The organism is Pseudoalteromonas sp. GABNS16E (genome assembly GCF_028598715.1).
Classification (GTDB): domain Bacteria; phylum Pseudomonadota; class Gammaproteobacteria; order Enterobacterales; family Alteromonadaceae; genus Pseudoalteromonas; species Pseudoalteromonas atlantica.
The window spans coordinates 1-57671 of the sequence record NZ_JAQREZ010000026.1 but is presented as its reverse complement, the minus strand read 5'-3'; the positions used below and the strand labels follow the sequence as shown (position 1 = coordinate 57671).

51 protein-coding genes and 2 pseudogenes (1 of these 53 running past the window's edge) are annotated in these 57671 nt (G+C 40.6%); 31 read left to right on the top strand and 22 right to left on the bottom strand.

The window, feature by feature from the left end:
• The 4 genes from PSI06_RS11930 to PSI06_RS11915 form a co-directional block, all read right to left on the bottom strand.
• Positions 1–113, bottom strand: partial view of an ankyrin repeat domain-containing protein gene (locus tag PSI06_RS11930; protein ID WP_273603792.1) — the beginning only. It extends 1114 nt beyond the left edge of the window; the window shows 113 of its 1227 coding nt (coding positions 1–113); it begins with the start codon at positions 111–113; its stop codon lies beyond the left edge, outside the window.
• Positions 114–128: 15 nt separating this feature from the next.
• A complete protein-coding gene (locus PSI06_RS11925; protein WP_273603793.1) occupies positions 129–893 on the bottom strand; it encodes a COG2958 family protein in 765 nt (254 codons plus the stop codon).
• Between the two features lie 8 nt (positions 894–901).
• Positions 902–1057 (bottom strand): hypothetical protein, encoded by a 156-nt coding sequence (locus tag PSI06_RS11920; protein WP_273603794.1) that lies wholly within the window; start codon positions 1055–1057, stop codon positions 902–904.
• 556 nt (positions 1058–1613) lie between these two features.
• Positions 1614–1820: a hypothetical protein gene (locus PSI06_RS11915; protein ID WP_273603795.1), complete on the bottom strand. Its 207-nt coding sequence runs from the start codon at positions 1818–1820 to the stop codon at positions 1614–1616.
• Between the two features lie 950 nt (positions 1821–2770).
• On the opposite strand from PSI06_RS11915, the gene PSI06_RS11910 reads away from it, so the two are divergent.
• Both PSI06_RS11910 and PSI06_RS11905 read left to right on the top strand, forming a co-directional pair.
• Positions 2771–3604, top strand: a complete 834-nt coding sequence (locus tag PSI06_RS11910; protein WP_273603796.1) for an AAA family ATPase — start codon at positions 2771–2773, stop codon at positions 3602–3604.
• Positions 3605–3665: 61 nt separating this feature from the next.
• Positions 3666–4520, top strand: coding sequence for a hypothetical protein (locus PSI06_RS11905; RefSeq protein WP_273603797.1), 855 nt, complete (start codon positions 3666–3668; stop codon positions 4518–4520).
• 60 nt (positions 4521–4580) lie between these two features.
• On the opposite strand, the gene PSI06_RS11900 is transcribed toward PSI06_RS11905, so the two are convergent.
• From PSI06_RS11900 to trhP, 3 genes are all read right to left on the bottom strand, one after another.
• Positions 4581–4814, bottom strand: coding sequence for a hypothetical protein (locus PSI06_RS11900; RefSeq protein WP_273605025.1), 234 nt, complete (start codon positions 4812–4814; stop codon positions 4581–4583).
• Positions 4815–5521: 707 nt separating this feature from the next.
• A complete protein-coding gene (locus tag PSI06_RS11895) occupies positions 5522–5914 on the bottom strand; it encodes a hypothetical protein (RefSeq protein ID WP_273603798.1) in 393 nt (130 codons plus the stop codon).
• 658 nt (positions 5915–6572) lie between these two features.
• Positions 6573–7964 (bottom strand): prephenate-dependent tRNA uridine(34) hydroxylase TrhP, encoded by a 1392-nt coding sequence (trhP, locus tag PSI06_RS11890; RefSeq protein WP_004586997.1) that lies wholly within the window; start codon positions 7962–7964, stop codon positions 6573–6575.
• 217 nt (positions 7965–8181) lie between these two features.
• Between trhP and ndk the strand changes: the two genes are divergently transcribed.
• The 9 genes from ndk to der all read left to right on the top strand — a co-directional run bounded on the left by ndk (position 8182) and on the right by der (position 18990).
• A complete protein-coding gene (gene ndk, locus PSI06_RS11885) occupies positions 8182–8613 on the top strand; it encodes a nucleoside-diphosphate kinase (RefSeq protein ID WP_004586996.1) in 432 nt (143 codons plus the stop codon).
• Between the two features lie 184 nt (positions 8614–8797).
• On the top strand, positions 8798–9928 hold the full coding sequence (locus tag PSI06_RS11880; RefSeq protein WP_004586995.1) for a bifunctional tRNA (adenosine(37)-C2)-methyltransferase TrmG/ribosomal RNA large subunit methyltransferase RlmN: 1131 nt from the start codon (positions 8798–8800) through the stop codon (positions 9926–9928).
• Positions 9929–10054: 126 nt separating this feature from the next.
• Positions 10055–11926, top strand: a complete 1872-nt coding sequence (gene pilW, locus PSI06_RS11875; RefSeq protein ID WP_273603799.1) for a type IV pilus biogenesis/stability protein PilW — start codon at positions 10055–10057, stop codon at positions 11924–11926.
• A complete protein-coding gene (locus PSI06_RS11870) occupies positions 11923–12819 on the top strand; it encodes a RodZ domain-containing protein (protein WP_273603800.1) in 897 nt (298 codons plus the stop codon). Before pilW ends, PSI06_RS11870 begins: the two co-directional genes overlap by 4 nt.
• A 5-nt stretch (positions 12820–12824) precedes the next feature.
• The gene (gene ispG, locus PSI06_RS11865) at positions 12825–13943 is read left to right on the top strand and encodes a flavodoxin-dependent (E)-4-hydroxy-3-methylbut-2-enyl-diphosphate synthase (protein ID WP_004586992.1); all 1119 of its coding nucleotides are present in this window, start codon (positions 12825–12827) and stop codon (positions 13941–13943) included.
• A gap of 396 nt (positions 13944–14339) precedes the next feature.
• Positions 14340–15620 (top strand): histidine--tRNA ligase, encoded by a 1281-nt coding sequence (hisS, locus tag PSI06_RS11860; RefSeq protein ID WP_273605024.1) that lies wholly within the window; start codon positions 14340–14342, stop codon positions 15618–15620.
• Positions 15621–15639: 19 nt separating this feature from the next.
• Complete coding sequence (locus PSI06_RS11855; RefSeq protein ID WP_004586990.1) at positions 15640–16260, top strand: YfgM family protein; 621 nt, start codon at positions 15640–15642, stop codon at positions 16258–16260.
• Between the two features lie 10 nt (positions 16261–16270).
• Positions 16271–17449, top strand: a complete 1179-nt coding sequence (bamB, locus tag PSI06_RS11850) for an outer membrane protein assembly factor BamB (RefSeq protein WP_273603802.1) — start codon at positions 16271–16273, stop codon at positions 17447–17449.
• A gap of 74 nt (positions 17450–17523) precedes the next feature.
• Positions 17524–18990: a ribosome biogenesis GTPase Der gene (gene der / locus PSI06_RS11845; protein ID WP_004586988.1), complete on the top strand. Its 1467-nt coding sequence runs from the start codon at positions 17524–17526 to the stop codon at positions 18988–18990.
• 109 nt (positions 18991–19099) lie between these two features.
• On the opposite strand, the gene PSI06_RS11840 is transcribed toward der, so the two are convergent.
• Together PSI06_RS11840 and PSI06_RS11835 are read right to left on the bottom strand one after the other, a co-directional pair.
• Positions 19100–19600: a TFIIB-type zinc ribbon-containing protein gene (locus tag PSI06_RS11840; RefSeq protein ID WP_273603803.1), complete on the bottom strand. Its 501-nt coding sequence runs from the start codon at positions 19598–19600 to the stop codon at positions 19100–19102.
• A gap of 31 nt (positions 19601–19631) precedes the next feature.
• Positions 19632–20219, bottom strand: a complete 588-nt coding sequence (locus PSI06_RS11835) for a DUF4202 domain-containing protein (RefSeq protein WP_273603804.1) — start codon at positions 20217–20219, stop codon at positions 19632–19634.
• Between the two features lie 216 nt (positions 20220–20435).
• Between PSI06_RS11835 and PSI06_RS11830 the strand changes: the two genes are divergently transcribed.
• The 4 genes from PSI06_RS11830 (at position 20436) to PSI06_RS11815 (ending at position 24798) form a co-directional block, all read left to right on the top strand.
• Positions 20436–22163 (top strand): DUF885 domain-containing protein, encoded by a 1728-nt coding sequence (locus PSI06_RS11830; RefSeq protein ID WP_273603805.1) that lies wholly within the window; start codon positions 20436–20438, stop codon positions 22161–22163.
• Positions 22164–22213: 50 nt separating this feature from the next.
• The gene (locus PSI06_RS11825; RefSeq protein ID WP_273603806.1) at positions 22214–22921 is read left to right on the top strand and encodes a winged helix-turn-helix domain-containing protein; all 708 of its coding nucleotides are present in this window, start codon (positions 22214–22216) and stop codon (positions 22919–22921) included.
• 110 nt (positions 22922–23031) lie between these two features.
• On the top strand, positions 23032–23370 hold the full coding sequence (locus PSI06_RS11820; RefSeq protein ID WP_273603807.1) for a transcriptional regulator: 339 nt from the start codon (positions 23032–23034) through the stop codon (positions 23368–23370).
• A 120-nt stretch (positions 23371–23490) separates the two neighbouring features.
• Positions 23491–24798, top strand: coding sequence for a DASH family cryptochrome (locus tag PSI06_RS11815; protein WP_273603808.1), 1308 nt, complete (start codon positions 23491–23493; stop codon positions 24796–24798).
• A 27-nt stretch (positions 24799–24825) separates the two neighbouring features.
• Here PSI06_RS11815 and PSI06_RS11810 read toward each other — a convergent pair whose 3' ends face one another.
• Positions 24826–25902: a YeiH family protein gene (locus PSI06_RS11810; protein WP_004586982.1), complete on the bottom strand. Its 1077-nt coding sequence runs from the start codon at positions 25900–25902 to the stop codon at positions 24826–24828.
• Between the two features lie 137 nt (positions 25903–26039).
• Between PSI06_RS11810 and PSI06_RS11805 the strand changes: the two genes are divergently transcribed.
• Positions 26040–26918 (top strand): LysR family transcriptional regulator, encoded by an 879-nt coding sequence (locus PSI06_RS11805; RefSeq protein ID WP_273603809.1) that lies wholly within the window; start codon positions 26040–26042, stop codon positions 26916–26918.
• Between the two features lie 147 nt (positions 26919–27065).
• Here the strand turns inward: PSI06_RS11805 and PSI06_RS11800 are convergent, their stop codons facing one another.
• The 4 genes from PSI06_RS11800 to PSI06_RS11785 form a co-directional block, all read right to left on the bottom strand.
• Complete coding sequence (locus tag PSI06_RS11800) at positions 27066–28196, bottom strand: DUF2971 domain-containing protein (protein ID WP_273603810.1); 1131 nt, start codon at positions 28194–28196, stop codon at positions 27066–27068.
• A 182-nt stretch (positions 28197–28378) separates the two neighbouring features.
• The gene (locus tag PSI06_RS11795) at positions 28379–28837 is read right to left on the bottom strand and encodes a TlpA family protein disulfide reductase (protein WP_004586979.1); all 459 of its coding nucleotides are present in this window, start codon (positions 28835–28837) and stop codon (positions 28379–28381) included.
• A 71-nt stretch (positions 28838–28908) separates the two neighbouring features.
• Positions 28909–30876 carry a hypothetical protein gene (locus tag PSI06_RS11790; RefSeq protein WP_273603811.1) on the bottom strand — a complete coding sequence of 656 codons (1968 nt, stop codon included), beginning with the start codon at positions 30874–30876 and terminating at the stop codon, positions 28909–28911.
• Between the two features lie 136 nt (positions 30877–31012).
• Positions 31013–31213: a hypothetical protein gene (locus tag PSI06_RS11785; protein WP_407073075.1), complete on the bottom strand. Its 201-nt coding sequence runs from the start codon at positions 31211–31213 to the stop codon at positions 31013–31015.
• A 329-nt stretch (positions 31214–31542) separates the two neighbouring features.
• Between PSI06_RS11785 and PSI06_RS11780 the strand changes: the two genes are divergently transcribed.
• From PSI06_RS11780 to PSI06_RS11765, 5 genes and pseudogenes are all read left to right on the top strand, one after another.
• Positions 31543–32037 (top strand): hypothetical protein, encoded by a 495-nt coding sequence (locus PSI06_RS11780; protein ID WP_273603812.1) that lies wholly within the window; start codon positions 31543–31545, stop codon positions 32035–32037.
• Positions 31925–32239 (top strand): VTC domain-containing protein, encoded by a 315-nt coding sequence (locus tag PSI06_RS21485; protein WP_337944151.1) that lies wholly within the window; start codon positions 31925–31927, stop codon positions 32237–32239. The genes PSI06_RS11780 and PSI06_RS21485 overlap by 113 nt, the downstream gene beginning before the upstream one ends.
• A 1-nt stretch (position 32240) precedes the next feature.
• Positions 32241–32828, top strand: coding sequence for a DUF4956 domain-containing protein (locus PSI06_RS11775; RefSeq protein WP_024032941.1), 588 nt, complete (start codon positions 32241–32243; stop codon positions 32826–32828).
• A gap of 1 nt (position 32829) precedes the next feature.
• A complete protein-coding gene (locus PSI06_RS11770; protein ID WP_273603813.1) occupies positions 32830–32982 on the top strand; it encodes a hypothetical protein in 153 nt (50 codons plus the stop codon).
• Positions 32983–33000: 18 nt separating this feature from the next.
• Positions 33001–33921: pseudogene (locus PSI06_RS11765) on the top strand (OprO/OprP family phosphate-selective porin); the annotation flags it as partial.
• 383 nt (positions 33922–34304) lie between these two features.
• Here PSI06_RS11765 and PSI06_RS11760 read toward each other — a convergent pair.
• Together PSI06_RS11760 and PSI06_RS11755 are read right to left on the bottom strand one after the other, a co-directional pair.
• Entirely contained in the window at positions 34305–35186 is an 882-nt protein-coding gene (locus PSI06_RS11760; RefSeq protein WP_008126570.1) for an NAD-dependent epimerase/dehydratase family protein, read from the bottom strand.
• Between the two features lie 136 nt (positions 35187–35322).
• On the bottom strand, positions 35323–36438 hold the full coding sequence (locus PSI06_RS11755; protein ID WP_273603814.1) for an FRG domain-containing protein: 1116 nt from the start codon (positions 36436–36438) through the stop codon (positions 35323–35325).
• A gap of 702 nt (positions 36439–37140) precedes the next feature.
• Between PSI06_RS11755 and PSI06_RS11750 the strand changes: the two genes are divergently transcribed.
• The gene (locus PSI06_RS11750) at positions 37141–37626 is read left to right on the top strand and encodes a hypothetical protein (RefSeq protein ID WP_024032946.1); all 486 of its coding nucleotides are present in this window, start codon (positions 37141–37143) and stop codon (positions 37624–37626) included.
• Between the two features lie 27 nt (positions 37627–37653).
• On the opposite strand, the gene PSI06_RS11745 is transcribed toward PSI06_RS11750, so the two are convergent.
• Positions 37654–38859, bottom strand: a complete 1206-nt coding sequence (locus PSI06_RS11745) for an anhydro-N-acetylmuramic acid kinase (RefSeq protein ID WP_273603815.1) — start codon at positions 38857–38859, stop codon at positions 37654–37656.
• A gap of 147 nt (positions 38860–39006) precedes the next feature.
• On the opposite strand from PSI06_RS11745, the gene PSI06_RS11740 reads away from it, so the two are divergent.
• The 3 genes from PSI06_RS11740 to PSI06_RS11730 all read left to right on the top strand — a co-directional run bounded on the left by PSI06_RS11740 (position 39007) and on the right by PSI06_RS11730 (position 41367).
• Positions 39007–39495 (top strand): GNAT family N-acetyltransferase, encoded by a 489-nt coding sequence (locus PSI06_RS11740; RefSeq protein WP_273603816.1) that lies wholly within the window; start codon positions 39007–39009, stop codon positions 39493–39495.
• Between the two features lie 177 nt (positions 39496–39672).
• Positions 39673–40701: an NADP-dependent oxidoreductase gene (locus PSI06_RS11735; protein WP_121638253.1), complete on the top strand. Its 1029-nt coding sequence runs from the start codon at positions 39673–39675 to the stop codon at positions 40699–40701.
• A 48-nt stretch (positions 40702–40749) separates the two neighbouring features.
• Positions 40750–41367, top strand: coding sequence for a glutathione S-transferase family protein (locus PSI06_RS11730; protein ID WP_004586963.1), 618 nt, complete (start codon positions 40750–40752; stop codon positions 41365–41367).
• Between the two features lie 64 nt (positions 41368–41431).
• Here PSI06_RS11730 and PSI06_RS11725 read toward each other — a convergent pair whose 3' ends face one another.
• Together PSI06_RS11725 and PSI06_RS11720 are read right to left on the bottom strand one after the other, a co-directional pair.
• Positions 41432–41740 (bottom strand): YkgJ family cysteine cluster protein, encoded by a 309-nt coding sequence (locus PSI06_RS11725; protein WP_004586962.1) that lies wholly within the window; start codon positions 41738–41740, stop codon positions 41432–41434.
• A 60-nt stretch (positions 41741–41800) separates the two neighbouring features.
• Positions 41801–43729: a RecQ family ATP-dependent DNA helicase gene (locus tag PSI06_RS11720; RefSeq protein ID WP_121638252.1), complete on the bottom strand. Its 1929-nt coding sequence runs from the start codon at positions 43727–43729 to the stop codon at positions 41801–41803.
• A gap of 503 nt (positions 43730–44232) precedes the next feature.
• Here PSI06_RS11720 and PSI06_RS11715 point away from each other — a divergent pair.
• From PSI06_RS11715 to PSI06_RS11700, 4 genes and pseudogenes are all read left to right on the top strand, one after another.
• On the top strand, positions 44233–45537 hold the full coding sequence (locus tag PSI06_RS11715; protein WP_004586960.1) for an NAD(P)/FAD-dependent oxidoreductase: 1305 nt from the start codon (positions 44233–44235) through the stop codon (positions 45535–45537).
• Positions 45538–45672: 135 nt separating this feature from the next.
• Positions 45673–47763: a cupric reductase gene (locus tag PSI06_RS11710; protein ID WP_273603818.1), complete on the top strand. Its 2091-nt coding sequence runs from the start codon at positions 45673–45675 to the stop codon at positions 47761–47763.
• Between the two features lie 111 nt (positions 47764–47874).
• Positions 47875–49374 carry a phospholipase effector Tle1 domain-containing protein gene (locus PSI06_RS11705; RefSeq protein WP_273603819.1) on the top strand — a complete coding sequence of 500 codons (1500 nt, stop codon included), beginning with the start codon at positions 47875–47877 and terminating at the stop codon, positions 49372–49374.
• Between the two features lie 781 nt (positions 49375–50155).
• Positions 50156–50566 (top strand): annotated as a pseudogene (locus PSI06_RS11700) (cytochrome b); the annotation flags it as partial.
• A 31-nt stretch (positions 50567–50597) separates the two neighbouring features.
• Here the strand turns inward: PSI06_RS11700 and arfA are convergent.
• The 3 genes from arfA to PSI06_RS11685 form a co-directional block, all read right to left on the bottom strand.
• A complete protein-coding gene (gene arfA / locus PSI06_RS11695) occupies positions 50598–50798 on the bottom strand; it encodes an alternative ribosome rescue factor ArfA (RefSeq protein ID WP_004589668.1) in 201 nt (66 codons plus the stop codon).
• 161 nt (positions 50799–50959) lie between these two features.
• The gene (locus PSI06_RS11690; protein WP_273603820.1) at positions 50960–53500 is read right to left on the bottom strand and encodes a TonB-dependent receptor plug domain-containing protein; all 2541 of its coding nucleotides are present in this window, start codon (positions 53498–53500) and stop codon (positions 50960–50962) included.
• Positions 53501–53727: 227 nt separating this feature from the next.
• Positions 53728–54705: a sensor histidine kinase gene (locus PSI06_RS11685; protein ID WP_004589666.1), complete on the bottom strand. Its 978-nt coding sequence runs from the start codon at positions 54703–54705 to the stop codon at positions 53728–53730.
• Between the two features lie 111 nt (positions 54706–54816).
• Between PSI06_RS11685 and PSI06_RS11680 the strand changes: the two genes are divergently transcribed.
• Positions 54817–56148: an HD domain-containing phosphohydrolase gene (locus PSI06_RS11680; RefSeq protein WP_273603821.1), complete on the top strand. Its 1332-nt coding sequence runs from the start codon at positions 54817–54819 to the stop codon at positions 56146–56148.
• 285 nt (positions 56149–56433) lie between these two features.
• Entirely contained in the window at positions 56434–57453 is a 1020-nt protein-coding gene (gene hemH, locus PSI06_RS11675) for a ferrochelatase (RefSeq protein WP_273603822.1), read from the top strand.
• Positions 57454–57671 lie beyond the last annotated feature (218 nt).

Sequence of the window (57671 nt, the reverse complement as noted above, 5' to 3'; positions counted from 1 at the left end):
GTTTTGTCATGCTCATCAAAAACGCTATTTATTAGTTCAGGTTGCTGATTCAAAATGGCTTTCAGTGATGATTTATCACCAATTTCTACTGCACTTAATAGTTGCTTTTCCAAAGCTGTTCATCCTTTTTATTTGTTCCACGCACTTTTAATTAATCGGCCGGTTTGGTTATAAATACCTACTTGCTCTATATAATGATGAAAATCGCTATTTTGCGCGACGATTCGGTTGGCTGACTGCCAATCAACATTCGTTCGCTCTTGTGCTGGGATAAGTATTTGACTATCAAATAACGACTCAGTATCGAGTATCAGAACACCAATACCGTGTAAGCTTGATAGCATTTGCAACTCACTTTCTACATCACTGTTTAAACCCGTAGCTACTAAATAACCAAAGTTAGCCCAGCTAGAGTTTGAAACCGCCTGAAAAAAGTATTTACGTATATTGCCTTTTGTAAGGTGTTTTTTGACTTCGAATGACCAAAGCCTTACCGAACTATGATTACCACTGCGAACGCAACTACGTACAACTTCATCCCAACTTTGATCTAGTGGCTCTAGGGCTACTATGTCTGGATGTAACCAGTGGTTACCACCACTGCCATGAGAGTTTGCTGATTTCCGTTCGTCTATTCGTTGACAATATAAATTAAGGTCTTTACTTAAATACTCGATGAGCATAGGGTAAAGCTCATGCTCGGTAAAACTCTGGGATATTAATGGTGTATCAACCTCAGGGTCATCTATTTCCTCTGATTCATCTTTAATAATCGTGGTGCTAGGGGTTGTATCCCAATAATAAATTCTTGGCCTTGGTTTATCCCGCGTTGCTACATTTACACAGACTTTTTTAGCTGTTCGTGTTCTTTGCCCGCCGACTTCAGCAGCCAACTGTGCGATTAGCTTTTCTTCAGTATCATAACGAGGGTTAGTTTTTTTTCGGCAATCTCTTGCGGATATCTTAATATAAATTCGGTTGCCAAATCACGAGCTGTAAACTTTCTCTCTGGGTTAGCTTTAAGCGTTTCAATGATCATTTCTACGCGAGTTGTCATTAGATAGCTCCAACCATTTTTTTGTCTAATTCTGCTTTATATTTCTGACAAATGTTTGAAGGACTAATACTACTAAAATTGTTAAGACAAATTTGAATATGAGGAAGTGAATTAGTGATTTGCATTTTAAAGCTCCTTTTTACAATGCTATGAACGACACATTAACATAAACAGGGGCTTATCCAATATTTAAACTATACTAAAATAAGCTTTTTCTAACTTATAAGGTAGAAAGATATTTAGTAAGAGTGAGATAAAAAAGCGCCCTAATAAAATCAGGGCGCTTTGCGTTTAGGACAAATAAACAAGGGTTATACAAATTTAAATAACAAATATTTGAGCATGATTCTCATACTACGCCCATTGCTTTGGCAATATTGCTCATAGTTAATTATGCCAATAGCAATCTTGGTACAGAATAAGGTCAGCGAAATAAACCAGGCAAAATTTTGAGTTGATTGGTACTGTAAAAACAGTATAGCTGAGCCACTAAATGCAATAATCGAATAGACAACTTCTATTCGATACCGACTAATTGCTTTCAAAATTATGGGCATCAAAAACCGTCATCAAACGAGTCAAATGCATCAAAACAATCGTGCTCTATAGAGTCCGTTATCGATTCTTCAATCTCACAAACAGTCATTACTCTATTAGATTGGCCCACCACATTACCGCCAACATCAACGATATTAGCGCTCGCATTTGTGATAGGTAGTCCTGTTGTTGGATTAATAGCAATATCATTAGCGTCGTTTTTCATTTTTTAAACCTTCTTAATTATTAATTTATGCTATCAAATTTAATGATTTCGTGATAAAAAACAAACTGTTTGACTGCGCAGCTCAGCAACAAACAGTTTGAATAAGGCATTCACTTTTCTTCTATTTTCACTTAATTTTTTTAGTAAAAACCCTCTCCTCTTTATCTAAAAAGTTTATTAATAAGTTTAATTTGAAGACGTTTTTTGTCTGATAGACGCTCTTAAAACGCATTTTTCGGCACGACAAACTGCAAAAAAAGCGTCTCAGAATGAGACCAATAAGCGCGCAATGTGGCATAAGCGAAGCTTAGGACACATGGAGTTGCGCGAATGTACAGCTGGTCTGTACTAACCGCGATAATGTTTCGCATCAGCGAAATTCGATTAAAATTTGGCACAAATTGATATCGAACCATCTATTTTCGTAGAAAATTAAAGCAGATGAAAAAGGCGAATAGTGAGGAACTCACAGCCTTGTCAGGCGCGGCAGTATGGCGGTTAGTACAGAGCGTAGCTCGGTGCATTCGCGCAGGGTCTACAACGCTAGCGCGATAGCGCGTCGAGTCAGCTCGTTGCGGAGCAACATCAGAGCTGGCGGGCGTTTTAGACCCAATGGTTGAGTAGCGAAGCACGAGGCCATCCGCTGAAAGCGGCTTCTTTTTAGTGTTTTCATCCCTCGTTTCATTTAAAGAGCAAACGTACAACGTCTTGTAATGAATATCGTAATATTTTTTCCTAATTGAAATAAAGAATAACCTATAAAGTAAGACCTCCTCTTTAGGAGGAGGTCTTACTTTATAGGTTTAATTCACACAAATTTTCTACGTTTAAAAACAAAATTAAAAAAATTAAAAATAAATCGGCGGATTTTACATAAAACGCAATTAATTCGTTTTTCGACATCCTATTTAGAAATTCCAAAACCTCCAATTATATAAGGAATTGATAATATGAATGACCAAAAACATACCCAACAATTTTCACAAAACAGTGAATCAACAAACACGCCTAGCCCATTACATCAATTAAGAAAAGCCGATAGCGTGCTTAGTATTGTTCAAGCCGATATTCCTCAACCATGCATTATTGTGCCTTCGATATTAACAGCCGGAGAGGCTACGCTGCTTGCTGCCGGAGCTGGCTCTGGAAAAACCTATATATCTCAGTATATCGCCGCTAGTGTTGCTGCTGGCATTACTAGCTTTGGTAATAAGCCTTGCGAAGCTAAAAAAGTTTTGTATATTGATGCTGAATTAGGCTTGCATCAGATACAAGCTCGTTTTGGCAATATTTTTAACGCGATAGGTGCTGGACCTAATGGTGATTATTTAAAAATTATTCATAAAAAAAGCTTTAAAGGGGGAATACCTGACCTTGCGACATCTGATGGCTTTGATGCACTCGCCAGTGATATTGAATGGGCCGATGTAGTGATTTTCGATAACCTATCCGCACTGTATACATCCGCAGAGGAGCTCAATCAAAACGACTGGAACTACTACAACAAATGCATTGACGCATTACGAAACGAAGGTAGGGCGATTTTGATACTGCACCACACAGATAAAACAGGCAAAAACTACCGTGGCCATACTGAAATTGCGCGTGCAGTTGATAACGTGCTCATTGCAGCAAAAGATTTAAAACTGAGTACTAACGCAGTGACTGTGGTTGATATAGTGCAGTCTAAATCACGTAACGGCGCCAGTAGTGAAAAGCTTATGAGTATCGCGTTTGGTGATGTATATAACGACGGGCAATTTTTGATGATTCGCGCTAAATAAGCAGTCAATTTCGCATACTCGGGAGTTATATAAATTATGACTCCTGATTAAGTGAACTCAAATGCAAAAAGATAACGACTATGCTCACCAATACGCCCGCTATTTTGACATTGATATGCGATATAACGTAGGTGCTAACAACTATCAAAAGGGGGTAAACCGTACTGCTCTAACAGTCCTTATTGCGGTCAGGTTTTCTATTGTCGCGCCAGTGATTATTCGCTGGCTCTATAATATTAGTCAACCTCAAGCGCTTGCCCATTTAAATAAGTTAGTAGACGAAAAACTGTTAACGATGGTCCCTACACATAGAAGTCCTGATGGGCGGGTTTATATTCCTAGCTACTCAGGAGCTAAATACGCACAGGAGCAAACCAGCATTAGTACTTACATTCGCTCAAAATCAAACCCCGCACTGCAGGTTAACCACAACCACATAATGCACGACTTAATGAATGCATTTATTGCTCTGCGCGGATTACATAACCATACCTCTGATGGCGTTTACAGACCGCTATGGACAGGATTTTTATCTGAGCCAGAATTTAAACGATTATATAACCAAAGCAGTGCGCGAATTGTAGACGGTGTGGCCGTATTACCAGATAAAACCGTCGTTGCCATCGAAATTGAAAACTCATTTAAAAGTAAATCGACGCGTCAGACTATCCTGCTCAAATATCTCGCCTCACTTAAAGCAGGCCATTACCAACAGGTATTTATATTTTCACAATCTGCGCAAATATTTGATGATATAAAAAGATTGCACACTCAGTTGATGGATGCACTCCCCGAGCGCATAAATAAGAAGACCCAACAACCATTTATGACTCCTGAAGATGTTGCATTACTACAATCTGCGATTGTGTATCGCACAAAATTTTGTGATGAAATTACAGCGTTATTTTACTCATAAGCCGAAATATAAACGTGGAATAAAATGTTTACCCCAACAAAAAAAGCATCATCCGATGCTTTAGTGTTTTTTATTGCGGCTACAATACAGCGCAATTGTTTTGAATGTTAAATGCCCTATATAGCAAGCCGCCAAAGTGAGCGTATAGGATTGTATAGTAGGTAATATTAAATAGGTTTTATTTATTAGCCCCTCATAGTAAAGCCAACCGAAGGCGATAAATATAAAGCCAAACATACTGAATACCTCTGCTATAGCGTTAGCAATAAACTCAATCCATTTCTTCTTAGTCATAGCTATTGTCCTTTTTGTCCTTGTCACCTTATATAAGTACATAACAGAGGATTTATTAGGCTTTTGCCTTGCTTTAAAAACCAATCACAAAAATAAAAGAGAGCAAACTAAGTTCGCTCTCTTTATTATTTTGTCAGGTTACATTATGCGATTAAGACAACGCATTCGTGCCCTACCGCCAGGTCAATCGCTATATTGCCCTCCCCCTGCACAACCATCTACTCAGTAGATAGCATGACAAAGCTCATTTGATGTGCAGTGAATCACCTATTAGCTCTTCAGATTATGTAGCTTGCATAGCGACAAGCTGAGTGCAATTTTTTGGGGTAATGGATATGCAGGTATGTTGTGGCTTTACATTAATAATTAACTCCGCAGAAAGGGAATTACAAAGCGTACCGAGTAGTTCACTTAGGGTTTGTATATTTTCAATATGTTTCAAGTCACTCTTTTCTATTGCGCTAAGGCAACTTTCTAAAAGAAAAAATATCCGTGCTTGCAAAGTACGCGTCAAACATTATTATTAATAAAAACTTATAGTCGGAGAGTAGTTATGACTGAATTTTTAATGATGATTTTTCCAGCGATAGTCCTCACTATTGGCTTTGCATATATCGCGATGAAGCACGGCAAAGAAAAGTAAAATTAAACTTAATTAGAAGCTAATTTTTAAGTATAAGAAAACGAGCCCAGAGGCTCGCCAGAGTTTATGAGCTTTCTATTAACCGTAACCAACTATCTTCTGCAGCTGCAAAATACTCACTGGGTTTTATCATAAATAGCTGCTCAAATTCTGCACTAAACAAGCTGCAAAAATTTGTTATGTCTTCAATATGTATGAGTAAAAAAGCATACATCTCAACCCCTTCCAAATACCTCTGTGAGAACTCAGGGTTAGCAGCTAATAACTGTTGAGAAATACTAATACCCAAAACACTCCCTACGCTATCTCGGTGTAAATAAACGTAATTGGTGAAGCCCAGCTCTAGTGCTTGCTTATCAATAACGTCAGCTAATAGCAAAATAGTTGAACTGTCATCCCACGGTGACTGACTGGCGCGTACATATTGGCGAATAAACGGTAATTTTCGGTCTTTCATGATTTTTCCTGGTTAATTTGTCCTAAAACTAACTAGGCATAAGCCTGGAGAAAAATTGAAAGGTATGAAATAAACGACGTAAATTTGCAAAACACACCAAAAAAGTTAAGGTTAAGAAAGTGTTTCAAATATTGAGAATTTAAGATGAGTGATTTTATATGGTTATTACCGGCTGCTGTGTTGAGCATAATTTTAATTAGGCTTGTTAAACAAGCTAAAAAAATAGATTAAGTAAAAACAATACAAAACTTTTGGTTGTAACCGTCGGCAGTTAAAGTGACCTATAAGTCACTTTAAGGCCTAAAATACGGCTTAATGTTACCTAAAAGGCACTTTATTTTGAGGATTAAAAAAGAAAAATCTAAGTTTTACTTTTATTAACTACCAATTCTCTTTTCCAAATTCATTCTAGAAGCTACAAAACACAAATATAAGATTCAAACACTCTACCAGTCTAAAATTTCAACTATTCAGTTAATACAATTTGCCTTTTAAGGCTGTTTTTAAGATGCTAGCTAGGTGCTTGTGAATTACTAAAAATCGTAGCACAAACCATAGCACGACAAAGCAACACCTTGTTTTATATAAATTTAATTAAAAGCCTTATAACCATCGCAGTTAATGCATTTATTATTTATAAATAGTGCCATGCTAGCGCTTACTCACTTGCTACTTTTTTATAGGGGTTGCGGGTATCTTGGTGCTCATCTAAATTTCGCATTAATATTGCGTGCTCTAAATTAATGCGTGTATCTAATCGAATTTTAACGTGATGCCCAGAGCCTTTGGCATCGGTAATACTTTCGCCCTTTTTGTTTTGCATGTATTCAAGTTCAAAAATAATGTTCCCTTGTGGTGTCATAAGCTCTAAAGAATGCCCAACGCAGAATTTATTTTTTACCTCTATTTCAACTAAACCATCAGCATGGCGCCCTATTACTTCCCCAACAAATTGCTGCTTAGTTGATACAGAGTGACCGTATTCATAGTTTTGATAATCTTGGTGGGCATGGCGCTTTAAAAAGCCTTCGGTGTAGCCACGATGTGCTAAGTTTTCGAGTGTTTTAAATAAGTGAGCATCGAATGGTTTACCCGATGCCGCATCATCTATGGCTTTACGGTATACTTGCGCGGTGCGCGCTACGTAATAAAACGATTTTGTCCGCCCTTCTATTTTTAAACTATGTACACCCATTTTTGTTAACTGCTCTACGTATTGCACAGCGCGCAAATCTTTTGAATTCATAATATACGTGCCGTGTTCATCCTCAAATGCAGGCATATACTCACCTGGGCGACCTTGTTCCTCTAACATAAATACTTTGCTACTTGGCGCACCTTCACCAAGAGTAGGAATAACCTGTTTCGGATCAATTTTATGCACCATCTCACCCGTTTCGTTTTCAACGCCCGGTTTTACATCGTAATTCCAACGACATGCATTTGTACATGTACCTTGGTTTGGGTCGCGCTTGTTTATATAACCCGAAAGTAAACAACGCCCAGAATACGCCATACACAGCGCACCATGTACAAACACCTCAAGCTCAGTATTTGGGCAAAGCGTGCGTATTTCTTTTATTTCTTCAAGCGAGAGCTCGCGCGATAAAATAACTCGCTCAATACCTTGTTTTGCCCAAAACTGAACACTTGCATAATTAACTGCATTTGCTTGCACCGATAGGTGAATAGGCATGGCTGGCCACTTTTCTCGTACCAGCATAATTAACCCAGGATCTGACATAATCAGCGCATCGGGTCCCATAGCAATCACTGGTTCTATATCACGTAAATACGATTTAACCTTTGCGTTATGCGGAGCAATATTAGAGACCACATAAAACTTTTTATTTTGCGCATGGGCTTCATTAATCCCTATTTGCAATGTCTCTAAATCAAACTCATTATTACGTACCCGCAAACTGTAGCGAGGCTGGCCGGCATAAACGGCATCGGCCCCATATGCAAAGGCGTAGCGCATGTTTTTTAAACTCCCCGCAGGGCATAACAGTTCGGGAATAAAAGAAGTTACAGAAGAAACAGCTGGCATATGCGCTCCATACAGCTAACCGAGTACACGTCGGTTACATGATTAATTAATTTACAAGCGCGGCATTATAAATGCGACAAACATTGTGCTTTTGATCAAGATCATTAAACTGCAACCAAACTGGTTTTTAATAAAATTAGGTTTTTTCAATTAAAACGCGTATAATTCGCGCCCGTAAATATTCACACTTTTATTTAAAAATTATTGGAGCATAAAGATGGCTTTAGAGCGTACTTTCTCAATCGTAAAACCTGATGCAGTAGCAAAAAACCACATCGGCGCAATCTACAACCGTTTCGAAACTGCGGGTCTTAAAATCGTTGCAGCTAAAATGGTTCACCTTTCAAAAGAGAAAGCTGAAGGTTTCTACGCAGAGCACAGCGAGCGTCCTTTCTTCGGTGCTTTAGTATCTTTCATGACATCTGGTCCAGTAATGGTTACCGTTCTTGAAGGCGAAAACGCTGTTCTTAAAAACCGCGAAATCATGGGTGCTACTAACCCAGCTGAAGCACTAGCAGGTACTTTACGTGCAGACTACGCTGATAGCATCGACGAAAACGCTGTTCACGGTTCTGACGCTGTTGAATCTGCTGCTCGCGAAATCGCGTACTTCTTCGCTGACGAAGAGCTTTGCCCACGTACTCGTTAATTCGAGTTTTACAGTTAACGCTGTAATGCAAAGTAAGAAAAGGGCTTTCGAGCCCTTTTTTAGTCATTACGTAAAGTATCCTTAAATGCATTTTTGATATTTTACTTAATGATTAAAGTGGGTGAATTGTGTACAATTCGCCCTTGTAAATTTTATCTCCACCGTCACCGATTGAGGTTGTTTCATGACCGAGCAAAAAAAGATTAACTTATTAGATTTAAACCGAGATGCAATGCGCGAGCTATTTGTATCATTCGGTGAAAAGCCATTTCGTGGCGACCAGGTGATGAAATGGATTTATCATTTTGGCGTTGATAACTTTGACGACATGAGCAACGTTAATAAAAAGCTTAAAGAAAAGCTTAAAAACGAATGCGAAATTGTTGCACCAGAAATCTCTGTACGCCAACAAGCAAGCGACGGCACAATTAAGTACGCATTAGTGCTTGATGGCGGCCAAGAAGTTGAAGCTGTATGGATCCCAGAAAAAGACCGCGCCACTTTGTGTGTATCTTCGCAAGTGGGTTGTGCCCTTGAGTGTACGTTTTGTTCAACTGCGCAACAAGGCTTTAACCGTAACCTTAAAGTGTCTGAAATTATTGGCCAAGTTTGGCGTGTAGCTAAAGACATAGGCCTTGATGGCAACAGCGAAAAACGCCCAGTTACCAACGTTGTAATGATGGGTATGGGCGAGCCCCTGCTTAATATTAAAAACGTAGTGCCGGCAATGGAACTTATGATGGACGATTGGGGCTTTGGCTTATCTAAGCGCCGCGTAACATTAAGTACCTCAGGGGTTGTACCTGCCCTTGATTTATTAAAAGAAAAAATAGATGTAGCACTTGCTATTTCACTTCACGCTCCCGATAACGCACTGCGTGACGTACTTGTACCAATTAATAAAAAGTACCCTATTGAAGAATTTTTAGCCGCGTGTCGTCGTTATATCGATGGCTCTAAAGCAAATAAAGACGTGACCATTGAATACGTTATGCTAAATGGCGTTAACGACAGCACCGACCAAGCACATGAGCTGGTTAAAACGCTTAAAGGTACACCTTCTAAAGTTAACCTTATTCCGTTTAACCCGTTCCCGGGTAACGAATACACACGCTCTAGCAACAGCCGTATTGACCGTTTTTCTAAGGTTTTACAAGCTGCGGGTATTACGTGTATTGTGCGCCGTACTCGTGGTGACGATATTGACGCCGCCTGTGGGCAATTGGCCGGCGATGTTGTTGACCGTACTAAACGTATGGCGAAAAAGAAAATGCGTGACGATAACGCAATTAGCGTAAATATCCAGCAAGCATAAGCCTGTAACCACCCTGCGTATATTCCCTGTGCAGGGTGGTTAAGTTGTTTATTTTTAAATAAATGATGCAACACTAAGGGTTTTAGGTAAGATAGGCGCTATGGATAGAAAAACAGAGACAAGGTAATGCGATCTTTACTTGCTTTAACACTTTCAACACTAACCCTTACAGGGTGCGTAAGTGAAAGTAGTTATAACGGCAGTGACAAACCCGTCGTCGAAAACAAAATCAATAATGCAGGCGCAGCACGCACACGTATCGCCCTCGCTTTACAATACTTAGAAACTGGCAACAACTCGCAAGCAAAGTATAACCTTGAGCGAGCTATAGAATTTGCCCCAAATCTACCTGAAGTACATTACTCTCTTGCTTATTATTACCAACAAGTAGGCGAAAAAGAGCGTGCCGATAAAGCCTATCAAAAAGCATTAGCAATTAAGCCTGACGATCCGAACACACTTAATAACTACGGTGTGTTTTTATGTAGTATTGAAGAGTATGACCGCGCGACCGATCAGTTTTTAAAAGCAATTGATATTCCAAGCTATATTCGCGTTGCCGAAAGCTACGAAAACCTTGCCTTATGTGCCATAGAATTTAACGACTTTGAAAATGCAGAGAGTTACTTTAAACAAGCACTTAATCACAGCTCGCAACGTACATCGACCCTAATAAGCTTAGCCGCCCTTTTTTATGCTAAAAGCGATTTACATAAAGCCAGCGAAGTATTAAAGCGTCATGACGACACCGGCCGAGTGTCTGCACGGGCTTTATTGCTTGGTTATTTAATTAAGCAGCGCATGGGCAGAATAGAAGAAGCAGAAAAAATTGCCGCCACCATAATGCAAACTTACCCAACAAGTAAGCAAGCCTATGCTATTCGCGATAATCGTACTAAACAAACTGAGTTTGAAATACTGCGCGAAAAATACCGTAAAGCGCAACTCGAAGAGCTTCAAGAGCAGTATGGCGAAGAGCAAATCAGTGTTGAGCAACCAAAAATTAAAATTATCCGTAAAAAGCGCCCAACTACCGATAATTCGACCAGCTTAATTTCTCCAGGGGTTGAGCCTTCAAGCCCAGTATTAAATGAGACGGCAAAAGCACAGGCAACCATTGCCGCAGCAAACAAACAAAAAACCGTAGCTGAGCAAAGTGATGACGCTGCCACTCTCACGCCTGCGGCTCAACCAACGCAGGCTAAAGTAGCGACAACAACTAAAGCAGTAGTGCCAGCTGTGGCAGCCGCTCCAACCGTAACAAATACTGCCCAAGTAGCAACTACAACTACAACATCTGTGCCTGCAGAGTCTAAAACAGATACCGCAGCGGTGCTTTTGGCTTTAACAACGGTTCACCAAGCGCAACAAACGTCTACACCCACAGCTGAGCCGCCAAAAGCCGTCGCTAAACAAACACCCAAAGATGATGACGAAGTAAAAATAATTTCATTTGGTGCGCCAAAACAAGCTAACTTTAACACCCCACAAAATACACGCCCTGCAGCAAATGGCCCACAGAATGCGGGCTTAAATAATTCGGTAGTATTTTATGAGGCTAAAAAAGACAGTGCGGTATTTAGTAATAACCCATACAGCGACAGTAACGATATTACACTAAAAAACTACCAACCAAGTGTAAAACAAGAGCCTCCCATGCTTAATCCAAAAGTCCCCCCTTTAAAGGTGCCTTTTCATATTATTGAGTTTGGTGAAAACCTATTTAGCATTTCAGTGCGATACAATGTTAAACTACAAAAACTCCTGCAGTGGAATGGTCTAAAGGAGTCGGATCGTGTTATCAACGGAAGTAAAATTTATTTAAACGATCCTAATATTTATTACGAGATTAAAGCTGGCGATACCCTTTACGACATAGCTACCCAGCGGCATGTATTAATTGATGAATTAATGCGATGGAATAAATTAAGCCCAGATATAGAACTTACACCTGGGCACAGACTATTACTAGTGGATCCAAATTCGTACCTATTATGACAGAAGAAACTACGCAACAAAGCGATGAGCCAAGTGTTGGGCAACTATTAAAAGCGCACCGAGAGCAGGCTAATGTAAGCTTAGAGTCACTTACTGGCCCACTTAAGCTTTCTATTTCTCAGCTGCAACGCTTAGAAAGCGATCAGTACCAAACGTTAGGCCCAATTACCTTTGTAAAAGGCTACATTAAAAACTATTGTCGTGAACTACACGTCGATAGCGCCCCTATATTAGCTAAATTGCCTGCACCGCCCGAGCCTACAAAGCCGGCTAACATGCAAAGCTTTTCGCGCCGCACAGAAAAAGAAGCCCACGACAGCCGCCTAATGCTGGTGAGCTACATTATTTTAGCCATTGTTATTGGCTCATCTGCCTTATGGTTTTGGCAAAATGCTACGCCTATCGATGAGCAAACAAGCACAATCAATATTGAAAATTCAATTTTAGATAACCAGCAAAATAACAACGCGCTAAATAACGAAAGCGAGAACCCCTCGCAAATGCAAGCAACGCAGGCAGTTGAGCGCACACCGGCTGTAATGCCTATAAGTGCTGAACAAGTCCCCTTAAGTGAAGCCGTTAATGCCACGGCGCCTATTGCCGCTAGCACCCAAACAGCCACTAACGAGCCCGACACGCAAAGTAACACCAGTACAATTAACATGGTGTTTAACGATGAGAGCTGGGTAGAAATACACGATGGCGAAGGTGAGCGCATAGCATTTGGCGTAAAAAAAGCAGGCTATAAAATGGCTGTAAGCGGCACCCCGCCTTTTTCAGTCGTGCTGGGTAAGCACGACGTAGTTAGTGTTTCTCTAAACGGCGAACCAGTTGATATTTCTGGTTATCCTAAAAATCGTTTAGCCAAATTTAAATTACCATTAGCAGAGTAGTCGCTATGTTTTCAGAATCTCCAATTAAACGCAGAAAATCAACCCGCATCAATGTAGGCAACGTGCCTATTGGTGACGGTGCCCCTATTGCCGTGCAGTCGATGACCAATACCGACACCATGGATATAGATGCCACGGTAGCGCAAATCCAAGCAATACAAGATGCCGGCGCCGATATAGTGCGTGTATCTGTACCAACTATGGATGCAGCAGAAGCGTTTAAAAGTATAAAAGAGCAAGTTAGTATACCGCTTGTAGCCGATATTCACTTTGATTACCGCATAGCGTTAAAAGTGGCAAAATACGGCGTAGATTGCCTACGTATAAACCCAGGGAATATAGGCAGTGAAGAGCGCATTAGAGCCGTTGTAGACTCAGCGCGCGAGCATAATATTCCTATTCGTATTGGTGTAAATGGCGGCTCATTAGAGCGCGACCTACAAGAAAAATACGGCGAGCCAACTCCCGAGGCATTACTTGAATCAGCAATGCGCCATGTAGATATATTACGCCGCCTTGATTTTGACCAATTTAAAATATCGGTAAAAGCATCAGACGTATTTTTAGCTGTAGGCGCTTATCGCTTACTTGCTAAAGAAATAGATCAACCCCTGCATTTAGGGATCACCGAAGCCGGCGGTATGCGCTCAGGCTCGGTTAAATCGGCTGTAGGTTTAGGCATGTTACTTGCCGAAGGTATTGGCGATACGCTACGTGTATCACTTGCTGCCGACCCAGTTCAAGAAATCAAAGTAGGTTTTGATATTTTAAAATCGCTGCGTATACGCTCTCGCGGTATTAACTTTATTGCCTGCCCTAGCTGCTCACGTCAAGAGTTTGATGTAGTGAGCACCATGAACCAGCTTGAAGAGCGCCTAGAAGATGTTGTTGAGCCAATGTCTGTTTCGGTAATTGGTTGTGTCGTTAACGGCCCAGGCGAAGCCCTTGTTAGTGATATTGGCCTTGCCGGTGCAAACCGCCGCTCAGGTTTATACATTAATGGCGAGCGTCAAAAAGCGCGTATTGATAACAACAACATTGTTGACCAGCTTGAAGGCTACGTGCGCGACTTTATTGCTCAAAAAGAGCAGCAAACACCTATCGATATTAAAATAGTCGAATAAATACCCTATAAAGCGCCAAACCACGGTGTTTGGCGTTTACCTTTATAGCTAGAGGATACCCAAGCGACCCCAAGGTACAGAATTCAGCGTTTCACAGGCTCTTAATATCAAGGCGTTACTTTGCAAGAATGGCAATCCCTTTTAAAAAGTAACAACGATGAGAGTAAGTGTCTGTGAACCGCCCAACGGGTTGGTTTAAAAGCGATTTATACTGCGTTATTGATTTTAACAATAGAACCACTATTACTTTCAATCAATGCCTTGCCTAAATCGCTTTTAATTCAAACGACGCTCGCATCATGGGGTCATTTGGGTATATAATGACGGGTCAATTTTTAGCATTCTTGTTGTGTAAGCATTTTTTTATTACACATAAACAGTAATTAGGATTTATCAGTGGCAAAACAAATTCAGGCAGTTCGCGGTATGAACGATTGTCTGCCGGGCGACACGCAAGTTTGGCAGAAAGTAGAAAACATTTTACGCGAGACAGTAGCATCGTTCGGTTATCAAGAAATTCGTTTTCCTATTGTAGAATCAACCGACTTATTTAAACGCTCTATTGGTGAAGTAACCGATATAGTAGAAAAAGAAATGTACACCTTTGCCGATCGTAACGGCGACATGCTAACCCTTCGCCCAGAGGGCACCGCAGTGTGTGTACGTGCAGGTAACCAAAATGGCTTGCTTTATAACCAAGAGCAGCGCCTGTGGTACATGGGCCCGATGTTTCGTCATGAGCGCCCTCAAAAAGGCCGCTACCGTCAGTTTCACCAATTTGGTTTAGAAACATTTGGTATTGCCACAGCCGACATAGATGCAGAAGTTATTTTACTTACCGCGCAATTATGGAAAGCATTTGGCATTAACGAACACGTACGTTTAGAGCTTAACTCGTTAGGCTCTAACGAATCACGTGCTGATTACCGCGATGCACTCGTTGCCTACCTTGAACAGCATACCGACGTGCTTGATGAAGATTCAAAGCGCCGTATGTACTCAAACCCATTACGTGTACTTGATAGCAAAAACCCAGACGTGCAAGCAATCTTAGTGGATGCGCCTAAATTGTCTGAGCATTTAGATGCTGAATCAAAAGAACATTTTGCAAATTTATGTGAACGTTTAGACGCAGCTGGCGTCATATACACGGTTAATGAAAAGTTAGTACGTGGTTTAGACTACTACAACCGCACCGTATTTGAATGGGTAACAGATAGCCTAGGTGCACAAGGTACAGTGTGTGCTGGCGGACGCTACGATGGCTTAGTTGAGCAACTTGGCGGCAAAGCAACGCCCGCAGTTGGTTTTGCTATGGGTCTAGAGCGCTTAGTACTGTTACTCCAAGCACTTGAGTGTGTAGGTGACATTCGCCGTAATGCTGATGTATATTTAGCGGCAATGGGCGACAAAGCCAGCGTACAAGCCCCTGCCATTGCAGCGCAACTGCGTAGCGACGTACCCGGTTTACGCGTTATGGTGCATGCCGGTGGCGGTAACTTTAAAAAACAACTAAAACGAGCTGATAAAAGCGATGCACTAGTGGCTGTTATTATTGGCGAAGATGAATTAGAAAAAGGCGTTGTGACCATCAAATATTTACGTGAGCGTAAAGAGCAAGTCACACTAGAATTAGAACAAGCTAAAGCGCTATTAGCTGAGCTTATCAATAGCTAAGCTAACTTAAGAGGTAATAATGGACATTTATTCAACAGAAGAACAACAAGCAGAAGCCATTAAGCGCTTTTTTCGCGAAAACGGTATTTCACTTGCGCTAGGTGTAATTGTAGGTTTAGGCGGCTTATACGGTTGGAAAGCATACAACCAAAACCAAATTACAACTGCTGAGCAAGCGTCTGACGAATATACAACACTTGTTCAAAGTGACGATGTACTTGGCGCAGCCGATACATTCATTAAAAACAACCAAGACACAAGCTATGCAACTTTAGCCGCTTTTGTTGCGGCAAAAGACGCTGTTGATGCAAAAAAATTAGACCTTGCTAGCGAAAAACTTAGCTGGATTGTTACAAACGCCCAAAGCGAAGAACTTAAAGCCATTGCCATTACGCGTTTAGCACGTATTCAACTTGCGCAAAGTAAATTTGACGAAGCCCTAAGTACATTAAACTCGCCACTACCAGAGGCATATAACGCCAATGTAGCTGAGCTAAAAGGCGATATTTACATTGCACAAGGTAATAAAGACCAAGCTCGCACTGCGTATCAAGCAGCTGCCGATGCAGGCGGGTTAACAACAAACCCTTTATTACAAATTAAATTAGACGACCTAGCAGTAACTAGCCCAGCGGCATAAGGTTTTAGGTATGAAAAAAATAACAACAGCAACTCTAGCACTGTGCATGGCAACGCTAATGGGTTGTTCATCAAGTGATGACGAAGACGAGTTAGTACTTCCTGAAATTGTTAATCAATTTGAAACAGACGTAGTGTGGCAAGAGTCGGTTGGCAGTGGTGTAGAACATTATTTTTCTCGCTTATCGCCAGCTGTATACAAAGACACTATTTATGTAGCTAGCCGCGAAGGCCAAATTGAAGCGCTTTCGCTTACCAATGGTGACACGTTATGGGAAACCGACGTACGTGAAGACTTATCGTTTTGGCCATGGTCAGATAACGGCACAGCAAAATTATCAGGCGGTATATTACAAGCTTATGGTAAAATTTACGTAGGCTCTGAGCACGGGTTTATTATTGCCCTTGACCGCGAAACGGGTGAAGAAGTATGGCGTAAAAATGTGCCAGGCGAAGCGCTATCAAAACCAGCTGCGGGCGATGGCCTAATTTTTGTTAATTTAGGCTCGGGTAAACTATTAGCGCTGCACCCAGATACAGGCGAAGAACGCTGGAACTTCGAACAAGAAGTACCGCCGCTTACATTGCGTGGCCAAAGCTCGCCAACAGTTGCAAACGGTGGTGTGTTAGTAGGCTTAGAAACAGGTAAATTAAGTGTACTCATTTCTGAGAGCGGCTATTCAGCATGGAGTGCAGAAATTGCCGTTGCTAAAGGCGCATCAGAATTTGAGCGCTTAGTTGATGTAGACACACAACCTATTATTAGCGGCCCTTACGCTTATGCTATTGCATACAACGGTAACCTAGCAGCGGTAGATATTCGCTCAGGCAATGTTGTATGGAAACGTGAATACAGCAGCTACCGCGAAATAGCGATGGATGCACAAACTATTTACCTAGTAGATAGCGAAGGCGTAATTTACGCATTAGATAAAAATTCAGGTATTGAACGTTGGAGCCAACCCGCTCTACGTGGTTGGTACCTAACAGGCCCTGCAGTTGCAGATAGCCACTTAGCTTTAGGTGACCAAGAAGGTAACCTACATTGGCTAAACAAAGACACTGGCGAGTTAGTATCTCGTGAAGAATTTGACAGCTCAGGCTTTTTTGTTGAGCCGGTTGTAGCCGACGACAAGCTAATTTTATACACCCGTGATGGTGAAGTTAGTGTGGTAAACACCCCTAACTAACTAGCTAACACTTAAAGGTTTTTTGTAAGGCTTCGCACTGCGAAGCCTTTTGTTGTTTTTTAAAGAGGTAGTTTATGCTTCCCGTGATCGCTCTAGTTGGGCGACCCAATGTGGGCAAATCCACATTATTTAACCGTTTAACACGTACTCGTGATGCACTCGTAGCCGATTTTCCAGGTTTAACACGAGATAGAAAATATGGCCAAGCTAATTACGATGGCTATGAATTTATCGTGGTAGACACGGGTGGTATTGATGGCTCTGAAGAAGGCATCGAAACCGAAATGGCCGACCAGTCGTTACTTGCCATTGAAGAAGCCGATATTGTGTTGTTTTTGGTTGATGCCCGCGTAGGCATGACCGTTGCTGACCAAGCCATTGCTAATCACTTGCGCAAGCAAGAGAAAAAAAGCTTTGTAGTTGCCAACAAAACAGATGGCATTGACGCCGACTCAAACTGTGCAGAATTTTATCAATTATCATTAGGTAATATTCACCATATTGCAGCAGCACATGGGCGTGGTATTACACAGCTTTTAGAGCACACTTTACAGCCTGTAATTGCAGAGCTTGCAGCACTAGATGAAGACGTTGCTGATGACGATGAAGAGTTAATCGACCTTTATCAAGAAGCCGAAGGCGACGATACAGACCACCAAGCGTTTGCCGATAAACCAGTAAAACTGGCTATTATTGGTCGCCCTAACGTAGGTAAGTCTACACTTACAAACCGTATACTCGGTGAAGAACGTGTAATTGTATACGATATGCCGGGCACCACCCGCGACTCTATTTATATTCCGATGACCCGTAACGACAAAGAATATATTTTAATAGATACCGCAGGTGTTCGTAAGCGTAAAAAAGTAAGCGACGTAGTTGAAAAGTTCTCAGTAATTAAAACGCTTCAAGCCATTGAAGATGCAAACGTTGTATTACTGGTTGTTGATGCTCGCGATGGTATTTCTGATCAAGACTTAAGCTTATTAGGTTTTGCGCTTAACTCAGGTCGTTCATTGGTTATTGCCGTGAACAAATGGGATGGGCTTGATGATTACGTTAAAGATCGCATTAAAACAGAGCTTGATCGCCGTTTAGGTTTTATTGATTTTGCACGCTTGCACTTTATATCTGCACTTCACGGTACAGGTGTTGGTCATTTATTTGAATCGGTTGACGAAGCGTACGAGTCAGCAACTAAACGTATTAGCACCGCAATGCTTCGCCGTATTATGGACATGGCACAGGCCGATCATCAGCCGCCACTTGTTCGTGGTCGTCGTGTTAAGCTTAAATATGCGCATGCCGGTGGTTATAACCCGCCACGTATTGTAATTCACGGTAACCAAGTTCACGATTTACCAGATAGCTACAAACGCTACCTGATGAACTACTACCGTAAAGCACTTAAAATTATGGGCACCCCAATCAAAATTGAATTTAGAGAAGGTGATAACCCATTTGCAGGGCGTACTAATAAAGTAACGCTTTCGCAAAAACGTAAAATACGTGCCTTTGCAAAAGAAAACCGTAATAAATAAACTGCATAAGCGTTAATTTATTACAAAAAAACGGCGTACTTTTTAGTACGCCGTTTTTTATGCTTTATACCAATTAGCTTAATTAAGTGATTTATTTTGAGGCTGGGTATTAAAGATTAAGTAATGCCAATTGCACCAGCCGTTCAACGGTGGTGTCTTGGCTATTTTTAGGCGCTTTGGGGTAATACTTAGATTTTGGCGGCTTAATAGATACAAACCCATGATTGGTGGCCATTTCGTGAGCTAACAGCTTTCGCTCTTTGGGTGTTAAATGGTTTTCGTGTATTTTTGCAAGCTCGCCGCTATCAAGCCATATGCCAGCGCAACCTGGGCACTCGTCTATCTCAACCACTTTGAGCGGCGAAAAAAACCGGCGCATCATTACTATGCTTGGGCACTTTGGGCAATTTACTCGCGATGATACATCGCCCTCACCTTCAATGTAATTACTCAAATACTTAATTAGAACCTGACCATGCTTTAACTCAGGCGAGCTAAACTTAAAAATTTGGCTGTTATCAAAAAATACGCCGCCTTGCGCTGACGTAAAAACAGTAATGCCGCCAACAAGTAAAGGTTCAAGTGGCGTATTACTACGAGGACAATACATTTAAAATTCCTTTTTATTTATTTATGTTCTTTTACTCAAGCGCTTTATGAATAAGCCCAACAAGCGGCGCTGGCAATGTAATATTACCTGCAAGTACAAACTCATGCGCATCGTCTGACATTTTTTGCCATGTACGGCGAATAATCCCTATCCATTTTTGCTCATCGTAATCAGGCTTAGTATTAGCAAACCCGAGCATGTAATGCTCAATAAATACCAGGCTTGCTACGTCTTCTACTAATTGGCTGTCTGGGTTACGTTTAATATTTTTTTTAGCAACTGCATCGTACACTCTGTTTCGCTCATCATCGCTGTACCCAGCTTGCTGCATAAGCGCAACAACGCTACTTGCATGATATATATAAAGCGCACTGCGCCATTGATGATAGCCTTGCTTGTTCATTGCAAAGTCGCTACGCGGCGACTTCCAACGTTGTATATGCTGCCCACGCACTGCAATTTGCATGAGTTCATCGGCATCAGGCTTAAAGCGAGTTAGCATTTCGCTCATACGCTGTGAGTATAAATACTCTTTTGGAACACTCTCCCCATTAAATTGCTCACTGTTTGGGTCTTGGTTGTTTGCTTCATCAATTAGGGCGATTACTTTATTAAACATGATGGTCATTTTTTATAGTAAGTTTTTATCATTCTAAACGCTGATAAAACAATAAACTAGTGCGCCACTCAGTTATGAAGTGAAATTTGCTCAACCATAATACAAATCAATAAATACAGGTTGTAAAAGTAAGCGCATTGATTAAGTTAACTTGGTACTATATTGAGCACAAATTAAAATAATAAAGCGCGACTAACTCGCCAATAACGGATCACTATGTTTAAAAAACGTATTCTAGCTATTTGCTTAGCAGCCACCTCGCTACCAAGCCTTGCCGACAGTAACAGCGATTTAAAAACCATTATTGATAACCACTGGCAAAATGCCAAAGCTGAAAAAATATTTTTTCGAACCGATCCAGACGGTTGGAAACCAAACGGCACATTACCAAATTGGAGCGAGCAAGCCATTGCAAAGCGCCAAGCTTATAACAACAGCGTACTAAAAAGCTTAGCCAACATTGATCCAAAAACGCTCAACAAGGATCAGCTAATGAACTACCGCTTATTTAAATATGAGCGAGAAACCGAGCAGCAAAGCTACCTTTATCAAGATAAGTATTTTCCGGTAAATTTTTTAAGTGGCTGGCATACTTACTTTGCAGAAGCGCCCGCTAATATGGCTTTTTTAACAGCTGATGATTACAACGCATTTTTAATCAGCCTTGCCGACTACCCGCGCTTTAATCAGCAAAATATTGATTTAATGAAAGAAGGAATAAAAACAGGATTTACCCATTACTGTAAAACCTTTGAAAATTACAGCCAAAGCATTAGCGCGCACATAGTTAAAAACCCCGAAAACAGCGCCCTTTACGAGCCCTTTACGCGTATACCTAATACCTTTAGTGCAGTGCAAAAATCAAAGTTAAAACAAAAAGCACAAGCCGTAATTAAAGACAAAGTAATTCCTGCGTATCAGCATTTTTACGACTTTTTTGAAAATGACTATATGCCACACTGTAGAGCGCAGCCGGGCATAGCAAGCGTTAAAGGCGGGCTTGACTACTACAAGTACACAGTTAATTACTACACCACAACAAACGCCACACCTAAACAAATACACCAACTAGGTCTTAGAGAAGTCGCGCGTATTAAGGCGCAAATGCAAAATATTATTGATGAAGTAGGCTTTGATGGCACCTATAGTGAGTTTTTAGAATTTTTAGCAACCGATGAGCAATTTTACGCAAAAGACGCGCAAGACTTGCTAGAAAAAACCGCGTTCATCACGCAAAAAATGTATGGTAAATTGCCCACTTACTTTGGCCACTTACCGCGTAACACCTTTACTATTAAAGGCTCAGCAAGTCGTGGTGCGTTTTATATGCCACCACCAGATAACCGCTCACCAGGTACTTACTTTTTAGCCTCAACACCTAAACTGCAGCCTTTATATAATTTAGAAGCACTTAGTCTGCACGAAGCCATACCCGGGCACCATTTACAAAACGCCATTGCTATGGAGTTAAATGTCCCCGAATTTAGACGCACACTTAGCCACTCTGCATTTGGCGAAGGTTGGGCACTATACACAGAACGCTTAGGTAAAGAAGCTGGTTTTTATCAAAGCCCGTACAGCGACTTTGGTCGTTTAGGCTACGAAATGTGGCGTGCAGTGCGCTTAGTGGTTGATACCGGTATTCATGCCTTTGGTTGGAGCCGCCAAAAAGCAATTGATTACTTAGCCAGTCATACCGCTTTACCACAAAGTGCGGTGGAGGATCAGATAGATCGTTACATTTCATGGCCAGGCCAAGCGCTCTCGTACAAAATGGGCGAAATAAAAATACGAGAACTACGTGCAAAAGCCGAAAAAGAGCTTGGTACACAATTTGATATACGCAGCTTTCACGACACTGTTATTGGCCAAGGCTCATTGCCTATGGCAGTGCTTGAAGACGTTATAAACGATTGGATAGCAAAACAAAAATTGGCTATTTAACATTAATGAGGACGGTATTATTTTCCGCCTCTTTCTAAACGGACTTTTTAATGAAACACCTACTTATTTTTATATCATTCATTTTATTTAGCAGCCAAGCTAATGCGTTTTGTTTAGAAGCATCAAACTACATAGAGGGCGTAAAATATGGCGTTTGTGGGGAGCAAACAGATTCAATTTCCCTTACGCCTTATTTTATTATATGGATGCTTTTAAATGTGTTATTTGGGCAAATGCTTAATAAACCAAATGTACACGTGGGGTTTAAGTATTTACTTTTCCTTTGTGCATTTCCACTCAGCCCGCTAGTGCTTTTAATGAATTTAACTGGAATGATGGTATCTCGCGTTTATAAAAAATATTCAAACCCAGCAGCAAATAAAACCCAAGCTAACCATGTTTGCGCAGAACCTGTTATTGAAAAGCCGAGTGTTAATCAGCTAACAATTGGCGAGTACACTTTTGACAGTCTGCAGCAGTCCTTAATTAAAGAAGATAACCTCTACACATTAGAGCCTAAATGCATGCAGGTACTTAGCTATTTAATAGAACAACAGCCAAGAATAGTTAGCCTTGAAGAGTTACACAATAATGTATGGGAGAATCAAATAGTAACCGATACCGCAGTTAGACGAGTTATTAGCAAACTACGTGTAGCCCTTAACGATAACGACACAAAAAACCCCAAATATATAAAGTCTGTAATGAAGCGAGGTTATCAGCTTATAGCGGAAGTAAAAACACAACCTATTGAATAGTAATGACTTATAAAGTTAATGGCTTTGTTATCGTTATTTTTTGCCAATCGATTTAATTTTGTTTAGGCGCTATAGAGCGACCCATAAAATTAAATAACTAAGGAAAAAATATGAAACATTTACTGCCGCTAGCACTATTATTAATTACAACATTAGTTACCATCAGCTTATTAGGTAACGCGCAATGTATAGAAATAGGTAACGCATCTATTGCCAGTATTTCATTTGGCACATGTGATTTATCAAGCGCTAAAACAACGCTTTCACCGTTAGTTACCATTTTTTGGTTAGCAATGAATATGCTTTTTGCAATCATAATGCCTAAACCATCTATTGCTAAAAAGTACAAAATTGCTTTATTTATTTGTAGTTTACCGCTTAGCGTATTTGTATATTTAATTGCTTATGTATCTATTAACCTCACTAACACGACCAAACCAGTTCAATAAAACCTAAACAGGTGAGTAAGCAATACTTGCTCACCGCTTCATTACTAAAACTTGCAGCCGACTAATCCCTACCCACTTTTGCTTCGTAAACTTAATGATTACAAAAACCAGAGCATAAGTATGAGCAAACGCATTTTATATTGGCTACAAAACGATTTACGCCTAACCGACAACCCATTTTTTAGTGACCTTATGTTGCAGCAATGCGCGCTTGATATTGTATTTGTTATTAACCCGCACTGGTTTAAAAATAATAACTACCAACAAAAACCTTACGGCATACACAAACAGCAGTTTTTAATGCAAAGCTTGTACGAACTACAACAAGCACTTATTGAGCGTGGGCAAACCCTGCATGTGCTTGATGGCGAACCCGTATCGCTTTTAAAAGCGCGTATTAATGAGCAAAATATTGATGAAGTTGTATACAGCGAACAATTTGGCGTGTACGAGCAACGCCAAATAAACTTACTCAAAGCACATTGCCCCAATACACAATTTACAGGGTCGCAGCAAGACACGCTCTTTAAGCAAAGTGACCTCCCCTTTGATTTAAGCGAATTACCCAAACACTTTACCCCGTTTCGTAAAAAAGTAGAGGCCGCCAATAGCCCCATTACACCTTCTACTTTGCCAAACGGTTTGCTCCCTCAGCCAATAACTTTGTGCGCAAAAAAACCTATAGAACGTATAACAAATAAAGGCGTAATGCATGGCGGGCTTAACAGTGCGCAAGCTCATTTAAAGCAATACTTTGCAGGCGCAATGCCAAGTACTTATAAAACGACTCGCAACGAACTTGATGGCTTTAACAACACCACCAAATTTAGTACTTGGCTTGCCTTTGGCTGTATAAGTGCAAAACAAGTTTACAAAATCGTAGAAAATTACGAGCAATGCAATACGGCAAACGAGTCTACTTATTGGATTAAATTTGAACTGCTATGGCGAGAGTATTTTAAATGGCACGCACTTAAAGCAGGTAACACCCTGTTTAGCTTTAAAGGGCAAAAACAAACTAAACCGCTTACTACTTTTACACCTACACGCTTTGCTGCTTGGTGTAACGGCACAACGCCTTACCCGCTTGTAAATGCCATTATGAAAGAGCTAAACACTACGGGTTACATTTCAAACCGAGCAAGGCAAATTGCAGCAAGCTGTTTAGTAAACGAGCTTGCCCTTGATTGGCGATACGGCGCAGCCTATTTTGAGCAGCAACTTATTGATTACGATGTAGCAGCAAACTGGGGCAACTGGCAATACATAGCCGGTGTGGGGGTTGACCCGCGTGGCGGCCGCCACTTTAATATACAAAAGCAAACGGCGCAGTTTGATCCAAATGGTGTTTATACCAATAAATGGCACGGGCACAGTAATAAAACACAGCAGCTCGATCACTTAAACGAAGTAGACTGGCCTATTTAAGCCAATCTCCCTCCACCAGGTTATATTTTAAAACAGCTGCGCAATGCCTATATTAATGGCAAAGCCACCTAAGGTTAAAAACAAAAATAAACAACCTGCTAATAACAGTGGCTTTATACCCGCTTGGCGAATAGCGCCAACGTGGGTACGAAGCCCAAGTGCGACCATGGCAATGGTAAGTAGTATATTGTCAAACCATATAATGGCGCTTGTAGTACCTTGCGGAATAACCGATAACGAATGCACGCCACTTGCCACTATAAATAACACTGCAAACCAAGGGATTGTAATTCCTGATTTTTGCTCGCCGCCCTGTGCGTTTATGTTTGCATGCTTTTTACTTTGCCAAAACGATAAGCCTACTAAAAATGGCGCAAGCATCATTACACGGAGCATTTTTTCTATCACGGCGGTGTCGGCTGCATTGGCACTTACCGCAGTCCCTGCTGCTACCACTTGCGCAACTTCATGAATGGTTGAACCAACAAAAATACCGTACGCATGCTCACTCACACCCATATATTCAAACATAATTGGGTAGGCAAACATACTTAACGTGCCAAACACCACAACCGTTGCCACCGCTACAGATACTTTATGCGCTTGTGCTTTTATAACTGGCTCAGTTGCCATTACCGCTGCGGCGCCACAAATAGAGCTACCCGCACCTATTAGTATGGTTGTTTGTTCATCAAACTTAAAAACGCGCTTACCTAGCTGTACTGCTAATATAAACGTACCAAGCAGCATTACCACATCGGTTAATAGGCCATGCCAGCCTACACCCGCTACTTGCGCAAAAGTAATTCTAAACCCAAATAAAATAACGCCCGCTTTGAGTAATATACTTTTAGCGTAATCAACGCCTACATCTGTACGCGTAGCTATACGCGAAAACACACTGTTACCCACAATAATGCCAAGCACTATACCAATTGTTAAGGAGCTAAATTGCGCACTTTGCATTATAGGTAACTTACTTAATGCAACAGATGCCCCCGCTAACACAACCACCAGCAGCATACCTAACCACCAGCGCGTATCGCCGTATTGCTTAGTATTAATACCTATAGGCTGAAAACTATTTTTAATAGCGCTAAGCATAATATTCCCTCACTTAAACCATATTGATGTGTTGACTTAATTGTAAGAAAGCTCAAAATATAACTCCAATATATTAAAATCATGATTTGATAACTTAAAGTTATACAATTTAGAGTTATGCAATTTAAGGTTATACAATGAACTTACATGCGCTTAGGGTGTTTTATACAGTGGCTAAATTGGGTAGCTTTTCAGGCGCAGCCGAAGCGCTTTGTATAAGCCAGCCCGCTATTTCTAAAGCGCTAAAAGAGCTAGAGCATCAGTTAAATATTCAACTTATTGAACGTGCATCTAAGGGTAAAAAGCTCACCTTAAGCGAAGGCGGCCAAGCTTTGTATGATCACGCCCGCAGTATTTTTGCTATCGAAAAAGCCGCCATTGAAGATATTAAATCGCGCACAGGGCTTAAGCGCGGTACATTAGTTATAGGCACCAGCACCACCATTGCCAGTTATTGGCTACCGCCTTATTTAGCCAAATTTTGTGCGCAGTACCCGCATATAAAAGTAGAAGTACAAGTGGCTAATACCGCGCAAATTGAGCATGCCTTACTTGAATGCACTATCGATTTAGCACTGGTTGAAGGTACACCTACCGAGCCGCACATTATTAGTAAGCACTGGCAAAATGATTTAATGAGTGTGGTTATACCGAGCAACTTTAAGCCCACTAAAGACTTAAAAGCATGGTTAAACGAGCAGTTTTGGTTATTACGCGAGCCAGGCTCTGGCACGTTAGAAATGTCGGTAAAGTTATTAGCACAACATGACGTACAAGCAGAGCAAAGTATGCAATTAGGCAGCAACGAAGCCATTGCCAGGGCTGTTGCTCAAGGTATGGGGGTCGCTTTATTGCCAAATGTAGTCACAGAAGATTTAGTGCAGTTAGGCAAATTAACGCGCCTGAGCCAAAAAAATAACAAGCAACTCTCTCGGCCGCTATACCAACTGCATTATAAAAACAGACCGTCTTCGCATGCTGCGCAAGCGTTCGAAAAAAGCCTGTTTAGTGAATAATATTTATATGAGTGAATTTAGATCTGAGCTGTAAGTTGCGAATGTTTGGTTTAAAGACACTGGTTATACCCACATTCGAGTTTGCTTTAGAGCGCACCGGAAAGCCAATTCGAAAACATGCGCTTGTTACTCCGTTTATCTAATGTATTAATTCATGTTAGAGGAAGTTACACTAATCGCATTTAAATCACTAAGTGAATTCGGGAATTCTCGACCATCTCCTACGATTGAAGTGACTAAGTCAAAAAACCAAGGGTCAGAGTGTGGAGATGTTACGACTGATTCAATGAGAGTATTTAAATCCAGCTTGACAGTATATCCTGATCTGTAGGAATCTAAGTTAGCTCTAATCTCTTCTGGATCTACTGAGTACGGGGCGTCTCCCCCTATGACATCATTAACAAAACCAAAGTCTCTTAAACATAAACGAAATTCATTCTCGAAAGAATATGGCATGCTTTTGCAATAAATATGTGTTAAGAGATTGTCGCCTCTAGCTGGCATTTGGTTTTTAAAGTCTAAATATTCAATTAGTCCACCTAGTACAGTATAGTTTTTGTTTTTTCCTAATGATGATTTAAGTCGACCTATAGTAGACTTAATTGCAATTCCGTTGTGATGATTACAGTATAACTTCCACATATGATAAGACTCATGAGTGCTGATATTCCAGCAAGTCACATAAGAATTGTAGATGGCAGCCTCATACATATTTCTTTGTAAATCGATCTCCCTCGATTTTTGTTCGGATTGCGGAACTTGTGCCATTCCTACTTCTGGCATTCCACCAAACTGTACTTTACTGTTACCAAAAAACTGAGGAGCAAATTTGGTATTTAGAATTCTTTCTACAAGTGATTCCCAATGTGCAGTTGGAACTTTCCCCTCAAACGGGTCAACTTCCCAATTTTTATCTAATCTTGCAAACCAAAGGGATTGACTTGAAAGTAAAGAAATAAACTTGCTTAAATCCATATACTTCCAAATCACAGTATCATCATCTAGGGTTTCGCCATTCGTAAATGGCTGAAAAACATTTTTGGAAATCTCTTCAAATCGCTCTGTTCGCACCAAGCTCACTTCATCAGCCCACCGCTCAACATATAAAACGGTATCAGTAGCATCCGCAAGTATATTGAAATTTGTTACAGAATCACCTAACCGCACTGAGACGTTGTAATGGGTATTTAGCCCCGTAATATTTCGTTCACAGTCAACCAACTCAAATTTCTCGAGAGAGTGAGTTTTCCTAAGCTGTTTGATTTTTTTTAAGTTCACCTTTACCACTCATTCTAGAAGAAACAATTTATAGTGCGCCCATAATGCAAAAAACAAAGATAGCTAAATGGGCAAAACCCGACTTCACACATTATAATTTTAAGAAATCACTCATAGCAGTTCATCAGCTACCCATAAATCTATTAGCTAAATCCGTAAGCTCTTATACCCCCAAGCTGAATTCACAAACCCTGCGTTAAATCTTGTGCCAGTGTGCCCGTTGGTTTTTCAATTACGCGTACTAACTCTTTACCATCGTCTTTTACTATAAACGTTGGCGTGTATTGCAAGTCGTGCGCTAGTGCTATTCCAGCGTCGTCTTGCTTGTTGTAACCCACGGCCACATATTTAACGCTTGCAAGTTTTACCTTAGACGCATCAAGTAACTTAATAAGCTTTGGGACTTCGCGTTGGCTGTCGTGACACCAAGTGCCAAATAATACAACTAATGCCTTGCCTTCTAGCTTTTGCATTAAGGCTATATCTTGCTCGGTTGGCGTAAATGCGTTGTACTGCTTATTAAACTTATCGTAATCGCTTAATAGTACATCAGTTGTAATACCCCCCGCAAATGGTGCGTCAGCAGCACAGCTTAATAACGGCATGCTTAAAGCACACAATAAAATTAATTGTTTAAACATGAGGTTACTCTTAATTTAGGTATTAAACGACTATACCCAATATTAAGCGTGGAGTGAACAGCTCTCAGGCGTTACTTTTTATCCATAAAAAAGTTTACTTGCGATAAGTTAGTTAAATATTCTCGCCTTACGCCTTTATTCTCGGCTAACTTATCTAAGTCACCAATTAAGGTAACAAGCTTAGTGTGTGAGTGACGGTTTGTTTCTATAAAATCATCTTGCTTGTCATCACTATTATCACGCTCTTTTTTATGCATTGAGTAGCTGTTTTCGTTTTCTTCAAGCCAAATATCGTCAATTAAGCGAATGTCACTTTTACTAACGGTTTGCTCTTGCATCGCCATTTGCAGCTCGTATTGGTTAGTTTGCGGGTTAAACGCATACATTTTTGCATCAACATCCACTTCGTGAGACTGATCAAGCCCCACTAGCTCTTTATTTTTAACCGCAGTCCCTACGTTATAACTCTCTTCTTTGTTGTAGTAATCAGGGCGACTGTATTGATAATCAAAATGGCTACTTACATTTTTACTTTGCGTTACACCGCTAAGATCCCCTAATTGGGTTCGATCAGTCGCTTGGCTTAGCTCAATGGTACTTTTAGGCTGATAATCGCCGTTATCCAGCGCATAAGAAAATGTAGCATCAAAATCAGCGAGCTTAGAAATCCCCGCGCCTAAGGTATTTGGCGCTTTATCGCCAAGGCCTTGGTAACGAGGATCATTTGTGATCATATTATCGACTAAGTCGGCCACCATAGCGCGCCCGTTATTAAATTGCTGACTGGCAAGCGACTCTAATTTGCTATAACGCTCAGCCGCTGATGACATGCTCGTAAATGCACTTTTAAATAATGCAAACCCTTGCTGCATTACCTCGTCGCCTTTGCGCCCATATGCCGACTCTTTATCGTCCTGGGTGCTGTTTACTCGGCTATCTTCTAGGCTTTGATCGAGCGACGCTAAATACTGCTGCATTTGCTGTTTGTCTTTAGCGCCAATGGTTGACATATCGAGTGCAAAATCAATGTCGTTTTGCCCACCTACAGCTTTAAACACGAGTGCTTGCTGGTTTGATGCTTCATCAATGGAGTAACTTAAATCAAGCGTGTTCTCTTTCGAATCAAGATCTTTATTTTGCGTTGTTGAAAACGACACATCAAAGCCTGTTAGCTGCTCACTATTAAACCCTGCTAAAAAATCTAAACTCATGTCTGTTTGGTTTGGCACTATAAGAGGATTAAATGAGTTTTCACTCACTTTAAAAAATTCATCGGCCATTTCGCCAACACCACTGAGCACCTGCGTAAGTGCTTTATGCTCAGCCTCAGATAAATCGCCATTAACTTCGTAACTTAAGCTAAAGCCATCAACGGCTTCGCCTGTTTCTTCGTCATAACCTTGTGACGAGTTGAAGGTAATGTTTATAACATCACCTTCTTTAGTTTTTACCGAGAGCTCAAACAGGTAGTTATCGTCATCCTCGTATTTTGCGCGATTGAGGCTTTCGATGTAGGGATTAAGTGAGCGCTCAACACGTTGCTGACTTGAGGCTAAAAACGTTTTTTGCTCATGCCCAAGTTGCCCCAAACTCGATAAAATATCGCTGGTATTAGCATAGGCACCCTGAATATTTTTAACGGATGTATTTAATCGCTCAATTAATTGGGTACTATTTTCGTTTTTTAATAACCCCTCATGCTGAGAGCTTATTACGGTGCGCAGGGCGAGTTCTTCACCGGAGAGTTTATAGTTAAGAGTGCTAGGCGTACTTGAAATAGTAAATAGCGAAGTAAGTTGCTGTTGTAAAATATCCCCTACTTTTTGATTGCTAGCTAGTGCTTCGTCAATAGTGTGGTTATTTAGCTGGCTTAATAATTCATCGGATATTTTGGGGGCGTTAGTTTGTAAATCATTAATAGCTTGAAGGTCGCTACCGGTCAGTAGCGAAGGACTCACAGAGGTTTGGTTAGCGTTATTAACTGATTGGGCAAGTAAAGTGCTTAAATTAGACCGGCTGCCAAGTGCATTATAAACCATGATTATCCTTAATCTCTAGACCCTATTAAGTAATGTATCGGGCGCTTAGTTAAAAGCTTTAGCTTAAGGAGATATTTTTTACCTATTATTTATACAAACAACCCACCTAGCTCTTAAGCGCTATTCTGCTCGCTTATTACTCTTCATTTGTTTCTTTTATTCTTTGTAATAAAAAGTCGACCGCCGCTTTTACCTTTGGCACTAAAGAGCGCTGTTTTTTATACAACAAATAAACCGCCATATTGGTGTTTTGCGTTATCGCTAACTCATACTCAAAATTAGACTTCTGAAGCTCATCCGTTTCATGCTCTGATTTTAGCCCCCTTCGAGTCGACATTAAAACTCCTTCACCGTTGCAGGTTTTTTTAGCAAGCCAAAGTCCATTATTTGAAATAGCGATAGCAGGTGCTGATACGTTGAGCCATTGTTCACCTATTTATCACAACCACCACGAATAATGATATCGACATCGTCACGCCCATTGACGCTGTTTGATAACTTTAAACTAAGCGTGTTTTTAACGCGCTCTACAAAGCTCCTCACACTAGTTATTAAAATCCAGTCATAAAACCATCATAAAAATGTAACTTACTGAATGTTTACACATTGTTTGCACCTTCTATTTTTATAGTTTGCCCACTTTAATAAAATAATAAGCGTGCATACATGAATATAAAACCTTTTATATTTTATTCAGTTATCGCCTCTACTACATTTTTATATGGCTGTGGCGGTACTGAGCAAACAACCGATAGCAGCACAGAGCAAACTGACTCATCATCAACAACCACCTCAACGGGCTTAGTTATTAACGAAATTGTCGCAAGCCCAAGCGATACCACCTACTATTGGATTGAGCTATACGCCACTGAAGATATAGCCGACTTATCGGTATTTTCACTTGTTGATGATAACGCCGACAGAGAGCCTCAAGCTTTGCCTGCAGTATCGCTTTCCCAAGGTGAGTTTATTGTTATTCAAGCCATTGATGAAACCGACACCCCGCCCGCTAGCGGCTGTTACGTAACCTTTAAATTAGGTAGCGACGATGCGGTTACATTATACGAGGACGGCACTGCGGTGTCTGTACTTGATTGGGAAGAAGGTGAAGCCGCTGAAGGCTTTAGTTACGGCTCCGGGCTTTTTTATTGCCGAGCTTAAACAAAGTAAAAAAACAAAACGCTCGCCATTTTATAAACTTATGAGCAAACACCACATATCCCCTGCCTCGTTTAGTAAATACTGCATTGGCTGTGCTTTGCTTTACCCCGAGCGTTTAAAAGTAAACCGCTTTAAACCTGTTTTAGCCCGTTTAAAACACCTTAACCGCACTAACCCCCTTTTACCTTTAGAGAATAATTAAAATGACCAAATTAGATCTTATTTTTCTTTCCCGCTTTTTAGTAAACATTCTATCGCTGGCTGTACTTTGCTATGGCTGTTACTTTCGCGTAAGTAAAAATGCAGTGGTAGCAGGCTCGTTTATTTTATTTGGCGTAGGCGTTTTTATTATTACCTTTTTGTTGCACGGCGTTGATATGTCGATGGAATTTGCATTTGGCCTATTTGCCGTATTTACCATGCTAAGGTATCGCACTGAGTCTATTTCGATTAAAGAAATGACCTACTTATTCCTTGTTACTGCCATTGCTTTACTGACCTCTGTAGGGCAAATGAGTTTAATTGAGCTAAGCATTCTTAACGGTATTATTTGCTTAATTGCCTTTTTGATTGACTCAAGCGTATTTGTAAAACGCTACGAAGTACAAAGCGTTTGCTACGAGCGCATAGAAAACATAACCCCGCAAAACCAAGCCACACTCATCCATGATTTAAAACAGCGCACAGGCCTAAACGTAGTTGCCGTAGATATAGAACACATCGACTTTTTAAGAGACGTAGCGCAACTAAAAGTAAGTTACTTAGCCGAAAAACAAACAAAGGCAGCCTAACATGACCTCTAAACAAACGATTACCTATGCGGCACTTTCAGCTCTTTGCCTTGTTAGTAACGCAAGCTTTGCCAAAATTAACGACGATATAGACCTAAGCGGCTATATCATGCTCGACTACAACAAGTTTGATACCTCATTGTTAGAGGGGTAATACGACAGCAACAGCTCAGAAAGTACCTCAGAAATACGCCGCGCTCGCCTAAGTTTTAAATCAGACATAAGCAAAGACTGGAAAAGTAAATTTCAGCTTGGCTTTGCCGATGGCGAAACCGAAATAAAAGACGCCTACCTAGAATACTCTGGCTGGAAATATGCCGATTTAACCATAGGCTAGCAAAAAGAAAGTTTTGGCCTAGAAAAACTAACTAGCTCGCGTAAATTGCTAATGCTTGAGCGCAGCATGATAAGCGAAGCGTTTTCACCAGGGCGCAGCTTAGGTATTAGCCTATCGGGAGACATAGCCTCAGTAAATTGGCAACTAGGTTATTACGAGCCCGATGAAGACGAAGCAACGTCTGCTATTACAGGGCGCTTAGCCTGGGTGCCATGGCAGCAAAACACCAACCTTTTACACCTAGGCATCGCATTTAGTGAAAGGCAGTACGACGGTAACGAATTTAGAGTGAATGAACCTCTTGAAGTTTACACCGCCGACTCATTAATAGAAGGCGATAAAATTAATGCAGATAGCCTCTCGCAACAAGGCGTAGAGCTACTATGGCTTAAAGATAGATTTACCATGATGGCCGAGTGGCAACAAGCACAAGTAACCAGTATTGAAAATACAACCAATGATTACGAAGGCGGCTATTTGCAATTTGGTTATCAGCTATCAGGCGGATACCGTAAGTATAAAAACGCAAAACTAGGCGCAAGCTCAGAGCCAGGCTGGGAAATTACAGGCCGCTACAGCCTACTTAAGCTCAAGCAAGAAAACCAAGACGCAAAAACCTACACCCTTGGTGTTAACTACACCGTAAACAAAAACATAAAGTTTATGGCCGACTACATTAAAGCCGACTACTTTGAAGCAGGCGGTACTATCACATCGGGCAATGCAATCTCATTAAGGCTACAGTATTCGTTTTAATACGTTTGGTGTTTAGTAGGTTAGCCCAAACCTGTGTTAAACGTTACGTTTAATACAGGGGCTTATTTTAATAGAGCTGTTTAAACTCTCTAAAGGTTACTTATCAGGCTTGTACTTATTCCACTAATTACAGTAAGGGATTTAAGTTTCCCTGTTCACTAATTAATATCGTTCAATAAAAATGAACACCAGCATTTAGTGAACAAAAGATGGACAAGGGCTAATACAGGCAGCTATCGAAAAACTAAACTTGCAAACGAGTTTAGGCACAAAGTATGAAACTTTTAAAAAAGAGTGTACTGAGGGCGAACTCGCTTTGCCTAATGTTAAAAGCAATGCATAGTAAAAACGCTGCCCATGCCGAATCACTCTTAATTGCTTTGTTAGCTGCGTTTCAAAATTGGCAATACTTCAGGTATTTCAGTATCTAGCATTTCCAAAACGCTTTTAAAACCATGTATAGGTGACCACCCTAATTTGTCACATGCAGATGATGAATCATATACGCGATCTAAGCTTTGAGGTAGTTGCCAATCTCTTTGTTTAAATGCTAGCGCGATGTCAGGACATTGACGCTCGATGACAGATGCAGCATCAGTATATAGAGCTTCACAATCAGAAAGTTGAAAAGGTGTAGCGCCTGAGATTATAAAACGATTAAAACCACTTAAGCGTTTTTCCACAGAACATAAATGAGCGTTTGCTACATCACGAGCATCTATGCCACGAGTAAGGCGAAATACTGCCATTAAATCCGCAGGTTCAGGAAAACATCTCGACATTTGCAGCACAGTAACTGGAAGCTGAAACAACTTTGAAATTTCTTCTAGCTTAGCTTCAGCCGCAATTTTACTTTTATGATAAATCGACTTGGGTTGAGGAGTAACGTCTTCATTTATCCAACCTGCAATACCTTTAGGTGTTGAAGCATAGCCGTACAATGCAGTAGTGCTGGTAAAAATAAAGTGCTTAATACCTGCTTTTAATCCAGCCAGAGCGAGTTTCTCGGTCGCGTCTACGTTGATAGACTGAAACTCTGAATCAGGTACTAAACCAACATGTGGAGCGTGAAGAGCCGCTGTATGAATGATGACATCAACATTTTTAAGAGCCCGATCAATCAGATCACTATCAAGAATATCACCAATGTAATCGGCTGTTGAGCAAGGCGTTTTATCAATGCCGACCACGTCATGGGTGCGCATTAATTTAATATAGATTGCACGCCCGACTCTACCGGCAGAGCCTGTTACTAAAATTCTCACTATGACACCTTACTAATGATTGACCTCAAAGCAGCTAACGCCCTGTTAACAGGCAATAAAATAGTTGGTTAAAATAAGCGACGAAGGAGCAAAAACCAACTGTTATTTGTCCTTTTAAGTGACTTGTTATATGCAATTAACTCTCATACTTGGTTTTCATCTGCATAGCTACGTGTTCAATTTCTGGATATATTGTTGATCTCATTATTCCTAAAGATGCTAATTGTTCTAATATTTTATGCTTGTGTTCTCTCATCACAATTAGCCTTTTAGAATCTATTAGAGCTTGCTTGCTTTCGGAAAAGTCAGCGCAACTCGTCTTTTTATTGTTTATACCAAACAATAAAAAAGCACCTTCTTGCTTAATAATTCTTGGGTTGTCTAGTCTAGGCTTAACACAAACAACAGTTTCCAAATGCTCAGCTTTAATCAGTGGCGCGAAATATGGCTTTTCCTCTTTGATTTCATGTAAAAGAAGTTTGATTTCACCTTCTTTATTAAAATCTTCTTCACTTTTAAATTTAATATTTTCAATTGAAAAAGCAGGAGGTCTTCGGGCTAAGTTTGCAATTACAGAAACAGTGTCACTGTCATAGAATTTGATATCATTCATATCAAAATCATAGATTATGACCTCTCCGTCATCATTTTCTTCACTACTACAAGCGAAATAAAGAGCAATTAAGGGGTTTTTAGTAATATCTAAAAGTCTGCTGGGGAGGAAGTAGTGTTGCATTTTTACTAAATGTTCAAAAGTGCTAGCAGCTTCTTGGAAGTCATTTGGACATTTAGTAATAATTTCACGGTACATTCTATGTTCGTTTTCTATGAGCCCGTCATTTCTATAAATCGAAGGTTGTGCTTTAAATCCAAAATAACCTTGCCCTCGATAATACAATTCACCATTAGAATTAAGCTTTTCAATTTCACCTAAGAATGTTCGTACACTACCAATTGACGTATGGTTTGCAATTGATGTCCGCTTTTTACGGTCATCAATCTCACTCATCTGACTTTGGTGTTGCCTAAAACTCTTTTTATCGTATTTAGAGAATGAGTCACTAACAGTAAAAGTGCCTTTATCCTCAACTAACAGCGTTGACCATTTTTTTCTTAGATAGGTTCTTACCGTTGGAATGCTCCAATCAGTATATTTAGCTAATTCTGAAAGCTTAAACTTAGACTTAGTTTTATGCTTTTCAGAAAAAAACATAAAGGCTTTATCTACGTGATTCCATTTATCAGCTACCACTGAACTCTCCTTGCATATAACAATTTAATAGTGCGCTCATCGCGCATATTTCTGCCGACTTAACGCTCACTTATCTACTTTATATAGTTTTAACAAATTACCTAAGGTATTACTATCACTAAGTTTTCTAAAGTTTTTAGGTAAAGTTAAATAACCCAATTTGCGCGTAGCGCTTATTTTCATGAATATATGCGCAAAGAGCAGTTTAACTAATCAATTAACGACGATATTTAGCCAATATCAATGAGCGGTTATCACTGATAAACGCCTTACTACATTTTTAACTTAAGATAGCTTAGCTTGTGGGGAACTCTTTTAATATGTGCTACAACATTCAACCGCAATGCATACCGTATTAAATCAAAAAAGATAAGTATGATATTTTAATTTGGAATCTCTATTTAATGCTTTGATTAGGTAAAGCCTAAAAAACCAAATTCTATTCCCTATGAAGAGAAGTCTATGAGAAAAACCCAAATAAGGAACGACAGCACCATCCCTACAAGCCTTGCCACATATAGCTCTTCATTCCAGATGTGTGACAAACCATTCCAAAGTTGAATGAGAAAGAACATATAGCGATCTTTTTTGATCAAAATACAGCGATTATCCGATTAAGTGCAATTTGTCATAAAACTGCAATCAAAATAGGTGATAATTTAAACTCGAACTGTATTTTTTATAATCTAGAAGTTGAAGTAAATGAGCACACCAATGACGCAACTCACATTTGCGTTACAATCGTTTGAAGATCCTCTCTCTGCGGCTATGGGCCACACAATGGAATACGAGCAGTTAACCTTGCAAGCCAGTGCTATGCATGAAATAACGCTGCAGTGCGTATTGCCTGACGACGCCCACGAAAACGATATTATTTCGCTGAGCGCAACGTATCCCAGTGCCCGTGATGCGCAATACTTTACTGAAAAAGTACTCACTAACGCCGACTTAGAGCGTGGTTATGTGTATTTAACATTAAGTAAAATTACCCAAAGCCACTGCTTAGTAATGCAATTGATGCTGCATGGCTTAAATGCCACTTTAAAAAATAGTTTACAGTTTGATATGCAAGTAAATGCGTTTGAGGCTGGTTATAAAAATCAGCAAGCACTAAAAAGCCAAACTAAGCCACATGGCGTTAAAAAATACTTTCGTAATATGAGCTCAAGTTTATTTTCGTTTTTTTAATGTGTTGGTATACAAATTTATAAAAACTTAATCAGCAAAACTCACTTTACCCATAGTGACCCCTGCAATACCCTGCGCAGTATTATTTAGGTGCTGCTGCTCACCTGCTAGGCATTCGTTGGCTAAAATGGCAAATAGTACGGCTTCTTTGGCATCGGGGTTTATGCCTAAATCGTCGGTATTTTTAAACGCTTTAATAGTCGGGCACAGCGCATTAAGGTGCGCCATTAATAATGGGTTATGAATACCGCCACCACTTGCGTATACCACACACTCTTTAGCACTTTGCGCGCATTCGTTTAACGCATTTGCAATTACCCTTGCGCTAAACATATTTAAAGTTGCCATTACATCTTCATGGCTTAAGTGCTGTGTATTTGTTTGCAGCTGAGCGGCATGCAAATACGCTAAATTAAATACTTCAGGCCCTGTTGTTTTAGGCAGCGCAAGCTCAAAAAAAGTGTTGCTACACATTGCATTTAATAAGGCTGTATTTACCTTGCCCGCTTTTGCTATTTTTGCGCCATCATCAAAGTGCATGCCTTTAAAATGCTGCTGTACGTACGCATCCATAATGGTGTTACCTGGGCCTATGTCGCTACTAAATACGCTATTTGTATCACCGCTTTTAGGTAAAAACGTTAAATTAGCAATACCACCCATGTTTAATAAAATGCGGTTCTCATTGGGGTTTGCAAAAAATAAGTAATCGCCATATACCGCAAGCGGTGCACCTTCCCCTCCTGCGGCTATGTGTTTTTGCCTAAAGTCGCCAATCGTTGTAATACCGGTAGTAACGGCTATTTGGTCGCTGTCGCCAATTTGTAATGTGCCATAAGTAAAGCTTTTATGATTATGCTGCGACTGTGGGCAGTGGTAAATTGTTTGCCCGTGACTGGCTATTACATCAATACTTGATGGATTTACCTGCCAAGTATGTAAGCACTGATTAACCATATCGCCATGGAGTTTACCCACCCACGGGTTTAGTAAGGTTACAAGTTCTAAATCACACTCTCGTTTGGCAAATACCTGCTTTATTTTGCTTTTATACTCGTTGTTATAGTCAACGGTGGTAAAGTTCAGCACTTCAATTTGCGTATTTATACCTGCGCCCGTTACCTTACACAGTGCTACATCGAGCCCATCTAACGAGGTACCACTCATTAAACCTATAATTAAACGGCTTGGTTTTTGGGCACTATTATAAAGGGCGGCTATGTGTGGGTGCATAAAGGTATCTTAAACAGGTATCATATTTTGCTTATATTAGAGTAATTTAAAACAAAGTTATAGCCGTAAACGGTTAATCTTTGTGATTGTGCAATCTCTAATTGCTTGCTAAGTTGACCCGTATGCAACAGACACTTAATTAAAACAATGATCACCCTAAGAGACTTTAAACCAAAAGACGCGCCACACATTATTAATACCTTAAATGATGAACAGGTTACGCGCTTTTTATCCTCTAAAATTCCATTCCCGTATACTCAAGCCGACGCCGACTGGTGGATAAACCAAGGCTCTAAAAGTGGAATAGTTAAGGCCATTGTTGAAGATGAGCAATTTGCGGGGTGTATTGGTATCACCCCCGGAGAATTTGAATATAGCCGCAGTGGCGAAATAGGCTATTGGCTTAATAGCCACTTTTGGGGGCAAGGAGTAATGAGCCTGGCTATTTCGCATATTTGCGATGACGCATTTAAAAGCTCAAACCTAAACCGTATTTTTGGCGCTGTATTTGCTGGCAATACTGGCTCTATAAAGGCACTCACTAAATGCGGCTTTAAAGCTGAAGCCGTTCTCAAACAGGCCATTTATAAAAATGGTGTGTTTTACGATAGCCATATTTTTAGCAAGCTAAAATAAACCGTTTAGAATAAATACTCTGCAAAGCTTGAATTACCAGCCTCGCGCCCAAAGCTCGTGTATTAAGGTACAAATTTTTATTTTCGTATAACTTAGCGCGCATTATTGTTTAGGCTCAACCTGGTTTTAAACGCGTAAACATTCGCTAAGTAAATTCACTCTTAAGAGGAGATTTTTATGTCTGCAACTAGTCGTCAACTTACTTTAGCATCACGCCCCCACGGTGCCCCTACCGATGAAAACTTTGAACTTAAAACAGTAGATTTACCAGCGCTTAAAGATGGCGAGGTGCTGCTGCGCACTATTTACCTATCACTTGACCCATACATGCGTGGCCGCATGAGTGATGCAAAGTCGTATGCCGATCCGGTAAATGTGGGCGATGTAATGGTAGGCGCTACCGTATGCCAAGTAGAAGAGTCTAAAAACGATAAATACAGCGAAGGCGAATGGGTACTTGCTTACACCGGTTGGCAAGATTACGCCATTACTAACGGCGAAGGCCTTATGCAATTAGGTAAAGAGCCAGAAAACCCATCGTACGCACTCGGTATTATGGGTATGCCTGGCTTTACAGCCTACATGGGCTTACTTGATATTGGCGCACCTAAAGAAGGCGAAACCGTTGTAGTAGCTGCAGCAACAGGGCCGGTTGGCGCAACCGTTGGCCAAATAGCTAAAATTAAAGGCTGTAAAGTGGTAGGCGTTGCTGGTGGCAGCGAAAAATGTACACATGCCGTTGAAAAACTGGGCTTTGATGCCTGTATTGATCACAAAGCCGATGACTTTGCAGAGCAGCTAGAAAAAGCCTGTGATAACGGCATAGATGTTTATTACGAAAATGTGGGCGGTAAAGTGTTTGATGCCGTATTACCTCTACTTAATACCGCAGCCCGTGTGCCTCTGTGTGGTTTAGTGTCGCAATATAATTCTACCAGCCTTCCAGATGGGCCTGATCGTATGGGAATGCTAATGGGGCAATTGCTTACTAAACGTATTAAAATGCAAGGCTTTATAATTTTTGACGACTACGGCCACCGCTACGACGAATTTGCACAAGACATGCAAAAATGGCTTCAGGATGGCAAAGTACAATACCGCGAACACATGGTAGAAGGTATTGAAAACACCATTAGCGCGTTTAACGACATGCTAAATGGTAAAAACTTTGGTAAAACCGTTGTTAAAATTAACGAGCCACTTTAAATTTTACAAAGCGTTACTGCACATGCAGTAACGCCAACAAGGACTGACATGATTAAACTACACCATTTAAATAAATCGCGCTCAAAACGTATTATTTGGCTTTTAGAAGAGCTGGATGTTGATTACGAAATTGTTGCCTACCAGCGCAACACAGAGACCTTTTTAGCGCCTGACGAACTTAAAAAAGTACACCAATTAGGTAAGTCACCAGTGATTGAAGACGATGGCTTAATTGTTACCGAATCTGGCGCGATTACCGACTATTTAATTACTAAATACGGTAACGGTAAATTTGCACCAAAAGCTGGCACTGCAGAATATGTTGAGTATCAACAATGGCTTCACTTTGCCGAAAGCTCAGCTATTTTACCGCTACTGCTTAAAATGTTTGTTTTAAAAGATGGCGCTAAAACAGAGTTTTTAGAAAATTACGCCGATGCAGAAACCGTAAAAGTAATTAGCTACTTTAACGACCGACTCCAAGGTAAACGTTATTTAGTCGGCGACACGTTAACCGGTGCCGATATTATGATGTCGTTTATTGTAGAAATAGTTAAAAACTCAGGCCAACTTGCCCACTTTAAACACCTTGTAAAGTACGATGAGCAATTACAAAGCCACGAGAAGTTTCATACAGCTAATGAGTTAGAAGCTAAATACGATTAATTAGTACAAAACACAGATAAACCAAAGGGGCTTTTGAGCCCCTTTTTTAGTGCATATGTTTTTATTAAATACCCGCTATTTCGCGCTCTGTAATACACTCGTTTGAGGCCATTTCAAACTCGCGACACGTAAGTGGGCGGTTTTCGTAAATAGTACACATTAGCGTGTTACGGTCGAGTGCTTGGCACCAGCCGTCGTCTGCGCGTTTCATTACTTCGCTGCCCCATTTGTCGTAATCAATGTACTGAAAAGGCACGCCCGTGTCGGTCACTATGCGCACTTCTAATTGGCAGCAACATGCTTGGCAATTAGCGCAGGTTACGGGCTCAGGTGTAGAGGAAATAGTTTTACTTGGAATAACAGTATTAGGCATAGTGACTTACTTTTTTTAATAAGCCACTAGGATACAGGAACTCATACCAATTGCTATAATTTAACGCGCTAGTAGTTTTGCTTTTATATCGCTGTAACGCATTTGCTCGCACAGCGCAAAACCACTCAGTTGGCGCACTTTATTACGTGCAAATAATGGCACGCTCATGCCCGCTAAAAAGCGGCACTGGGTTTCAATACCTACACTGTGAATACCTTTTGTTGCCATGTGCGCTAAAAACTCATCCACTTTTTGATAAACAACGTCATCGGCAATGTGAGCAGGCTCTATTGAATACTCAAGCTTTACAGCATTACCACGGCATACACTACAATGCCCGCATTGCGCTGGCGCATTTTGATCGTCAAAATAGCGCGCCAAGTTATAGCTTAAGCAACTTTGTAGCTCAAAAAAGCGTACCAATGCAGCTATACGTTTAATCTCAGCTTGTTCTTTTTCGATAAAATAACTGTGTAATTGTTTTGCAAGTTCAGGGTTATTTATAACCTCACTATGCACTTTGTAAACTTGGGTAATACGTTTGGTTTCAAGGGTTATTAGGTTTTTTTCGGCTAAGTAGTCAAGCGCTGCCACTACGCGTTTACGGTCAACTTGGGCGGCTTGGGTAAGGGTGTCGAAATTAAGCGTGCCCCATATTTTTTTAAAATCGGTGTGGCTAAATATTTGCGTTAAAAAGGCTTGGCGCTGCTCGTCAAACTGGCTAAGTAGCTCGTTTTTATCAACCAAAAACTTGTATTTAAAATCGGCGTAATAGGCGTACTGCGGCGTTATTGCACCTTGCATTTCTAGTTGTACCAGCAAGGTTTTAAGCGCTAGTTGGCGAATGTTACTTTCGCTCGATAAGCTGTACTCTTGCATTTCCCATTGCTGCGGCTGGGCTTTAATATCGTTAATTACGTATTCAATGCCGCTCAGCTCAGGGGTGTCGCCATACACAAAGTTTTCTACTGTGTTTAGGCCATCTAAATTAGCCAAGGTGTAGCAGTTTGATGGGTTGCCATCGCGCCCTGCACGGCCAATTTCTTGGCTGTAGTTTTCAATTGATTTTGGTAAATCGTAATGAATAACAAAGCGAATATCTGATTTATCAACACCCATACCAAAAGCTATTGTTGCCACAACAACGTTAATTTTACCCGCCATAAAATCATCTTGAATTTGCCACCTAAGTGTATCTTCAAGCCCCGCATGATACGCAACCGCTTGAATACCTTGCGCACTTAGCGTATTAGCCACTTGCTCGGCACTTTGCTGAAGCGTTACATACACAATACCTGGGCCATTTTGCGCACGCACTATGTTTGTAAGCTCAGTGTTTTTATCAGCCGTTTTTACACTTAGCACGCTTAAATCGAGGTTAGCGCGGTAAAAGCCGGTTTGTACAATACACTCAGGGGCAATATTAAAACGCTCGCTCATGTCGCGTTTTACTTTTTTTGTGGCTGTGGCGGTAAGTAATAGTACCAGTGGAATATTTAGCTCTTCGCGGTATCGCGGTAGTTTAAGGTAGTCGGGTCTAAAGTTATGGCCCCATTCAGATATACAGTGCGCTTCGTCTACCACCAGCATAGACAGCGCAACTTGGCTTATAAACTCTCTAAAACGCTCGTTTTTAAAACGTTCAACCGACACCATTAAAACTTTAATTTTACCATTTCGCACATCGTTCATTACGGTGCTGCTTTGCATTTGGTCTTGGCTCGAATCAAGGCTTGCCGCGTAAATACCTTTGCTATTTAAAAAGCTAATTTGATCTTTCATCAATGCAAGTAAAGGCGACACCACCAAGGTTAAGTTTGGTAAATGCATAGCTGTTAGCTGATAACACAACGACTTACCCGAGCCCGTAGGAAATATAGCCAGTGACGACTGCCCATTTAAAAGCTGCTCAATGGTTTGCTGTTGCCCTGCTCTAAATTGGCTAAAACCAAAATGCTGCTCAAGTGATTTAATTAATGGCGTGGTCATAAATATCCTTTTTGGCTAGGGAATAGGCTTTAACAGCAAAAGTGCAACGTAAATGAAATATTTGCATATAGCCCAAAGCATCTCAATATAAGAGTATCTGTTGGCATTAAAAGCAATTTAGATAAAGCATAGATTGCAAGTATTAGCGGCTTTATTGCAATAATCCACAAAGCACTAAAACCTACTTAAAATCAATAGATTAAAATATTTAAAAGCATTTAATATCAGCGTTATACCCTATTAAAAGCAAGCTGTCTTTTATGTAAAGTAGCGCCTTTATATTAGGGCCCTGAAAAGCGCTAAATTTTTCATACTGAGGCAATTTAGACCTTAGTATACAACAAATAAGCTTATCAATTGCTGACATATGTTTTATTTAGGCGCAAAATACCCAGCAGATGCTCAATGGTGCTAACAGCCAAGCTAATTTTGTATACCCAAGTGATTTTTTATAAGCGTTATAAGCAGATTATTTGGGTATATTATTTTTTAAGGGCATTGCTATGAATATAACTAAACCTAAAATCGTCGTTATTGGCGGTGGCGCAGGCGGACTAGAGCTGGCAACACAATTAGGGCATAAATTAGGGAAGAAAAAACAAGCCGAAATTCTTTTAATCGATAAAAACCGCACCCACATATGGAAGCCGTTACTACACGAAGTAGCGACAGGCTCTATTGACCCCGATTTAGATGGCGTTGTGTATTCAGCCCACGCTGCAAAACATCATTATAATTTTCAGCTTGGTACATTTTGCGATATAGACCAAAGCAATAAAACCATTACCCTTGCACCGCACCTAGATGAGCTAGGCCATACTATTTTGCCACAGCGCAGCGTACGCTACGACCACCTTGTTATTGCCATTGGCAGCGTAAGCAACGACTTTAATACCCCAGGCATAAAAGATCATTGCTACTTTTTAGACTCAAATCAGCAAGCTGAGCGTTTTCAGCATTCACTACTCGACAGCTTTACTCGCCTTCACCAAGACGACAACCAACAGCAATCATTAAATATTGCCATTGTGGGCGGCGGCGCAACCGGCGTTGAGCTCTCGGCAGAGCTTTACCATGTATCTGAATTATTAAAGCTTTACGGCCTTACAAATATGTCGTCTAAGCGTTTACATATTCATTTAATAGAAGCGGGGCCCCGTATTTTGCCCGCCCTACCCGAGCGCATAGCCGATAGCGCAAAACGCGAGTTATTAAAACTCGGCGTAAACGTACGAGAGCAAACACTGGTAAAAGAAGCCACCGAACAAGGGTTTATCACAAAAGACGAAGAACACATAGACGCCGATATAATGGTATGGGCTGCAGGTGTAAAAGCGCCAGATTTTATTAAAGATTTAGGTATTTTTGAGCTTACTCGTAGCAACCAAATTCAAGTAAACGAGTTTTTACAAAGCACCGTAGATGAAAGCATTTTTGTTATTGGTGATTGCTGCGCCTTTACCCAAGAAGACGGAAAGCTCGTTCCACCGCGTGCGCAATCGGCGCATCAAATGGCGCTATGTGTAGAAAAAAACCTCATTGCCACGTTAAAACAACAGCCATTATGCGGCTTTAAATATAGCGACCATGGCTCTCTCGTTAACTTATCGCGCTACAGTACGGTAGGTAATTTAATGGGTAACTTAACCAGCAATACCTTTTTTATAGAAGGTAAAATTGCTCGCTTTATGTATATATCACTGTATCGCATGCACCAGCGCGCCATACACGGCAGCGCAAAAACCTTTGCGTTATGGATAAGCGAAAAAGTACTGCGCGTAGTACGCCCTAAAATGAAACTGCATTAATACATAAACAGCAGCTAAATAGTCAAAAAGCTTTAATAGGTAATGTAAGTTATCCTTTAAAGCTTTTTTGCATTATGCGTATCTAAAATAGTACCATGCAGTTAGATGTAATTGTAATTCAAGGGATTGACGCTAATGAAAAAAATACTTTTTGGGATTGTAATAATCACTGCTTTAGCTGTTTATTTTTTTCAAACTCAACCGCACTCTGTAGCTGTAGAGCAAGCAGAACAAGTGAAACCAGCCACCTCTGAGGCAAGCGTAGTTAATAAAAAGCAGCCAAATGAGGACTCACCGCTACAGGTAGTAAATAAACTAAAAAAACAGATTAGCCTGTGTAGAGTTCAGTCACAACAACAAAGCAATAAAGTACAAACATTGAATCAGTCGCTTGTTTCATTTTTTGTAAGTGAACTTAAAAAAGGGACATCGGTATCCACGCTTTTAAAGTATACAGATTTGTCAAAAATCAATCAGCGTACATACATTGCCCTTTTAAAAGATGCCATTGTTACTGAGCAAAAACAGCAGCTTAACATTACTAGCTCTTTAAACGAGTTAGCTAATTGGCAAGGTATTGAGGCAATTAAGGGCTTCACCAATGATAAAGTAAAAGAAATGATACAACAGCTTGGAGATAATAAGCATAACCCTCCAGGACTTACTCTGAGTGTACCCCTTGATGAAAATGTACAAAAAGAAACGCTTTACGCTTTATTAAGCAACACCGATACATTTACCACTTACTCTAAAACGTTTATTAAACTTGAAGGCAGTGAGGTAATTTCTCCGGCGACATTGTTTGTGCTTAATGCAAATAAATTTACGCCAAAAGAGTTTGAGCAGGCTATTTCATCTAACCAATTTACAGTGAATGAAGTGGCTACCGCTATAAAAAACGATATTCCAAATGAGTATATTATTGCGCTTTTACAGCAAGTTCCCGTGCTAGATGCCATGCCGTTATACGAAAAAAACACTGTTTTATATAACTTAGCCGATATTGCGGTCAGTAAATTTAATTTACCTCTTGTAAAAGCACTGCAAACAAAAGGCGTTACGCCAACCAACGAGCCAGGCCTATTTACAGGTTTAGACGTGGCTATTGTAAACCTGCCTAAAAGCGGTAACTTAACCCTAGCCCCATTAGATACTAAGCACACCCAGCTTTTAGATTATCTTAAAAAGCGTGGTTACAAAGCACATAGCGGCAATGCGAATGAAGGCCTAAATAGCAAAGGGGTATTTTTTGTAAATGACTTTATTTACCAGCAAGGGGCCTATATTAATAAGCAGGACAACCCAGCGCAATACGCTTACTTTAGCCCTATTAGTAAAATTAACAATAACGCGTTACCCCAAATAACTGAGCCTGATAATTCTGATGTTGCCCTTTTTTTAGTAGATTTAAAGCAGCAAAAAGCGCAGCTAAACAATAAAAGGCAAAACTGTGAGCTGTTACAACAACAGTTGAAAGATACAGAGCAGCTGCACACAGTAATGCAGGCTTATGACAAAGTTCAACAGGTTAAAAATAAGCACGGTTCTAACTTTGTACGTGTTTTGCACGATATAGACCCTGTTTTAGTCAATTATTGGTGGAGTAGTCTGAGTAACCAGCTTTCAAACGATAGAAGGCAAAGCACATTTAACGAATATTTATCTAAGAAAGAATATCAAAAAGCTTATGAATACAGCCTCAGTACGGTATTAACTCAAGCCGAAACCGATACGCTTTTTTCTTTATTACTCTTAAACCCTGATGATTTAATCACTACTTGGCAAAACCGCATAAACCCTAAGCCACCGCGTGAGTTAACACGATTAAGCCGCTTTTCGCTAAATCATTGGCAAGCACTCGCACAGGCGGGTTTTGATTTTTCGATTACCGATATACATGGGCGCGACGTTTATACACAAGCTGCATCGTCTTCTTCTGAGGCAGTACAATTTTTAATTGATAATAAAATACCGGCTGATCCAAGTAAGCTTGGCGTAGATATACTCGACTTAGCACTAGAGCAAAGTTACACCAAAGGGGAGTTAAGCCCAATGATTCCTTTAGCTTTGCAGCTTGTGGAAAAATTTGAGCCAAACCACTTAGCCCGCGTAGCACGATTAAAAATGTTTTACCCTGGGGTTTATCAGCAGTTAATTCAGCTAAACCCAGCGCTTAAGCCTGCCCAGGGCACAGAGCTAAATCATTATATGTTTGATAATCACTAAATAACCCGCTAAGCACGCTAACGCCTCTTAGCGTGCTATTTGAAAAATTAATGTCTTTAATATTTAACATTGCCTGTGTAGAGTATTTAAAACAATTAAAGGATTAGGGCTATGACGGGTAAAACGCTAATTTTTAATTTTGATGGTACTGGTGGCGAGCCGCGCGATGCTGAGCAATTTAGCTCAGACCATTTTAAAGAAGACAGTAGTATTTCTAATATTCTAAAGCTGCATTTATTATTAGGCGGCAAACTCGATGACTCCCCCACCACCCCATTTACAAACCAGCTTAGTTTTTATTATCAAGGTATTGGCACTAAAGGTAGCCGCTTAAAACGTATTTTAAACCAAACTTTAGCGCCACGTGGTGACGATGTTGCCAGTATTTTAAATCAAGCCATGAGTGATTTTAAAGCGCATTACCAACTAGGCGACACCCTTTTACTTACCGGTTTTAGCCGAGGCGGCGCACTCGCTAGGCGTTTTGCAAAAATCCTAGAGCCTTTAATTAGCGATAATGTTTACGTCTGTGTATTTGATACCGTGGCCTCAATAGGTTTATCAAAAGTCAGTAAAGCAACGCGCGGTGCCGAGCATGTAATATTTGAAAACCACACCATTGCTAATAATATTTCGCAGGCACTGCACTGTGTAGCACTTGATGAAAAACGCCGTGCGTTTGAACCCACCCTAATGAACCATCAAAATAATATTACCGAGCTTTGGTTTGCAGGGGCGCATTCAGATATTGGCGGCGGTTATTACCGCGATGGCCTAGCTGATATTTGCCTACGCTATGCGCTTGAATGGTTAATTGAGCAACCACTTAATATTAGCTTATTAACCAGCCACGATATTGACTACGAAATCTTATTGCCTGGCAGTAAATTAGTTGACCAAGACGATGTAACCGTAACGCCCGATCCTCTAGCTTTAAGCCATCAGCAAAATTACTTTTGGTTTAATCCCTTTTTTAAATTGGTGGATAGGGAGTGCTATGTACTTATTGATAACGAAGCCAGCAACTTAGAACCACATATACATCAAAGCGTAGCTACACGAATTAATAAACTAACTAGCTATCGCCCAGAATCGCTTAAAAACCTGCATTACAAAATTAGGTATAACGATAACAGCACATTAAGCTTTACTGGTTTAAGCCAACACATTGCCCTTGAAAACCAAAACATGAGTGTATTACAAGTTTCGCAAAGCCAAGATGTAATAGTGTTTGCCAGCGAGGCACATAACAATACAGGGCTTATGTTAGTTGAAGGCGCAACTTATCAGTTTGAACCCTACCCCAATCAATTTTGGTATGACGACGGCATAAAATGCACCGCAAGCGGCTGGCACCGCGATAATGTGCAATTAGGGGTTAAAGAAATCCCCATGGCATTGCTTGAACCATTTAGACGACTTCCAAGAGCGCAGTGGTTCTCTTTGGTTGGCGCAATTAACAATAACGACGAATATTTATTTGAAATAGCCAATGGCGCTACAGTAACCATTACTAAATCAGGTGAATTTAGCCCCTTTGCCAATGACTTAAGCCGATTTTACGGCGCCAATGCAGGGAAAATAAAAGTAAAAGTAACCCGCATAAGTTAAATGGGCTGTAATCGCGCAGCTTGCTGGCGTTTAAAAACAATGCTTTAACCGAGGTATAAAGTGATTGTTTCACCACCGAGAAGCGAAGGAGAATACCTAGAGAAGTGACTAAACGTTACGGGTGTTTTCTCTGTGTAGCGCGAAGCGCCTCGGTGTACTCGGTGGTGATATACAGATAACTTATACTAATTTACTTTGGCTGCTCGTTTACTTCTCTCTCTTCTCTTTGTGCATATTGTATTAAAGATCACTAAATCACAAAGAGGTTTAGAGACGCTTCGCTTTTAGAGAAGTAACGAGCATCTTGCGCGAGCAAGCTTCGCGCCTACAGCTTTCACTTCTCATTTACTTCTCATTCCCTTCTCTTTGTGCATTTTTGTATTAAAGATCAATAAATCACAAAGAGGTTTAGAGACGCTTCGCTTTTAGAGAAGTAACTGTCATCTTGCGCGAGCAAGCTTCGCGCCTAAAACTTTCACTTCACGTTGCGGGTTTATCCTTTTAAATTTAAAAAATAAGTTTCGTTAACCCTACTTTAACCCTCTATAGTTTAAGCTAGCTGCAATAATGTAGATTATTCAATTGTACACGCAACTAAGCGCCACTTTTTAAGTTAGGAATAACCACAATGAAACTTACAAAAGATACAACAAGTACGTTAAGCAAAACCACCATAAGCCTGCATTGAATTGTAGCTATTTTAATTATTGGGTTATTAGGCTCAGGCCTATATATGGAAAACTTTAAAGCGTTTTTTCTAATGAGTTAGCACAAATCATTTGGCATAATGCTGCTTGCTTTTGCGTTATTAAGAGTAACATGGCGCATTGTAAATGGCTGGCCAAAGCACGATGTTAAACACCCAAATTATGAGCAAGTGTTAGCTAAAATTGTGCATTACGTTCTTATAATAAGCATGTTACTTATGCCTATTTCGAGACTGATTATGTCGGGCTTTGGTGGGCACGGCGTAGAGGTGTTCGGGCTAGAGCTTATACCGCACAACCCCAATCCAGAAAACCCACAAAAAAGCCTCGCTTTTAACCAAGGCTTAGCTGAGATAGGAAAAACCGTTCACGGTATTACAGCAAATGCGCTTCTTATCGCGTTAGGTTTACATATTGTGGGCGCTTTAAAGCACCATATTATTGATAAAGACAATACACTTACGCGTATGCTTGGCAAAAAGTAGGTAGTTAAAAGTCTTATTTGATCGGTGCTATTTAAGCCGCGATTAAATAAGACTCTCGTCCTACGTGTTTGTTATTGCGCTTAAACGAGCCTTTCCCTTTTTTAGCTTTAACCACTTGAGGTTTAAACACTTTAGAGGTTACTAGCGCCGCCAGCGCATTATGATTAATAACACCTCGGCCGGTGTCTACCGCTCTATTATTTACGGCTTTGGTTTTCGATTTTTTAGCCATTTTATTTCCTAACTATTTATAACAATAAGAACTTTAAGAAGTGGCGATTGTATGCCTAATTTTCAACCTTGCAAGTGTTTTAACGCTCTTTTTCATAATAAATAAACATAAAAAAAGCGCAGTAAATAACTGCGCTTAGTAACAAGTTTTAGCTCAAATAATTAAAATTCAAAGCTTACTTTTGCATAATAAGTACGCCCGTCAAAGCCGTAAGGCAATGCACGTACAGGGTATTTAAACGCGCCGTTGGTAATAAAATTAAGCACTTCGTCATCACCTAGCTCATCTGGGGTTTCATCAAAAATATTATCAGCCCCTACCGATACGTTAAATATTTCGTTAATTTGGTAGCTAACGTTTAAATCCACTAATACTGCTGATTCAACTGTACTTGTTGGTTTAAACGACCCCGTAGGCGAAAGCTCACCCGGTAGTGAAATATGGTCATTACCAAAGTATTTAACGTCTGTTTCGCCAAAGTAATTAAAGCGAAGCGTTGTTTCATACGCATCTCGCTCATAGTCAAACGTTAAAGTTGCGCGCTCACCTGGCTGGCCGTCGGTAAAAAAGCTACGTTGTAAATCATCAAACGCCACCGACTCAGGAATACCTTCTTCTGCATTCACGTTATCAATTTTAGTGTCGTTTAAGTTACCCGCAAAGGTTACTCCAAAATTACCGCCCTCTACATCAGTACGGTAAGAGGCAATAATATCAACACCTTGTGTAGTTGAATCTACAGAGTTTGAAAAGTAATTAGCTTGCACTGCGCCGGTTGCTTGAAGCGCGGCTACGGCTTCATCGCTAAAGGCAACATCCTCTGCAGAAAGTAAACTACCAAGCGTAATACGGTCTTTAATTTCTACGCGGTAAAAATCAACCGTTAACGAAAGCTCACTTGTTACATCGTAAACAAAACCAGCACTGTAGTTAGTTGAGGTTTCAAGCTCTAGGCTATCTACACCTAACGCACTTGGAAAAGCAGTCCCCGTATTTGCAGTGAACGACTGCGTAAGTGTGCCATCTGAGCCTAGGTTAGTTGTAAATGCGGTATAACCACTTTGCTGAAGCGATGGCGCTCTAAAACCAGTAGAAACCGCACCACGTACTGCAAAGTCATCGTTAAATTCATAACGTGTCGCTAATTTACCAATTAAGTCATCGCCCGCATCTGAAAAGTCTTCGTAGCGCAGCGCACCACTTACGTTCCATGCATCAGTGACCATGGTTTCTACATCTACATAAAACGCGTAGCTGTGGCGATCGCTCTTGTTTGTTGCCTCTGGGCGCAAACCGTTATAAGCCTGAAAACCACACTCAGCAAATTGATCAGGATCGTTTACTGAAGGATACGAAGCATCGGTATTTGCCAAGCCACATGCGTAAGAGGCTTCATCGCCAGGTACTATTTCGTAGTTTTCTTTACGGTATTCAGCACCAATAGTTACATATAAAGGCTCATTACGGCCAATATCAACGATGCCGTTAAAATCAGCATTAACTGTTGTTTGATCAAATCTAAAACCACCAGAGTAACCGCCGCTTGGGCCTGCATTTGCTGCTATATCGGCATCGCTTGCATCTGGGTTGTTAAATACGTACTCCGCCGCATAAGAGGCATTTATAGTATTACGTGAGGTAAAGTCGTATTGGTTTTCACCATACACTGCCGATACATCGTATCCCCAATCTGGGTTTATATCGCCTCTAAAACCAACCGCTACTGAAATATCTTCAGCTTCGTTATAAATGCGGGGTAAAAAACCATCGCTGTATACTTGCGTTACATTTTTAGACGCTTCGTTAAAGTTACGGTAAAAACCATTACCCAGCGCGGTGCGCTCAGAGTAGCCACCAAATGAGTACAATTCGCTGTCGCCCATTGGCAAAGCCATGTTGTAAAACAACGAGGTAAATTCACTTTCTGAGTTACCTTGGCTCCAACGTACATCTTCACTCAGCGTGCCTGGCTCAACATTTAACGACCCACCGGTATCGCGCTCTGCACGGTTAGTGCCATCGGCATCACGATACTCAAGCGATAAATTAATAAAGCCGCCTTCGTTACCTAAGTCAAAACCACGGTTTAAACCTGCAGAAAGCGTATCGCCGTCGCCTTCACTGGTGCCGCCGTACTGTACGTAACCCGTTGTTACGCCAGTTGAATTATTAAGCGATAAGTTAATTACGCCAGCTATCGCGTCAGAGCCATACTTAGCTGCTGCGCCATCGCGTAGTACTTCTACACCTTTAAGCGCAGTTAGCGGAATGGCGTTCATGTCGGTGCCGGCAGCGCCTGCACCTACAGTGCCGTTAAGGCCAAAAATAGATTGATTATGGCGGCGCTTACCATTAACCAACACTAACGTTTGATCTGGCTGTAAGCCGCGCAGCGTTGCTGGTCTAAATAAATCAGAGCCATCAGATACTTGCGTACGAGAAAAGTTAAACGACGGGGCAGTAGCTTGCAGACTCTGCCCTAGTTCTGTAAAGCCGCCTTTGTTTAAATCATCAGCGTCTATTAAATCAATAGGTGACGAAGACTCAGTAGAGGTGCGGTTAGAAACGCGCGATCCTAATACAGAAATTTGTTCGATATTTTGTGCAGCCTCAACAGGTGCTTCTTGAGCGCTTACAATGCTTGGTGCGCTTACGGCAAACGCAACAGCGGCAGCTAATGTATTTAAACGGTATGTTGACATGGTGACGACCCTGTTTAGTGTGTTCTTTAATATTTGTTATTGCGATGTAACGCATCGCACTGGGGAACATCCTAGCTACATATGCAAATAAAAAGAAATGAAAAAAACTAAATGATAGGTCTAACTATGCAAAAAAATGTAAATACTAAAAAATAACACTTAAACTTGTTCAAAACACATACAATCAAGGATTTTAATTTCAACCTCAAACTAAATTAACACTTTATTTACAATAGGTTTATCACGCTTTCTTGTACTTTCACGGGTAACCAACAACAAATGGTAGTACCTGTTCCTAAAGTACTGCTAACTTCTATTTTTCCGCCGTGATCTTGCAAAATAAAGTTAACAACGGTCATTCCTATTCCTAATGAGTGGGTTGTTTTATGTGTAGTAAAAAAAGGCTTAAATAAGTGCGCTTGGGTATTTTCATCCATTCCACAACCGTTATCTTTCACTTTTATACATACACCCTCATTTTGCTGCGTTACGCTTAATTCAATAATGGTGCCTTTTTCTAATTCATGTTCGCACGCTTGTTGAGCATTTAATAACAGCTCAACAAAAATTTGATGAATAGACGACAGCTCCCCCCAAATTAGCGGCACTTGCTCAAAATTAGTTTTTATTTCGCAGTATTTTAGTTGCCCTTGCAACACGCCTAAAGCAGAGCCTGCAACCTCGCTTGCATCTAAATATTGCTTGTTATGGGTACTAGTAAATTGGCTAAGGTTTAATAAATTATGCACGGTTTGCTTTATGCGCTTTAAACCATCTAGGCTTTCGCTCAACTGCGAGTAAATTTCGTGTCCATTCCATGCCAGTTCGTATTGTTTTTTTAGATCAACCAACACGTTTTTAAATTGCCCTGCATTTAATTGGCCGTTTAAAAACTGCTCGTTATAGTGAAGAGATTTTGATAAAAGAGGGCTAACATATTGCAAGCTTTCTATATTACTAATTACATACGAAAGCGGGTTATTTATTTCATGCGCAATACTGCAAGACAAAACACCCACACTTGCCATTTTGTCGGCCTGAACAAACATTTGCTGATACAAAGACAGCTCAGCAACGTTTTTGGTTAGTTCACCATTTAACACAACTAACAATTGGCTTTTATCGGCAAGCAGTTGCTCTGCGGCTATACGCTTTTGCTGCTCATCTAAAAAGGCTTGTTTGTAGTCGTCGGTTAAAGTGCTCATCCTATTCGCTCCATAAATACGCATCCATGTATAACGTTTAGTTTGCCATACGTAATTATGCAAACTAGGGGCAATTTTTAGGCTATGCTTATTATTTTAAAAGGTAGCACTATGACCAAACCAGCAGACGCTGCACATTCAATCACTGCCGTAGATGTACTTTGTGTTGATGACGACGAAATTGTTCTGCGCTCACTAACCTCCTTATTAAAAAATAATAACTTTAGTTTTATGACCTGCAAAAGCCCAGTGCAAGCGCTTGAGCTTTTAAACAGCCACGAATTTAGCTTAATTATTAGCGACATGAAAATGCCCACCATGAATGGCGCGCAATTTTTAGAGCAAGCCCGTTACAAAGCTCCCGAAACACAACGTATTTTATTAACCGGTTACGTCGATATAGAAACCACCCTAGCAGCTGTTAATCTGGCACAAATTAACGGCTACATACAAAAGCCATGGCAAAACGATATGCTTTTGCGCAGCATTAACGACAGCATCGAAAAATTTCAGTTAAAAAAACAAAACAAACAACTCGAGCAGCAAGTAAAACAGCAAAACAAAGAACTTCTCGAATTAAATAACTCGTTAGAGCAACGAGTAGAAAAGCGTACAAAGCAAATTAAGCAGGTACTTAAACAACTAGAAGATGCCAACGAGCGCGAAAAACACGAACACAAAGCCACCGTAGAGCTACTTTATAATTTTATAAACGCCAACCCATACTTAGATGGCAACAAAGCGCAAAAAATTGCCGACACCTGCACCCAAATAGCACTGTACTTAAACCTCTCGCAAAAAAGTATAGATTTAGCCCCCATGGCGGGTTACTTAGCGCAAATAGGTTTGCTTGCTATGGACCCAGAGCTCTATAAAAAGCCAGTGAGTCGGCTAAGCGAGCAACAGCGCAAAGCCTTTTATACACACCCAAGCACAGCACAATTAATGCTTATGCCTGCTATACATTTACATGATGTATCTGATGCAATTTATCATCAATATGAGCGCTTTAACGGCAACGGTTTACCAAAAGGATTAGCAGCAAACGACATTCCTATTGGCGCTATGGTGCTTAGCGTTGCTCGCGATTATTGGAACGCATTTGAACAAAGCCAAAGCCCCTCAGACAAAGAGCGCCACAGCGATGCGCTCGAAAGCGTTAAAATGTACAGTGGCACTTTTTACCACCCTAAAATTGTGCGCGCACTCGAGGCAAGCCATAGCAAATTAAATGAGCAACTTAATAATGCGGGCTCTATCATTATATGCAGCGCTCAAGAGCTAAAAGCCAATATGATTTTAGGCCATACGTTACACAGCCACAGCGGTATTATGTTGTTACCTAAAGGCCATGTGTTTGGCAAAAAATCCATCGAAAAACTACAGCAACTAGAAGCCAAAAAACCGACCCCATTTAGAATAATGGTAAAAAGCGCTAAATGAGTGATCTAAACTGTGGCTTTTTTCGTTACAATTACCGTAAATAAGCTAAACTAATTCAAACAGGTACCTGTTAATCTGGGTATAAATTTTAAACTGTTTAATACCAATCCGCTTAATTAAGTGATTTATTTTGAGGATGGAAAAACGTGTTGATAGCTAGGCAAAAAATTCGCTATTTAGTTGTTCTAAATGAGAGTTTTTTAACGCTGGTAGCGACACGTTTAGTCCCGCAAAATGATCAAGTATTATTGCGAATTGGTATCACATTGCTTTAAGGAGCACAGCGTGTCGCGATTTTCTGCAGTCACTGACAATCCCCACGACGGACGTTTTAATCAAAAAACGGGCATTTTACTTACCAATTTAGGCAGTCCAGACGCGCCCACCCCTGCGGCACTGCGTACCTACTTACGTGAATTTTTATCCGATCCGCGCATTGTAGAAATTCCACGTTTAGTGTGGATGATAATACTGCACGGTATAATTTTGCGTATTCGCCCTAAGCGCTCAGCAAAACTATACGAAAGCATTTGGACCGAAAACGGTTCGCCGCTAACACATATTACCCGCCTGCAACGCGACAAACTAAACGCGCTACTCCAAGAGCAAGGTTATACCAATACCGAAGTTGTTATGGCCATGCGTTACGGCAACCCTTCAATAGAGGCGGGCCTTGAAGAGCTGCGCGATAAAGGCCTAACGCGCATAATTGTACTACCGCTTTACCCGCAATACTCAAGCCCTACCACCGGCTCAACATTTGATGCCGTATCAAGAGTATTGCAAAAATGGCGCTGGGTGCCAGAGCTACACTTTGTAAATGGTTATCACAAAAACACCGCTTACATTGATTCATTAGCTAGCAGCATTAGTGAAGATTTAGAAAAAAAAGGTATGCCACAAAAATTAGTTTTTTCATACCACGGTATGCCAAAGCTATTTTTAGATAGAGGCGACCCCTACCACTGCCTATGTTTGCAAACCACCCGTTTAGTGGTTGAAAAACTAGGCCTTGATAAAGATAAAGTAATTAGCACTTTTCAAAGCCGCTTTGGTAAAGCAGAATGGTTAAAGCCATACACCGACGCCACGCTTGCATCGTTACCTGATGAAAACATTACCGACGTTGCAATTTTAAGCCCTGCTTTTAGCGCCGATTGCTTAGAAACACTCGAAGAGCTTGAAGAAGAAAACCGCGAAATATTTGAAAACGCAGGCGGCGAAAAGTACCGTTACATAGCTGCTTTAAACGACAGAGACGATCACATTAACGCTTTATATGATGTGCTAAAACCAATGCTTTAAACGCATCTTAACGTAAAAAAGCGGTGTTAAATTTAACACCGCTTTTTTAGTTGTAAGGTAAGCATTTATTAAATGTCATAGCTACTATTTTGCGCGAGCAAGCTTCGCGCCTTGTATCTCTCGTTGATAAATGATTAGCTATCATTTATCACATCGAAGTCAGTGAGCTTGCCTTTGCGCCTAGTATTTAATACTGCTCCGTAGATAAAGCCCTGACT

Bases quoted from the DNA above. Each gene is read 5' to 3' on its own strand.
- PSI06_RS11920 (WP_273603794.1), bottom strand. From the start codon at position 1,057: ATGACAACTCGCGTAGAAATGATCATTGAAACGCTTAAAGCTAACCCA.
- PSI06_RS11915 (WP_273603795.1), bottom strand. From the start codon at position 1,820: ATGAAAAACGACGCTAATGATATTGCTATTAATCCAACAACAGGACTA.
- PSI06_RS11910 (WP_273603796.1), top strand. From the start codon at position 2,771: ATGAATGACCAAAAACATACCCAACAATTTTCACAAAACAGTGAATCA.
- PSI06_RS11905 (WP_273603797.1), top strand. From the start codon at position 3,666: ATGCAAAAAGATAACGACTATGCTCACCAATACGCCCGCTATTTTGAC.
- PSI06_RS11900 (WP_273605025.1), bottom strand. From the start codon at position 4,814: ATGACTAAGAAGAAATGGATTGAGTTTATTGCTAACGCTATAGCAGAG.
- PSI06_RS11895 (WP_273603798.1), bottom strand. From the start codon at position 5,914: ATGAAAGACCGAAAATTACCGTTTATTCGCCAATATGTACGCGCCAGT.
- trhP (WP_004586997.1), bottom strand. From the start codon at position 7,964: ATGCCAGCTGTTTCTTCTGTAACTTCTTTTATTCCCGAACTGTTATGC.
- ndk (WP_004586996.1), top strand. From the start codon at position 8,182: ATGGCTTTAGAGCGTACTTTCTCAATCGTAAAACCTGATGCAGTAGCA.
- PSI06_RS11880 (WP_004586995.1), top strand. From the start codon at position 8,798: ATGACCGAGCAAAAAAAGATTAACTTATTAGATTTAAACCGAGATGCA.
- pilW (WP_273603799.1), top strand. From the start codon at position 10,055: ATGCGATCTTTACTTGCTTTAACACTTTCAACACTAACCCTTACAGGG.
- PSI06_RS11870 (WP_273603800.1), top strand. From the start codon at position 11,923: ATGACAGAAGAAACTACGCAACAAAGCGATGAGCCAAGTGTTGGGCAA.
- ispG (WP_004586992.1), top strand. From the start codon at position 12,825: ATGTTTTCAGAATCTCCAATTAAACGCAGAAAATCAACCCGCATCAAT.
- PSI06_RS11855 (WP_004586990.1), top strand. From the start codon at position 15,640: ATGGACATTTATTCAACAGAAGAACAACAAGCAGAAGCCATTAAGCGC.
- bamB (WP_273603802.1), top strand. From the start codon at position 16,271: ATGAAAAAAATAACAACAGCAACTCTAGCACTGTGCATGGCAACGCTA.
- der (WP_004586988.1), top strand. From the start codon at position 17,524: ATGCTTCCCGTGATCGCTCTAGTTGGGCGACCCAATGTGGGCAAATCC.
- PSI06_RS11840 (WP_273603803.1), bottom strand. From the start codon at position 19,600: ATGTATTGTCCTCGTAGTAATACGCCACTTGAACCTTTACTTGTTGGC.
- PSI06_RS11835 (WP_273603804.1), bottom strand. From the start codon at position 20,219: ATGTTTAATAAAGTAATCGCCCTAATTGATGAAGCAAACAACCAAGAC.
- PSI06_RS11830 (WP_273603805.1), top strand. From the start codon at position 20,436: ATGTTTAAAAAACGTATTCTAGCTATTTGCTTAGCAGCCACCTCGCTA.
- PSI06_RS11825 (WP_273603806.1), top strand. From the start codon at position 22,214: ATGAAACACCTACTTATTTTTATATCATTCATTTTATTTAGCAGCCAA.
- PSI06_RS11820 (WP_273603807.1), top strand. From the start codon at position 23,032: ATGAAACATTTACTGCCGCTAGCACTATTATTAATTACAACATTAGTT.
- PSI06_RS11815 (WP_273603808.1), top strand. From the start codon at position 23,491: ATGAGCAAACGCATTTTATATTGGCTACAAAACGATTTACGCCTAACC.
- PSI06_RS11810 (WP_004586982.1), bottom strand. From the start codon at position 25,902: ATGCTTAGCGCTATTAAAAATAGTTTTCAGCCTATAGGTATTAATACT.
- PSI06_RS11805 (WP_273603809.1), top strand. From the start codon at position 26,040: ATGAACTTACATGCGCTTAGGGTGTTTTATACAGTGGCTAAATTGGGT.
- PSI06_RS11795 (WP_004586979.1), bottom strand. From the start codon at position 28,837: ATGTTTAAACAATTAATTTTATTGTGTGCTTTAAGCATGCCGTTATTA.
- PSI06_RS11790 (WP_273603811.1), bottom strand. From the start codon at position 30,876: ATGGTTTATAATGCACTTGGCAGCCGGTCTAATTTAAGCACTTTACTT.
- PSI06_RS11785 (WP_407073075.1), bottom strand. From the start codon at position 31,213: ATGTCGACTCGAAGGGGGCTAAAATCAGAGCATGAAACGGATGAGCTT.
- PSI06_RS11780 (WP_273603812.1), top strand. From the start codon at position 31,543: ATGAATATAAAACCTTTTATATTTTATTCAGTTATCGCCTCTACTACA.
- PSI06_RS21485 (WP_337944151.1), top strand. From the start codon at position 31,925: ATGCGGTTACATTATACGAGGACGGCACTGCGGTGTCTGTACTTGATT.
- PSI06_RS11775 (WP_024032941.1), top strand. From the start codon at position 32,241: ATGACCAAATTAGATCTTATTTTTCTTTCCCGCTTTTTAGTAAACATT.
- PSI06_RS11770 (WP_273603813.1), top strand. From the start codon at position 32,830: ATGACCTCTAAACAAACGATTACCTATGCGGCACTTTCAGCTCTTTGC.
- PSI06_RS11750 (WP_024032946.1), top strand. From the start codon at position 37,141: ATGAGCACACCAATGACGCAACTCACATTTGCGTTACAATCGTTTGAA.
- PSI06_RS11745 (WP_273603815.1), bottom strand. From the start codon at position 38,859: ATGCACCCACACATAGCCGCCCTTTATAATAGTGCCCAAAAACCAAGC.
- PSI06_RS11740 (WP_273603816.1), top strand. From the start codon at position 39,007: ATGATCACCCTAAGAGACTTTAAACCAAAAGACGCGCCACACATTATT.
- PSI06_RS11735 (WP_121638253.1), top strand. From the start codon at position 39,673: ATGTCTGCAACTAGTCGTCAACTTACTTTAGCATCACGCCCCCACGGT.
- PSI06_RS11730 (WP_004586963.1), top strand. From the start codon at position 40,750: ATGATTAAACTACACCATTTAAATAAATCGCGCTCAAAACGTATTATT.
- PSI06_RS11725 (WP_004586962.1), bottom strand. From the start codon at position 41,740: ATGCCTAATACTGTTATTCCAAGTAAAACTATTTCCTCTACACCTGAG.
- PSI06_RS11720 (WP_121638252.1), bottom strand. From the start codon at position 43,729: ATGACCACGCCATTAATTAAATCACTTGAGCAGCATTTTGGTTTTAGC.
- PSI06_RS11715 (WP_004586960.1), top strand. From the start codon at position 44,233: ATGAATATAACTAAACCTAAAATCGTCGTTATTGGCGGTGGCGCAGGC.
- PSI06_RS11710 (WP_273603818.1), top strand. From the start codon at position 45,673: ATGAAAAAAATACTTTTTGGGATTGTAATAATCACTGCTTTAGCTGTT.
- PSI06_RS11705 (WP_273603819.1), top strand. From the start codon at position 47,875: ATGACGGGTAAAACGCTAATTTTTAATTTTGATGGTACTGGTGGCGAG.
- arfA (WP_004589668.1), bottom strand. From the start codon at position 50,798: ATGGCTAAAAAATCGAAAACCAAAGCCGTAAATAATAGAGCGGTAGAC.
- PSI06_RS11690 (WP_273603820.1), bottom strand. From the start codon at position 53,500: ATGTCAACATACCGTTTAAATACATTAGCTGCCGCTGTTGCGTTTGCC.
- PSI06_RS11685 (WP_004589666.1), bottom strand. From the start codon at position 54,705: ATGAGCACTTTAACCGACGACTACAAACAAGCCTTTTTAGATGAGCAG.
- PSI06_RS11680 (WP_273603821.1), top strand. From the start codon at position 54,817: ATGACCAAACCAGCAGACGCTGCACATTCAATCACTGCCGTAGATGTA.